Raw genomic sequence first — 57025 nt, 5'->3', positions numbered from 1 at the left:
GCTTCGGCGGGTTTTTTTATGGGTCTTTTGTAGACCGGATAAGCGCAGCGCCATCCGGCAGGTTTAGCCGATCGCGATTGTACCTTCGTCTGTCTGCAGCCAGCGCGGTGCCTTCAGCGTATCAGCAAAGTAGCTGACCAGCTCGCACAGCAAATCTTCCATCACGATTTCAGATTGTCGCGACAGTGAGCCGTTCATCAGCATCTGCGTAAGCTCCTGACAGTAGCGCCCCAGCTGATCGCATTCGGGTTCGAAAGCCGGAACGCGTGACGGGAGTTCCTTCACGGTCAGGCTGGCTTTTAAAGCGTCCGGAACAGGTTCCAGAAGCGTGGGTTGCAGAAGATTCAGACAGGCATAAAGTCTGCCGTAAAGCGCCATTTTTGGGGCGGGTTCTTCGCAATCTACCAGTGCGTCGGTAAAACGTTCGCAGTTATCCGCCAGTTCGGTGAAGTCGGTGGCGTGGTTGAAGGGCAGGGTGAATAAAGAATGAGCTTGGGTTGGGGTAGTAGCCATATTGGCAGCCTCCGATAAGTGATAAAGCTTCCACCACCGGAAATGCTAACTTCGCTGGTGGTGGACTGAACAGAGTTAGCATTACCGGCCTTATCGGATACCGGCGCATCTTTCGATGCCCCTGCTCAGCCCACCATTGAGATGTAGCAAAGCATGCTGCACATAATGTGCCGCCGATAAGATAAGCCAGGATGCTAAACCCGGCACCTGATTTTGCAGGTGCAAAGAGAACTTACTGCTCATCAAAACAGGCGGCAATAGATTTGAGCTATGCCACAGAGGATATTACCATTTCTGGAAAGAGACTCGCAAAATTACCGCAATGAAAAGCATACTGCGGGCAGAGGTCTTACAGCGACGCTATGGTCCGGCTGTAAATCGCTGAGGCGTTTCCTGCAGGCCGGGGCGAGGCGCATGGATGCGCCGAGAGGGCGGGCTTTACAGGGATGTTACCTCCGCCCGTCCCCGATAAGCCGGAAGGAATAAGCCGAAGGTACCGCGTAGCGGCGATTTACCGCCGGGAGCCCGGGTAGCCAGGGTGGTGGCGACTGAGCCACCCTGGCACGTTCACGGGTATTGTCGTTACAGAGTAGCAAGGAACATAAAGTGAACGGAATGACCACCAGAGTCGTATGCTTCCCCTCACCCCAGCCCTCTCCCTCAAGGGAGAGGGGGCCGTCTGTGCAGGCAATATTTGGCGGGGATCCCTCAGCCCAAAGGGAGAGGGAGTACAAATCGTCCAAAATTTAACCTTGAAATAGTCAACCCATTACCGCTATCCTTATCTCCGTTAAATTTCTCGCTCTGGAGCGCCCCCCAAAAATGAACAAACACGACTGATGAATTTCGATCCTTGCTAAACGCCACCGCGTGGGCAGGGGATGTTTTGATTTCATTCAGGAGTGCTTATGGCTCATTTTGCGCAGTCCCCTTCTTTTATTCTGCATCAGGTCACCTGTCAGTTTGCGACGGGCGATACCCTTTTTGGTCCGCTGAGTTTTTCTCTGGAGCCGTCTCTGTGCGCTCTGGTTGGCCGTAACGGCAGCGGGAAAACGCGTCTGCTGCGTCTGCTGGCGGGGCTTGATGAGCCTGCAAGCGGGCATATTGAACGTACCGGAACCCATGTCTATGTGGCTCAGCAGCAGGACATTTTGCCGCACACGACGCTGGCTGAGCTGCTCGGGTACGAGGCCATCTTCGCGGCTCGAGCGCGTATCGACAGCGGCGATTACCAGCCTGACGATCTGGAACTGCTTGATGGATTCTGGGATTTAGCTGAACGTCTTGGCGAGGCGTTTGCCCGGGCGAAACTTCCGCCGTTTGATCCAGATAAGCCAGCCGGTGAGCTCAGCGGCGGCGAGCGTATTCGCGCGCTGCTGTGCGGGGCATTTACGGCTGAAGCGGATTTCCTGCTGCTGGACGAACCGACTAACCATCTGGATCGACAAGGACGGGCGTGGTTCTACGACCAGCTTGCCCGTTATCAGGGCGGCGTACTCGTCGCCTCCCATGACCGTGAGCTGCTGGCGCAGGTGCCGCGTATTCTTGAGCTAAGCAGCGGCGGCCTGCGCAGCTACGGCGGGAATTATGCGGATTATCAAACCCAGCGCGATGCCGAACAGCAGGCGGCCCGCGCGGCGCTGGAACATGCGGCCACGGAGCGCAAACGCACCCGCGCTCGTATGCAAAAAGAGCATGACGACAGCCAGCGGCGCTCGGCAAAAACATTACGCACCGTCGATACCCTGAATATCGCGTCGTTTGAACGCGTCAAATACAAAGGCGCGGCAAAGGAACGTATCGGCGCCTGGAAAAAACAGCACAGCGAGCAAAATGAAGCCCTGAATGCCGCGGTAAACAAGGCGCGTGAGCGGGTTGAAGAAGATAACCCGGTGATGTTTACCCTGCCGGGGAGTCAGATCCCGGAAGGTAAACAGGTGCTGGTGCTGGAAGATCTGGTGTTACCGCATGTGCCTGTTCCTCCGCTTAGCTGGCGGATGGATGGGCCAATGCGCGTGGCGCTAAAAGGTCCGAACGGCTGCGGGAAATCGACGCTGTTGAAAGCCATCCTCGGCGACATTAGTCCACGCTCAGGAACCTGCAAGGTATCGGTCAGCTGTGCTTATCTCGATCAGCATCTTTCCCGGCTCGATCTGTCGCAGTCGGTCATGACGCACCTCAACCTGGGCAATACGCCCCTGGAAGAAGGTATTTTACGTACCCGTTTAGCCCAGCTTCAGCTGGGGGCCGACAAAGTTTCGCTCCCGCTGGCGGAACTGAGCGGTGGTGAGCGTTTGAAGGCTGCGCTGGCCTGCGTGCTTTGGCGCGGGGAGGCCACGCAGCTGCTGTTGCTGGATGAACCGACCAACCATCTGGATCTGGCTTCAGTGCAGGCTATTGAAGCGGCGCTGGCTGGTTTCCCCGGCGGGCTGCTGGTGGTGTCACACGATGATGCGTTTTTAAAAGGGTTAACGTTGACGCACGAGATGGTGTGGGAAGAGACGGGCTGGCGTTTCGAGAGCCTTTAAACACAAGCCCCCGCAGAGGCGGGGGCGTTCAAACTTTACTACGCTATCTGTTTGCTGAGTGCAGGGTTGGCCTGAATCAGGCGCATCAGCTTTAACTCGGTTGGGGTGGGTTTCTCTCGTTTTGACTCCCACTCCAGCACCATAGCCACGCTGACACCCATCGCTCTGGCGAATTCTTCAGTTTTCAGTCCTGTCCCTTTGCGCAATTGCTCATATTCTGTAAAGGGATTGGATTTTTGTTGCAGGGTAATGGCCTGCGGTACATCTTTAAAAACGATCTGTTCCAGACTGCTCAGCAGCTCAAACTCAGGATCTTTATATTCCATTGAGAACTCCTCTTAAATCTCACATCGTGATCAAGAACATCAGAGAGCCAATTAAGAATAGTCCCTAATACAAACCAAGGATCGTCACGGCTGTGATTAATCGTGCGGTAACGATCGCTTTACGCGATTCAGCTATCTGGATAGTTATGCTAATTCCCTGATTAACCATATGTCGGCTTCGCCAGGTATTTTTTTGTAAATAGTAAGAAATAAATCGGCAATAGTCGTTTTACATGAAAAGAGTATCTTGCAAGGCTGACCTGGACTATCCTTGTCAGCGTCGGGCACGCGTGTGCCGGTGTGCGCTTTTTTGGGTGAAAGGAGTAATAAAATGGCGACAGGAAAGTCCTGCTCTCGCTGGTTTGCGCCTATTGCGGCGTTGTTGATGGTTGTTAGCCTGAGTGGGTGTTTTGATAAAGAAGGCGATCAGCGCAAAGCGTTTATCGATTTTCTGCAGAATACAGTGATGCGCAGCGGCGAGCGGTTGCCGACGCTGACTGCGGATCAGAAAAAACAGTTTGGCCCCTTTGTGTCTGATTACGCCATTCTTTATGGGTATTCACAGCAGGTGAGCCAGGCGATGGACTCCGGTATCCGCCCGGTAGTGGATAGCGTGAACGCCATCCGTGTTCCCCAGGATTATATGACTCAGCGCGAGCCGCTGCGCCAGTCCAACGGTGCGCTCGGCGTGCTGAGCCAGCAGCTGCAAAATGCGAAAATGCAGGCTGACGCGTCACGTTCTGCGCTGAAGCAGGGCGAGGATCTAAAACCGGTCTTCGATAAAGTGTATGAGAAAGTAGTGACGAAACCGTCTGAAGCGATACAACCGCTGATTCCGGCCGCGCAGGTCTTCACTCAGCAGCTGGTTCAGGTCGGGGATTTCATCTCGCAGCAGGGGACACAGGTGAGCTTTGTTGCCAACGGCATTCAGTTCCCTACCTCGCAGCAGGCAAGTCAGTACAATACGCTGATTGGGCCGCTGGCCGCCCAGCACCAGGCCTTTAGCCAGGCGTGGGGCGCAGCAGTCGCTGCTACAGAATAAACCGAAAAACCCCGCCTCAGGCGGGGTTTTTTTTCGGCATTCAGAAAATAACGCTTGTCATTCCTCTACCACATCGGTATAACTGTTCGCGTCGGTTTGTTACACAGACCTAAAGCAGTTTAGTAAAGCAGTCCAGATTGTTATCCATAGATACCCTTCGTAGTGACCCTTCCTTCATCGCTTAAAAATCTGTAACGCAATCCATCAAGCCGGAAGGCACAATATATTTGTTAATAAGGTAATTTCTATGTCTGCTAAAATGACTGGTCTGGTTAAATGGTTCAACGCTGATAAAGGTTTCGGCTTCATCACTCCTGACGATGGCTCTAAAGACGTGTTCGTACACTTCTCTGCTATCCAGAACGATGGCTACAAATCTCTGGACGAAGGTCAGAAAGTTTCCTTCACCATCGAAAGCGGCGCTAAAGGCCCAGCAGCTGGTAACGTTGTAAGCCTGTAAGCTTCCAACCCAGTAGCACAAAATTCAAAAACCCGCCTTCTGGCGGGTTTTTTCGTTTCTACTGTTGGATCTGCGGGTTAACGCAGTTCCTGTCTACTTTTCCAGCAAGCGCGGCTATCAGGTTTTCTACTGCCGTCGCCGCCATATTGTAGCGCGTCTCGTGGGTAGCAGAGCCGATGTGTGGCAGGGCGACGACGTTTGGCATGCTCAGCAGTGGGGAGTCCACCGGAAGCGGCTCCTGCTCAAACACGTCCAGACCCGCGGCGTGGATCTCGCCGCTCTGCAGCGCTTCAATCAGCGCCTGCTCATCCACCACCGGGCCGCGACCCGCGTTGATGAAGATGGCGGACTTCTTCATTTTTTCAAACGCGGATTTGCCAATCAGATGGCGCGTTTCATCCGTCAGCGGCAGGATCAGGCAAACAAAATCGGCTTCCTGCAGCAGCGTATCCAGCTCGCAGTAACGCGCGTTGAAGCGTTCTTCTGCTTCACTGTGATGACGGCGCGCGTTATACAGAATCGGCATGTTGAAGCCGAAATGCGCGCGCTGCGCCAGCGCCAGCCCGATACGCCCCATACCCACGATGCCCAGCGTTTTGCCATGCACATCCACGCCGAACCAGTCCGGCCCAATGCTTTTCGTCCATTCGCCGGCTTTCACACGCTCGGCCACTTCCACCACGCGACGGGCCGTGCTAAGCACCAGCGCCATCAGCGTATCTGCCACGGTTTCCGTCAGGGCATGCGGCGTGTGCATCAGCAGGATTTTACGGGCGTTCAGGGCATCCACGTCGAAATTGTCATAACCCACGGAAACGGTTGAGGTAGCACGAAGCTTCGGCATTTTCTCCAGCAGGGCGACATCCACTTTTTCGCTTGAACCCAGCAGGCCTTCGGCGTTGGCGAACGCATCGGCATGCTGCGCCACGGTCTCCGGGCTCAGGTTCTTCACCTGCGTAACGGTGAAGTGTTCTTCCAGGCGTTTCTGCAGATCTTCCGGCAGAGCTTTATACAAAATGACGGACGGCTTCATGCTAATCTCCGTTGATTTTTAAGGATTCAGGCGTGGCGTGCGCCGACGAGGTGCTGTTGATTATTAGCAGGCTTAACAATCAAAGTAAGCCACACGGAGGCGAAAAGCGCTACCCCCATAAAGATGTACGACGCGGATGGGCTGCCGGTCACACCGTTCAGATAGCCGACGAACCAGGATCCGCAGAACGACCCCAGCGCGCCCATACTGTTAATCAATGCCATTGCACCGCCCGCGACGTTACGCGGCAGCATTTCCGGGATGATGGCAAAAAACGGACCGTACGGGGCGTACATGGCGGCACCGGCAATCACCAGCAGGGTATAAGAGGCCCAGAAGTGATTCGCGCCCACCGCCCACGAGCCGATGAAGGCGAAAGCGGCAATCAGCAGCAGCGGCCAGACAAACAGCTTGCGGTTTTGCAGCTTGTCCGACGCCCAGGAGACAACGATCATCGCGATGGTCGCTGCGAGATACGGTACGGAAGAGAGCCAGCCCACTTCCACCATGCCGAGGTTCTCGCCGCCGCTGCGGATAATCGACGGCAGCCACAGCACAAACCCGTACACGCCGATACTCCAGGTAAAGTACTGCGCGCAGAGCAGGATAACGTTGCGGGAGCGGAACGCTTCGCCGTAGTTGCGTACCGCCTTCAGCCCCTGCTGCTCTTTATCCAGTTGCGCCTGCAGCGCCGCTTTTTCATCTTCGGAAAGCCACTTCGCCTGGGCAGGCTTATCTTTTACCAGCACCCACCAGCAGAATGCCCAGATAATTGCGGGTACCCCTTCGATGATAAACATCTCGCGCCAGCCGAAGGACTGGATCAGGTAGCCGGAGACTACCGACATCCACAGTACGGTGACCGGGTTACCGAGGATCAGGAAGGTATTCGCGCGTGAACGTTCAGATTTGGTAAACCAGTTGCTGATGTAAATCAGCATCGCCGGCATGACTGCTGCCTCAACGACGCCGAGAATAAAGCGAATGGCGGCCAGGGCAGGAATATTGTTCACCACGCCGGTCAGTGACGCGCAGGCGCCCCACAGGATCAGACAGATGAAGATCAGCTTACGCACGCTGCGGCGTTCCGCGTAAATCGCGCCGGGGATCTGGAAGAAGAAGTAGCCCAGGAAGAAAAGGGCACCCAGCAGGGATGAAATACCTTTGGTGATGCCGAGGTCTTCGGTGATCCCCGCTGCGGATGCGAAGCTGAAGTTGGCACGATCGAGGTACGCCAGGCTATACGTGATAAACACGATTGGCATGATGTACCACCAGCGTTTTACTGCATTGGTCGAACTGTTCATAGGCTTGCCTCTGTTGTTGAGGTTGTTACCGCCGTTGTCTGTAGGGTACACGGTGGCTTAATTATTTGGTGTGGCATGCTGCCCTCACCCTGGCCCTCTCCCACAGGGAGAGGGAATTTAAACGCCGAGCTCTGCTCGCGTTGGCAATCCTTCGCTGTCGCCCTGCACCTGAATCGCCAGCGAGCCAATCTTATTGCCCCGCGCGACGGCCTGCTGCAGCGGTTTGCCTTCCAGCAGGGCGCTAATGACGCCTACGGCAAAGCCATCGCCCGCGCCGACGGTGTCGACAACGTTCTCAACCTTCACCGCCGCGACCGCGCCCTGTTCGCCGTCTGCCGTTTTGAACCATGCACCATCGGCACCGGTCTTCAGCACCACCGCTTTTACCCCTTGATTCAGATAGAAATCAGCAATGCCTTCCGGCGTATTTTCACCCGTCAGAATCATCCCCTCTTTCAGGCCCGGCAGAACCCAGTCAGCCTGGAACGCCAGGCGGTTCAGCTTCTCGACCATTTCCGCTTCGCTTTTCCACAGCACCGGGCGCAAATTCGGATCGAAAGAGATCGTTTTGCCCAGCGACTTCATGGTCGTTGCCGCATGGTCCAGCAGTTCATAGGAACTGTCAGAGAGCGCCGCCGCCACGCCGCTCAGGTGCAGATGGCGCGCGGAGGCAAAATAGCCGGCGTGGTAATCTTCCGTTGAGAGATGGCTTGCCGCCGAACCTTTGCGGAAATACTCCACGATGGGATCGGTTCCATTTTCGACTTTAGATTTAAGCTGAAAGCCGGTAGGAAAGCGTCCGTCCAGGGTGACGCCTGCGGCATCAATATTCTCTTTTTTCAGTGAGTCGAGAACGAAATGGCCAAAGCTGTCATCCCCCACGCGGCTGACCCAGCCGACGTTCAGACCGAGACGCGCCAGGCCGGTCGCGACGTTTAGCTCTGCGCCCGCTACGCGTTTGATAAAGTGCTCTACCGTGCTCAGTTCGCCCGTTTCGGTCGCGACAAACATCGCCATAGCCTCGCCGATCGTGATGGCATCCAGCGTTTTGTGCATGATTTACTCCTCGCGCAGCAGGTTGACGTAATGACGGGTAACGGCGGTTAAATCCGCCCCTTCCAGCGGGAACTCAATACCGCGCGGAGCATCTGCAGGCAGCTGGCCGAGCAGATCCAGCCAGCGGGCGTCTGCGCGGTCCGGCGCTACGGCGCGGAAGTTATCTTTATGCGGAACGGCGGCTTTAACGTGGATATAGCTCACCGCAGGGGCCAGGTGACGTGCGGCCTCTTCGGGGGAGTCGCCGACCCACAGCCAGTTGCCCATGTCGAAGGTCAGCGTGACGGGCAACGCCATTTCCCGACAGGAGGCCTGGAAGCGCCGCATGGGCGCGAGCTGCCCGCAGTCGGTCTGATCGTTCTCCACGACAAGCGCCATACCGCTGGCATTCAGCAGGGCGCGCAGGGCGTCGAGAGGCTGTGTGTCGCTGAAATGGCCGAGGGAAACCTTCAGCCACAGGGCGTTAAGGGTGTTGGCCTCAGAGAGATAGCGGGGCAGGTCCGGGTTAAGGGTGCCGTCGGCCATAAACAGGGCGGCGGGCGCGGAGTAGCACGCCAGCAGACCCATTAGCTCGATGGATTCGCTCAGTGCAGGCAGCGCCAGCAGCTCTTCGCTGTTAAACAGTTCGCGGCGGATCTCCACGCCGTCTGCCCCTGCGCCTGCAATAACGGGGAGCATCGCCCGCTGACCGCCTGCCTGTCGCACCTGTTCCGCGCCATACGCGGCGGTGACCACCATGATTTTCCTGCCCATCTTCGGACTCCATCGCAACATATCAATACTATTACGCTAGATGGAACCGGTTCCAAAGAAAAGATCAGGATGTCGAATTTATGATCGCTATCACAAGGGGGAATTAACGGGCGGTGGAGCCGCGAACGATCAGCTCGCCGGAGAAGACCTGCTCGCGTACGGCATCGCGGGTACCTTCAATACGACGAATCACTTGTTCTACAGCGGCATAGCCAATCTGCCAGGTGGGTTGTTTAAGGGTCGTAATACCCACGCCAGCGAGCTCCGCCCACTCCAGCTCATCAAAGCCCAGCAGACCGATATCGCTGCCCCAGTGCAGGCCAATGCGCTTGAGCGAGCGGGCGACCTGAAGCGTCAGCGCCCCGTTGGCGGAGATAACGGCTTTGCGCATCCCGCGATGGCGGGTATGGAACTGGCGCAGGGTGTTGTCGATCTGGTCGGCTTCGTGAAGCGGCGTTTCGGCATTTTCGGCGATCGCACCGGGATAACGCGCAAGCGTGGCGCGAAATGCCGCCAGGCGGTCGCGTCGGGTATTTACCATGCCCAGCGGTTCGCTCAGGAAAAGAATCGCTTCGAAGCCCTGTTCGATCAGGTGCTCGGTCGCGGTTGTGGCTGCCTGGGTGTTATCCAGCCCGACGACATCGCAGGCGAATTCCGGGATTTTACGGTCGATGAGGACCATGGGCAGGGAGGACTGCTGCAGGCGGTTCAGGCCCTCTTCACGCATGCCTACTGCGTTAACCACAATCCCTTCCACCTGGTAGCTGCGCAGCAGATCGAGGTAGTGCAGCTCCTGGTCGACTTCGTTGTTGGTATTACAGACCAGCGGCGTGAAGCCCTTCTCGCGGCAGGCGGCCTCGATACCGCTGAGGACGTTGACAGAGTAGGGGTTGGTGATATCGGCGATAATAAGGCCGATCAAACGGGTGCGACCGCGTTTGAGCCCGCGCGCCATCAGGCTGGGACGATAGTCGAGATCGGCAATGGCCTGTTCAATACGCGCCAGCAATGCGTCGGACAGCAGATGTTTCTCGCCGTTAAGGTAGCGCGAAATGCTGGTTTTACCGGTTTTGGCGGCTTTCGCCACGTCGCTGATGGTGGCCCGGGCTGGTTTGCTCATCGCTGATTTCCCTGAATTTAGTGAGAATACCTTAGCGGGAAAATCAACGATGGCAAGTGGTTCATGCCGGGGTGTGCGGTCTGTTGCCCTCACCCCGGCCCTCTCCCTCGGGGATTACTGAATCGGGCTCAACGTAATCTCTACGCGACGGTTTTGCGCTTTACCTTCCGCCGTGCTGTTGCTGGCGATAGGATTGGCAGGGCCCATGCCGCTGGTGCGGATGCGGTTTGCTTCAACGCCCTGGGTTATCAGGGAGCTGGCCACGGAATCGGCACGCTGCTGAGACAGACGCATGTTCAGATCCTGGCTGCCGGTGCTGTCGGTGTAGCCAATCACGTTCACGGCGGTCTTGTTGTACTCTTTCAGCACCATCGCCACGCCGGTCAGGGTGTTCGCGCCCGCAGGTTTCAGCGTGGCGCTGCTGCTGTCAAAGGTCACATTGTTCGGCATGTTCAGGATGATGTTATCGCCGCTGCGGGTGACGCTCACGCCGGTTCCCTTCATTTTGTCGCGCAGTTTCGCTTCCTGCACGTCCATGTAATAACCGACGCCGCCGCCCAGCGCCGCACCTGCCGCTGCGCCAATCAGCGCACCTTTGCCGCGGTCTTTCTTGGAGGAGGAGAGTGCCCCAACGCCTGCGCCGACCAGCGAGCCGATACCTGCGCCGATGCCGGATTTACCCGCTTCGCGCTCACCGGTGTAAGGGTTGGTTGTGCAGCCAGAAACAGCCAGTGCACCGCTCACCAGAGCGGCAATAACGAGTACGCGTTTTTTCATCTTCTTTCCTTAATCCTTTTTATTCTTTGCCACGGCGAGCGTGGCAGTTGATTATGACGTCCAGATACGGAGAAAATTCCGGGTATAACTCTGAAATTTGTGACAAACCATAAACGACCTCAACGAGAAGGCCGTAAACCTGCACGCAACCAGGAGCGCACGCTTGAGCACCTCAACAAAAACCATTCTGACCGCCGCCCACTGGGGGCCGATGCTGGTCGAAACCGATGGCGAAAATGTTCTGTCGTCCCGTGGGGCACTGCCAACACAACATCCCAATTCGTTACAGACCGTCGTACGCGATCAGGTGCACAGCAAAACGCGCGTGCGATGGCCGATGGTGCGCAAAGGTTTTCTGGCCTCGCCGGATAAACCGCAGGGGATCCGTGGTCAGGATGAGTTTGTTCGCGTGAGTTGGGACGATGCGCTGGCGCTGATCCATACGCAGCATAAGCGCATTCGCGACAGCTATGGCCCATCGTCCATTTTTGCCGGCTCCTATGGCTGGCGCTCGAACGGCGTGCTGCACAAGGCCTCGACCCTGCTGCAGCGCTACATGAGCCTGGCCGGGGGCTATACCGGTCATCTCGGGGATTACTCCACCGGTGCGGCGCAGGCGATCATGCCGTACGTCGTGGGCGGGAACGAAGTGTACCAGCAGCAGACCAGCTGGCCGCTGGTGCTGCAGCACACCGACGTGGTGGTGCTGTGGAGCGCCAACCCGCTGAACACGCTGAAAATTGCCTGGAATGCCAGCGACGAGCAGGGGATTGGGTATTTCGACGCGCTGCGCAAAAGCGGCAAACGCATCATCTGCATTGATCCGATGCGTTCTGAAACTATGGATTTCTTCGGCGACAGCGCCGAGTGGATTGCTCCGCATATGGGCACCGACGTGGCGATGATGCTGGGTATCGCCCATACGCTGGTGGAGAACGGCTGGCACGACCGCGATTTCCTCGCCCGGTGCACCTCCGGCTTCGACAAATTCGCCGACTACCTGACGGGCGAATCTGATGGGGTAGTGAAAACGGCAGAGTGGGCCGCGGAAATTTGTGGCGTTCCAGCCGCTAAAATCCGCGAACTGGCGGTACTGTTCCATAAAAATACCACGATGTTAATGTCCGGCTGGGGGATGCAGCGCCAGCAGTTCGGCGAGCAGAAACACTGGATGCTGGTGACGCTTGCCGCGATGCTAGGACAGATTGGTACGCCGGGCGGCGGTTTTGGTCTTTCCTATCACTTTGCGAACGGCGGTAACCCAACGCGTAAAGCTGCAGTGCTGGCGTCCCTGCAAGGCTCGGTGCAGGGCGGCGTGGATGCCGTGGATAAAATCCCGGTGGCGCGAATCGTTGAAGCCCTGGAAAACCCGGGCGGTTTTTATCAGCATAACGGTCTGGACCGCCACTTCCCGGACATTAAGTTTGTCTGGTGGGCGGGCGGGGCAAACTTCACGCACCATCAGGATACCAATCGCCTGATCCGCGCCTGGCAAAAGCCGGAGCTGGTGGTGATTTCCGAGTGCTTCTGGACCGCCTCGGCCAAACATGCCGATATCGTGCTGCCGGCGACCACGTCGTTTGAGCGTAACGATCTCACCATGACCGGCGATTACAGCAACCAGCATATGGTGCCGATGAAGCGCGTGGTGGCCCCGCGTGATGAAGCGCGTGATGATTTTGACGTGTTTGCTGAACTGAGCGAGCTCTGGGAAGCGGGCGGTCGCGAACGCTTTACCGAAGGGAAAAATGACCTGCAGTGGCTGGAGAGTTTCTACCAGATCGCCGGACAGCGCGGTGCGGCGCAGGGCGTGACGCTTCCGCCATTTGCTGAATTCTGGGAGGCGAACCAGATTCTCGAAATGCCGGAAAGCGAACAGAACGCCCGATTTGTCCGTTTCGCCGATTTCCGTCGCGACCCGGAAAACCATCCGCTTAAAACCGAGAGCGGCAAGATTGTGATCTACAGCGAGCGCATCGCCAGCTTTGGATATGCCGATTGTCCGCCACACCCTTCGTGGCTGGAGCCGGACGAGTGGCACGGCAACGCTCAGCCGGAGCAGCTGCAGGTGCTGTCTGCCCATCCGGCGCATCGTCTGCACAGTCAGCTTAACTACACCTCTCTGCGCGAGCAGTATGCGGTCGCCGGGCGGGAGCCAATTACGCTGAATACTTTAGACGCCAAAGCGCGTGGGATTGCGGACGGTGACGTGGTGCGCGTGTGGAACCAGCGTGGACAGGTGCTGGCAGGGGCGGTGGTCAGCGACGGGATTAAGCCAGGCGTGATCTGTATTCATCAGGGAGCCTGGCCCGACCTTGAGCCCACCGAAGGTGGGATCTGTAAAAACGGGGCGGTTAACGTGCTGACCAAAGATCTCCCCAGCTCGAAGCTGGGGAATGGTTGCGCAGGGAACACGGCGCTGGCCTGGGTCGAGAAATATGAGGGGCCCGAGCTTACCTTAACGGCGTTTGATCCGCCTGCCAGCTCATGATCCACGTCGGGTGTTGGGTGTCATCCTGCCAGGCGCTGTCTTCAATGCGAAAGCCCTGAGCATGGTAGAAATTCACTGCCCGGACGTTTTTCTGATACACCTCCAGGGTTAAGTGCGGGAAGCGCTGTTGAACATGGTTCAGCAGCGCGCGCCCGATGCCTTTTCCGATATACGCTGGCGTAACGAACAGCGCCCCTACAAACTGCGACTGTATGACGCTGATAAAACCGCGCGGCGTGCCGTTCTCCTCCCAGACCCAGGTTTCGGCGGCGGGAAGGTATTCATCCCGCACCAGCGCTTCGTTCGCTTTCCAGTAGTCGGCGTCGATAAACGGATGCGCCTCGGTGGTGCTCTCAAGCCACAGTCTCAGGAGCTGAGCGGTATTCTCACTGTGCCATTTGCGGATCATGGTTGCCCTCCGGGTGGCAGATGCAGCCCGTAATATGGTCATTGACCAGCCCGCAGGCTTGCATAAAGGAGTAACAGATGGTGGTGCCCACAAACTTGAAGCCGCGTTTTTTCAGCGCTTTCGACAGGGCATCCGAGGCAGGGGTCGAGGTTGGGATCTCTGCAAGCGTGGCGGCCCGCGTCACCTTCGGCTCGTTATCCACAAACGACCAGACAAATGCTGAGAAGGGTTCGCCGTTTTGCTCCATCGCCAGATAAGCCCGCGCGTTACCGATAATGGCCTGAATTTTACCGCGATGGCGGATGATACCGGGATTCAGAACCAGCCTTTCCACGTCGTCGTCGGTCATGGCGGCTACCGCAGCCGGATTGAACCGGTGGAAGGCATTGCGGTAGTTCTCACGCTTTTTCAGAACGGTGATCCACGACAGACCGGCCTGCTGGCCTTCAAGGCAAATCATTTCAAACAGTTTTTCACCGTCGGTTTCCGGTACGCCCCATTCCTTGTCGTGATAATCGATATAAAGCTGATCCTGGCTTACCCAACCGCAACGTTGCATAGGTCATCTCCCTTCCTGATACGATAAACGCAAAAATTTCAATCTGCCCGGCTTGACGTGTCTGCTAAAGAGACAATAGTTAATACAGGGCTATATGCCCCAATACCTCTTCGAACAATGACATATATCGCCGAACTCGGCTCTTTCTGGAGTCGCTTTGATGATGATAAAAAAAATCAGTGGTCGCCATGCTGCTTCTGGCCTGGTGGGCGTTTCAGCCTGCCTGCTTATATGTAACACCGCTTTTGCGTGGCAACAGGAATATATCGTTTCAGATGCACAAAGTAATACGACAGAACGCTATACATGGGACGCCGATCACCAACCTCGTTATGAAGATATTCTCGCGGAGCGTATTAACCATTCGCAGAATGCTGCGGGCTTTGCGCTGAACGACCCATCCGGGTCGGATGCGGAAACCGTTCTGAGCGTTGGCTGGAATTTTCCCGTGGCGGGGCATATCACAACCGGGCCGGTCATGGCGTGGCGCACAGAGGGCACTCCACCCTCAACGGTAAATACGTTTAGTGATACAACCACCGCGCAGTCGCTTACCGAACCCCTCTGGCATGCCAGCGTGAACTCGCTGGGGTGGCGCGTTGATACCCAGTACGGCGATTTACACCCCTGGGCGAAGATCAGCTACAACCAGCAGTCGGAAGAAGAATATTTGTATACCCTGGGCTTAAGCGCCAAATTTTAGGGTTGTTACTTTTTTAAACGCTGCGGTAACATATTTAATACAATAACGGCGAGGGGTGTGGTGATAGTGGTCACTCACCTTTAAACGTTTTCTTCTCCGACAAGGTCGTTCATTCCCGCTTCCAGGCATTTCATTCCGTTTCTCCTGCATTTCATGCCGTTTTACCCCTGGCATTTTGGGGTTTTGTTTATCGTGTCCTCAGCGAACTTCCTTAATTTCTCTTGCAGGATACTGCCATGAACACCTCAACCTATAACCGCACGCGCTGGCTGACGCTATTCGGCACCATCATTACCCAGTTCGCACTGGGTTCGGTTTATACCTGGAGTCTGTTTAACAGCGCCTTGTCTGATAAGCTCGGCGCGCCGATAAGCCAGGTGGCATTCTCCTTCGGCTTACTGAGTCTTGGATTAGCGATTTCCTCTTCCGTGGCGGGCAAACTTCAGGAACGCTTCGGCGTGAAGCGCGTGACCATGGCCTCCGGCATTCTGCTGGGCCTGGGCTTTTTCCTGACGGCGCATTCCAGCAACCTGATGATGCTGTGGCTGAGCGCCGGCGTGCTGGTGGGGCTGGCGGACGGCGCAGGTTACCTGCTGACGCTGTCGAACTGCGTGAAGTGGTTCCCGGAGCGTAAAGGCTTGATCTCCGCGTTTGCTATCGGCTCCTATGGCCTGGGCAGCCTTGGCTTTAAATTTATCGACTCTCAACTGCTGGCGTCCGTTGGCCTCGAAAAAACGTTCATGATCTGGGGGGCTATTGTCCTGGTGATGATTCTGTTTGGTGCCACGCTGATGAAAGATGCCCCGCAGCAGGAAGTGAAAACCGTAAACGGCGTGGTGGAGAATGATTTCACCCTCGCACAGTCCATGCGTAAGCCGCAGTACTGGATGCTGGCGGTGATGTTCCTGACGGCCTGCATGAGCGGTCTGTATGTTATTGGCGTGGCGAAAGATATCGCGCAGGGGATGGTAAAACTGGATGCCGCGACGGCGGCGAATGCGGTGACGGTCATCTCCATTGCTAACCTCTCGGGTCGTCTGGTGCTCGGTATCCTGTCTGACAAAATCGCCCGCATCCGCGTGATTACGCTGGGGCAGGTCATCTCTCTGGTAGGCATGGCGGCGCTGCTGTTTGCACCGCTGAACGAGGCGACCTTCTTTGCGGCGATTGCCTGCGTCGCCTTTAACTTCGGCGGCACCATTACCGTTTTCCCGTCGCTGGTGAGCGAGTTCTTTGGCCTCAACAATCTGGCGAAAAACTACGGCGTCATTTATCTCGGCTTCGGTATCGGCAGTATCTGCGGGTCGCTGATTGCCTCGCTGTTCGGTGGCTTCTACGTAACCTTCTGCGTGATATTTGCCTTGCTGATTATCTCGCTGGCGCTGTCCACAACGATTCGTCAGCCGCAGCGCGAGGTGTATAAAGAAGCGCATGCATGATTCGATGAAAAGGGGCCTCAGGGCCTCTTTTTTTTATCTCAACATCACTTCCGGACTTGTTATTTTGTAAAAAATTTCCTCGATCACACTCTCTGCTGCCACTTTTCTTTCCCGCTGTGGTCTACTTATCGCGCTTGTAGACGTTTCTGATAACGGTTTCGCTCGCATCTACTTACTCTGTCAGCTTTCTCACTGAGATTCGGCGGGTCTTTATACCCCTTCCCCCAGGGTTGTTTGCATGAAATATATTAGGTCTCTTACCCAGCAAAGATTGTGTCTGATGCTGGCTGTCTATATCGGTTTGTTTCTGAATGGCGCGGTACTGTTCAGACGTGTGGAAGGTTATTTCGAACACCTCAGCGTAAGAAATGGAATTTTTGCCGTCATTGAAGTGTTTGGCTCTATCCTGGCAACCTTCTTCCTGTTACGCCTGCTCTCGCTTTTTGGCCGACGTACATGGCAAATTCTGGCCTCGCTGGTGGTGATTATCTCTGCCGCCGCAAGCTATTACATGACATTCATGAACGTGGTCATTGGCTACGGTATTGTCGCCTCGGTGATGACCACGGACATCGACCTCTCGAAAGAGGTGGTGGGTCAAGGGTTCATCATATGGACGATTTTGACCTGCCTGATCCCGCTCTTCTTTATCTGGAGTAATACCTGCCGTTATACCCTGTTACGCCAGCTGCGTACCCGGGGACAGCGCATCCGCAACGTCGCCGTCGTTCTGCTGGCGGGCCTGCTGGTGTGGGCGCCGATTCGCCTGATGGAAAAACAGCAAAAACGGATCGAAAAAGCGACGGGCGTGGATATGCCGAGCTATGGCGGCGTGGTGGCTAACTCGTATCTGCCGTCCAACTGGCTGTCCGCGTTAGGTCTTTACGCCTGGGCGCAGGCGGACGAATCCAGCGATGTAAAATCGCTGATTAACCCGACCAAAAAGTTCACCTACCAGGCGCCGGCTGACGGGCTGGATGATACTTACGTAGTCTTTGTCATCGGTGAAACGACGCGCTGGGATCATATGGGTATCCTCGGTTATGACCGCGATACCACACCGAAACTGGCGCAGGAGAAGAATCTGGTGGCTTACCGCGGCTATTCCTGCGATACCGCCACGAAGCTCTCGTTGCGCTGTATGTTTGTGCGTGAAGGCGGGGCGAGCGATAACCCGCAACGTACGCTGAAAGAACAAAACGTCTTTGCCGTGCTGAAGCAGCTTGGATTTAGCTCCGATCTGTTCGCCATGCAAAGTGAGATGTGGTTCTACACCAACACGCTGGCAGATAACATCGCGTATCGTGAGCAGATTGGTGCCGAGCCTCGCAACCGCGGGAAAAACGTGGACGACATGCTGCTGCTTGAGGAGATGTCCCAGTCTCTGAAGAATCACCCGCAGGGCAAACATCTCGTCATTCTGCATACCAAAGGGTCGCATTACAGTTATTACCAGCGTTACACGCGCGATTTCGCGAAATGGCAGCCTGAGTGCGTAGGCATTAATAAAGACTGCAGCAAGCAGGAGCTGATCAACGCCTACGATAACTCGGTACTGTATGTGGATACCTTCCTGAGCCGGGTGATCGACCAGCTGCGTGATAAAAAAGCGATTGTTATCTACGCCGCAGACCACGGTGAGTCCATTAATGAGAAAGAGCACCTGCACGGTACGCCGCGCAAGCTGGCACCGCCGGAGCAGTTCCGCGTGCCGATGATCATGTGGATGTCGGATAAGTATCTTGAAAATCCGGAGAAAGCGAAGATGTTTGCTCAGCTTAAGAAAGAGGCGGAAATGAAGGTGCCGCGCCGTCACGTTGAGCTGTATGACACCATTATGGGTTGCCTCGGCTATACCTCACCGAACGGTGGGATTAACGAAAACAACAACTGGTGTAAACTCCCTGATAACACCGCAAAAGCCGCGCAGTAGCTGCTCTGGCGAGAATATCGCCAGTTGAATGGCTTTTTGAAAATAAGGGATTGACGGGGGCGCACCTCAGCAGTAAGATGCGCTCCGCATTCGGCGAGTAGCGCAGCTTGGTAGCGCAACTGGTTTGGGACCAGTGGGTCGGAGGTTCGAATCCTCTCTCGCCGACCACATTCTGAAAAGGGCTAACCGCAAGGTTAGCCCTTTTTGCATTAACGGCTTACTCATCCTGATTCAGTAAAATGCCCCTTATCCCCGCTTCTTCCTGCCTGTTAACGATTTTGTGACATAATCCATTGTATTTTTTTATATATAGATTGATCTTTTTTCGCGTTGCTTATGGATAACCTCAGCATTTTTCGCTGTGCGTTTTAACGTTCGCGGTATTTAGTGCTCAGATAATCACCATTCTGCAAGAAAATTTACCCATTCTGAATAAAAGTTAATCACTGATTGTTGCGAAATATGAAGATATTTGTGCTGCAAGTTGGCGAGTAGCATAAATTTCCCTGCTGAAAACTGGCGTTCAGGGTTTTTTTAATCTTTGTTTGCGGTTTCTCACACTCGGCGCAAATCCCCGTCACCTGTATTGACGTTTTCACATTCTGTTGACAGATTGTAGGGCATGAGGGGCATTTCAGGGACGATCTGCGCTGCAACTCAAACGCTCTTCTGAAAGGATTCTCCATCCCTTTAACGCCTTCGGGCACCTCCGACCAGACCGGGTAAAAAATAAATAAAGGTCTGGCGGCGTAACACAACAAAGCAAAACATCACATTGGAGCAGAATAATGAGTATTTCCTTGAAGAAGTCAGGGATGCTGAAGCTTGGTCTGAGCCTGGTGGCTATGACCGTGGCAGCAAGCGTACAGGCAAAAACCCTGGTTTACTGTTCTGAAGGCTCGCCGGAAGGCTTTAACCCACAGCTCTTTACCTCTGGTACGACTTACGACGCAAGCTCTGTACCGATCTATAACCGTCTGGTTGAATTCAAAACCGGCACCACGGAAGTGATTCCGGGTCTGGCCGAGAAGTGGGACATCAGCGAAGACGGCAAAACCTATACCTTCCACCTGCGCCAGGGCGTGAAGTGGCAGGACAGCAAAGAATTCAAACCAACGCGCGACTTTAACGCCGACGACGTTGTGTTCTCCTTCGACCGTCAGAAAAACGCCCAGAACCCGTACCACAAAGTGTCTGGCGGCAGCTACGAATACTTCGAAGGGATGGGGCTGCCGGACCTGATCGCCGAAGTGAAAAAAGTAGATGATAAAACCGTTCAGTTCGTGCTGACCCGTCCGGAAGCGCCATTCCTGGCTGACCTGGCCATGGACTTCGCCTCTATTCTCTCTAAAGAGTATGCGGACAACATGCTGAAAGCCGGCACGCCGGAAAAAGTGGACCTGAACCCAATCGGTACCGGCCCGTTCCAGCTGCTGCAGTACCAGAAAGACTCCCGTATTCTGTATAAAGCCTTCCCGGGCTACTGGGGCACCAAGCCGCAGATCGACCGTCTGGTCTTCTCCATCACGCCTGATGCATCCGTGCGTTACGCTAAACTGCAGAAAAATGAATGCCAGGTGATGCCGTACCCGAACCCGGCAGATATCGCGCGCATGAAGCAGGACAAAAACATCAACCTGATGGAGCAGGCGGGCCTGAACGTGGGCTATCTCTCCTTCAATACCGAGAAGAAACCGTTTGATGACGTGAAAGTACGTCAGGCGCTGACCTACGCGGTGAACAAAGAAGCGATCATCAAGGCCGTTTACCAGGGCGCGGGCGTTGCTGCCAAGAACCTGATCCCACCAACCATGTGGGGCTATAACGACGACGTTAAGGACTACAGTTACGATCCTGAGAAAGCGAAAGCGCTGCTGAAAGAAGCGGGCCAGGATAAAGGCTTTACCGTCGAGCTGTGGGCGATGCCGGTACAGCGTCCGTACAACCCGAACGCACGCCGTATGGCAGAAATGGTTCAGGCTGACTGGGCTAAGATTGGCGTTCAGGCCAAGATCGTGACCTACGAGTGGGGCGAATATCTGAAGCGCGCCAAAGCGGGTGAGCACCAGGCGGTAATGATGGGCTGGACCGGTGACAACGGGGATCCGGACAACTTCTTCGCCACCCTGTTCAGCTGTGCGGCAGCGAAAGACGGCTCTAACTACTCTCGCTGGTGCTACAAGCCGTTTGAAGACCTGATCCAGCCGGCGCGTGCGACCGACGATCACAACAAACGTATTGAACTCTACAAGCAGGCTCAGGTTGTTATGCACGATCAGGCTCCGGCGCTGATTGTTGCTCACTCCACCGTGTATGAGCCAGTGCGTAAAGAAGTGAAGGGCTACGTGGTTGATCCACTGGGCAAACACCACTTCGAAAACGTATCGGTTGAATAATTAAAAGCAACGCCAGGCGGCGCTGCGCTTGCACTGGCCTACGGTATGTAGGCCGGGTAAGCGTAGCGCCACCCGGCAGCAGTGCTTTATTGCCTCTCCGAAAGGGGAGGGAATAAGATTTGTGAGCAATACAGACGTCACGCCACTGGCCGTGCGTCATCAGAGAGAATCCGGGTTATGTTGCAGTTCATCCTCCGACGTCTGGGACTTGTTATCCCGACGTTTATCGGTATCACCCTTCTCACTTTTGCCTTCGTCCATATGATCCCCGGCGACCCGGTAATGATTATGGCGGGCGAGCGTGGTATCTCCCCTGAACGTCATGCGCAGCTGCTGGCTGAACTCGGCCTCGATAAGCCGATGTGGCAGCAGTACCTCCACTATATCTGGGGCGTGATGCACGGTGACTTAGGGATTTCGTTAAAAAGCCGTCTTCCGGTGTGGGACGAGTTCGTGCCGCGTTTTAAAGCGACGCTGGAGCTTGGCATCTGCGCCATGATTTTCGCCACTGCGGTGGGTATTCCTGTTGGGGTACTGGCTGCCGTTAAGCGTGGCTCTATTTTCGACCATACCGCCGTGGGTCTGGCGCTGACCGGTTACTCCATGCCTATCTTCTGGTGGGGCATGATGCTGATCATGCTGGTCTCGGTGCAATTGAACCTGACGCCGGTCTCCGGACGCGTCAGCGATATGGTCTTCCTTGATGATACCAATCCGTTAACCGGCTTTATGCTGATCGACACGGCCATCTGGGGCGAGGAGGGCAACTTCATTGATGCCGTTGCGCACATGATCCTGCCTGCCATGGTGCTGGGCACCATTCCTCTGGCGGTGATCGTGCGTATGACCCGTTCCTCCATGCTGGAAGTGCTGGGTGAAGATTACATCCGTACCGCGCGCGCCAAAGGTTTAACCCGCATGCGCGTCATCATCGTCCACGCGCTGCGTAACGCCATGCTGCCGGTGGTGACCGTTATCGGCCTCCAGGTGGGTACGCTGCTGGCGGGGGCGATCCTGACGGAAACCATCTTCTCCTGGCCGGGCCTCGGACGCTGGCTGATTGATGCGCTGCAACGCCGTGACTATCCGGTGGTGCAGGGTGGGGTGCTGCTGGTCGCGACGATGATTATCCTCGTCAACCTGCTGGTCGATTTGCTGTACGGCGTGGTGAACCCGCGTATTCGTCATAAGAAGTAAGGGGCCATCATGTCACAGGTTTCTGAAAACAAAGCTGTTGCTGCACCGGTTCCAATGACGCCGCTGCAGGAGTTCTGGCACTACTTCAAGCGCAATAAAGGCGCGGTAGTCGGGCTGGTGTATGTCGCTATCATGATCCTGATTGCGGTGTTTGCGAACTTTCTGGCGCCATATAACCCGGCGGATCAGTTCCGCGATGCGCTGCTGGCACCTCCTGCCTGGCAGGACGGCGGTAGTCTGGCGCACCTGCTGGGTACCGATGATGTGGGCCGCGATGTGCTGTCGCGTCTGATGTACGGCGCGCGTTTGTCGCTGCTGGTTGGCTGTCTGGTGGTGGTGCTCTCCCTGATTATGGGGATCATCCTCGGCCTGGTTGCCGGTTACTTCGGCGGCATCGTTGATAACATCATTATGCGTATCGTCGACATCATGCTGGCACTGCCAAGCCTGCTGCTGGCTCTGGTGCTGGTGGCGATCTTCGGCCCGTCGATCGGTAACGCCGCCCTGGCGCTGACCTTCGTGGCGCTTCCTCACTACGTGCGATTAACACGCGCGGCGGTGCTGGTGGAAGTGAACCGCGACTACGTCACCGCCTCTCGCGTGGCGGGTGCCGGTGCGATGCGCCAGATGTTCGTTAATATCTTCCCTAACTGCCTTGCGCCGCTGATCGTTCAGGCGTCGCTCGGTTTCTCTAACGCCATTCTTGATATGGCCGCTCTTGGCTTCCTGGGCATGGGTGCGCAGCCGCCAACACCGGAGTGGGGCACCATGCTCTCCGACGTGTTGCAGTTCGCACAAAGCGCCTGGTGGGTTGTCACCTTCCCGGGTCTGGCAATCCTGCTGACGGTGCTGGCATTTAACCTGATGGGTGATGGCCTGCGTGATGCGCTTGATCCCAAACTGAAGCAGTAAGAGGCACGAGATGGCGTTATTAAATGTAGATAAATTATCGGTGCACTTCGGCGACGAAGGCACCCCGTTTCGCGCCGTGGACCGCATCAGCTACAGCGTCAATCAGGGCGAAGTGGTTGGTATCGTCGGGGAGTCCGGTTCCGGTAAGTCGGTGAGTTCACTGGCAATCATGGGGCTGATTGATTACCCGGGCCGCGTAATGGCGGAAAACCTGCAGTTCAACGGTCAGGACCTGAAGCGCATTTCTGAGAAACAGCGCCGCCAGCTGGTGGGCGCCGAAGTGGCGATGATCTTCCAGGACCCGATGACCAGCCTGAACCCGTGCTACACGGTCGGCTTCCAGATTATGGAAGCGATTAAGGTGCACCAGGGTGGTAACAAGAAAACCCGTCGCCAGCGCGCGATCGACCTGCTGAACCAGGTGGGTATTCCTGACCCGGCATCGCGGCTGGACGTATACCCGCACCAGCTTTCCGGTGGGATGAGCCAGCGCGTGATGATCGCCATGGCGATTGCCTGTCGACCAAAGCTGCTGATTGCGGATGAACCGACAACGGCGCTGGATGTGACCATCCAGGCGCAAATCATCGAGCTGCTGCTGGAGTTGCAGCAGAAAGAGAACATGGCGCTGGTGCTGATTACGCACGATCTGGCGCTGGTGGCCGAAGCGGCACACAAGATCATCGTGATGTACGCGGGCCAGGTGGTCGAGACCGGGAATTCGCACGATATCTTCCGCGCGCCGCGTCATCCGTATACGCAGGCACTGCTGCGCGCGCTGCCGGAGTTTGCTCAGGACAAAGCGCGTCTGGCGTCGCTGCCGGGCGTGGTTCCGGGCAAATACGACCGTCCGCAGGGCTGTCTGCTTAATCCGCGCTGCCCGTATGCGACGGACAAATGCCGCGTTGAGGAGCCAGAGCTGAATCTGCTGGCCGACGGTCGACAGTCAAAATGCCACTACCCACTCGATGATGCCGGGAGGCCAACACTATGAGTACGCAACAGGCCACCACGCAACAACCGCTGTTGCAGGCCATCGACCTGAAAAAACACTACCCGGTGAAAAAGGGGATTTTTGCCCCTGAGCGCCTGGTGAAAGCGCTGGACGGCGTCTCCTTTAACCTCGAACGCGGTAAAACGCTGGCGGTGGTGGGGGAGTCAGGCTGCGGGAAATCGACGCTGGGCCGTCTGCTGACGATGATTGAAGTCCCGACCGGCGGTGAGCTTTATTATCAGGGCCAGGATCTGCTCAAGCATGACCCGCAGGCGCAGAAGCTGCGCCGCCAGAAAATCCAGATTGTGTTCCAGAACCCGTACGGTTCTTTGAACCCGCGTAAAAAAGTGGGACAGATCCTGGAAGAGCCCCTGCTGATTAACAGTAATCTGAGCAAAGAGCAGCGCCGTGAAAAAGCGCTGGCGATGATGGCGAAGGTCGGCCTCAAAACCGAGCATTACGACCGCTACCCGCATATGTTCTCCGGCGGCCAGCGTCAGCGTATCGCCATCGCCCGCGGGCTGATGCTCGATCCGGATGTGGTGATTGCCGATGAGCCGGTGTCGGCGCTCGACGTGTCCGTGCGCGCGCAGGTGCTGAACCTGATGATGGATCTCCAGCAGGATCTGGGGCTGTCTTATGTGTTCATCTCTCACGACCTGTCGGTGGTGGAGCATATTGCCGATGAAGTGATGGTGATGTATCTGGGGCGCTGCGTGGAGAAGGGGACCAAAGAGCAGATCTTTAGTAATCCTCGTCATCCGTACACCCAGGCGCTGCTGTCTGCGACGCCGCGTCTGAACCCGGACGATCGTCGCGAGCGCATTAAGCTGACGGGTGAACTGCCAAGTCCGCTGAATCCGCCGCCGGGGTGTGCCTTCAACGCGCGCTGCAGCCGCCGCTTTGGCCCGTGCACCCAGCTTCAGCCGCAGCTGAAGGATTATGGCGGTCAGCTGGTCGCCTGCTTTGCGGTCGATCAGGATGAAAATGGCGAGAAGCCGCACGCATAACGAAAAAAACCGGCGCTAAGCCGGTTTTTTTATGTCTGCCTGACTATTTTCGCAGGCGAATCTGGTCGACGGCGTGCTTCTCGCTCTTGGTGAGGATCAGGCTCGCACGCTCGCGCGTCGGGAGGATGTTCTCTTTGAGGTTCACGTAGTTGATCTCATTCCACAGCCCCCTGGCCACATTAATGGCCTCTTCTTCAGAAAGCTGGGCGTAGTGGTGGAAATAGGAGTCCGGGTCGGTGAATGCCCCTTCGCGGAACTTCAGGAAGCGGTTGATATACCAGTTCTGCAGCAGATCTTCCGGCGCATCAACATAAATAGAGAAATCGACGAAATCCGAAACGAACACATGATGCGGGTCATGAGGATAGTCCATGCCGCTTTGCAGCACGTTCAAACCTTCAAGGATCAGGATATCCGGCTGGACTACCGTTTTATCCCCATCCGGGATGCGGTCGTAAATCAGGTGTGAATAGACCGGCGCCGTGACGTGCGGCACGCCAGATTTCAGGTCAGAGACAAATTTTACCAGACGGTGCATATCATAAGAGAGCGGGAAGCCCTTCTTCTTCATCAACCCGCGTTCTTTTAATACTTCATTTGGATGCAGGAAGCCGTCGGTGGTGATCAACTCAACGCTGCGGTGTTCCGGCCAGCGGCTCAGCAGCGCCTGCAGCACGCGTGCGGTAGTGCTTTTACCCACGGCCACGCTGCCCGCAATACTAATGATATAAGGAATGCGCTGACCATTGGTTCCGAGGAACTGCTCCAGCACCGCCTGACGGCGCAGGTTGGAGCTGATATAGAAGTTAAGCAAGCGAGAGAGGGGGAGATAAATTTCTGCCACCTCTTCCAGGGACAGATCTTCGTTTATCCCTTTTAACCGTGCGATTTCACCTTCCGTCAGCGTCATAGGGACGGAATCACGCAGGGCAGCCCACTGGCTGCGGTTAAAGTGAAGATAAGGCGTCATTAACGTTTGCTCTTTTTTGCTCATAAGCATGCTTCAGTGAGCCAGCGCTATGCTGCCGGGACGTGGCTCATCACACAGTTAATTTTGGACAATGGGCAGGAGGTTAACACCAGATGGCGGGAATAATAAGAAAAAAGATGGAAAGCGCTGCGTTACGCGGAAGCCGTCACGCTACGGTGTATGCGATGTAAATCATGCCTGTATGTTGATTATTTGACCCGGAATGGCTACTTTTACATCGCTTAGCGCTGCGTTCGCATAAAATGTGAGCGAAAGAACGTTTTATGCAAATTTTTAGTTGCATGACCGCGCAGGTATCCATAGAATGCGCGCTACTTGATGCCGACTTAGCTCAGTAGGTAGAGCAACTGACTTGTAATCAGTAGGTCACCAGTTCGATTCCGGTAGTCGGCACCATCAAGTCCGGTGGGGTTCCCGAGCGGCCAAAGGGAGCAGACTGTAAATCTGCCGTCACAGACTTCGAAGGTTCGAATCCTTCCCCCACCACCACTTTCTGGCAGCGTAAATGCCGCCGGAGCTGGTTGGAAAAATTAGCCAGCTCAAACTGAAAAAGAGAGAAATCTCTTTTTTTGTTACAGAAAGAACTGGGTAGCCGAGTTTCAGGATGCGGGCATCGTATAATGGCTATTACCTCAGCCTTCCAAGCTGATGATGCGGGTTCGATTCCCGCTGCCCGCTCCAATACGTGCTGATATGGCTCAGTTGGTAGAGCGCACCCTTGGTAAGGGTGAGGTCCCCAGTTCGACTCTGGGTATCAGCACCACTTCACTTCTCCTTCCCGTTTCTCTCTGTTTCAATTTTACTGTATTCAACAATTCAGGCATTTCGCCTGGTTGATGTGGTGATATCACCGATTTATCCGTGTCTTAGAGGGACAATCGATGTCTAAAGAAAAGTTTGAACGTACAAAACCGCACGTTAACGTCGGTACTATCGGCCACGTTGACCATGGTAAAACAACGCTGACCGCTGCAATCACTACCGTTCTGGCTAAAACCTACGGTGGTTCTGCTCGTGCATTCGACCAGATCGATAACGCACCAGAAGAAAAAGCTCGTGGTATCACCATCAACACCTCTCACGTTGAGTACGACACCCCGACTCGCCACTACGCACACGTAGACTGCCCAGGCCACGCCGACTATGTTAAAAACATGATCACCGGTGCTGCGCAGATGGACGGCGCGATCCTGGTTGTTGCTGCGACTGACGGCCCAATGCCTCAGACTCGTGAGCACATCCTGCTGGGTCGTCAGGTAGGCGTTCCTTTCATCATCGTGTTCCTGAACAAATGCGACATGGTTGATGACGAAGAGCTGCTGGAACTGGTAGAGATGGAAGTTCGTGAACTGCTGTCTCAGTACGATTTCCCGGGCGACGACACTCCAATCGTTCGTGGTTCCGCGCTGAAAGCGCTGGAAGGCGACGCTGAGTGGGAAGCGAAAATCATCGAACTGGCTGGCTTCCTGGATTCTTACATCCCAGAACCAGAGCGTGCGATTGACAAGCCATTCCTGCTGCCAATTGAAGACGTATTCTCCATCTCCGGTCGTGGTACCGTTGTTACCGGTCGTGTAGAGCGCGGTATCATCAAAGTTGGTGAAGAAGTTGAAATCGTTGGTATCAAAGAGACTGCGAAGTCTACCTGTACTGGCGTTGAAATGTTCCGCAAACTGCTGGACGAAGGCCGTGCTGGTGAGAACGTTGGTGTTCTGCTGCGTGGTATCAAACGTGAAGAAATCGAACGTGGTCAGGTTCTGGCGAAGCCAGGCTCAATCAAGCCACACACCAAGTTCGAATCTGAAGTGTACATCCTGTCCAAAGACGAAGGCGGCCGTCATACTCCGTTCTTCAAAGGCTACCGTCCACAGTTCTACTTCCGTACAACTGACGTGACCGGTACCATCGAACTGCCAGAAGGCGTAGAGATGGTAATGCCAGGCGACAACATCAAGATGGTTGTGACTCTGATCCACCCAATCGCGATGGACGACGGTCTGCGTTTCGCAATCCGTGAAGGCGGCCGTACCGTTGGCGCGGGCGTTGTTGCTAAAGTTCTCGGCTAATCGCTGATAACATTTGACGCAATGCGCAATAAAAGGGCATCATTTGATGCCCTTTTTGCACGCTTTCACATCAGAACCTGGCTCATCAGTGATTAATTTTGTCATAATCATTGCTGAGACAGGCTCTGCGGAGAGCGTATAATACGAAAAGCGAATAGCATTTCGATTGGTTTGCCTCGCACTCGCGGGGTGAAAATGTTTGTAGAATACTTCTGACAGGTTGGTTTATGAGTGCGAATACCGAAGCTCAAGGGAGCGGGCGCGGCCTGGAAGCGATGAAATGGGTAGTTGTAGCCGTGCTGCTGATTGTGGCGATTGTCGGCAACTATCTTTATCGTGACATGATGCTGCCGCTACGCGCGCTTGCAGTGGTAATTCTGATTGCTGCGGCGGGTGGTGTCGCGCTGTTGACGACAAAAGGCAAAGCGACCGTTGCGTTTGCCCGCGAAGCGCGTACCGAAGTCCGCAAGGTCATTTGGCCGACTCGCCAGGAAACATTGCACACCACGCTGATCGTAGCGGCGGTAACCGCTGTAATGTCACTGATCCTGTGGGGACTGGATGGTATTCTGGTTCGCCTGGTATCCTTTATCACTGGCCTGAGGTTCTGAGATGTCTGAAGCCCCTAAAAAGCGCTGGTACGTCGTTCAGGCGTTTTCCGGTTTTGAAGGCCGCGTAGCAACGTCGCTGCGTGAGCATATCAAATTACACAACATGGAAGAGTTGTTTGGCGAAGTTATGGTTCCGACCGAAGAAGTGGTTGAGATCCGTGGCGGCCAGCGTCGCAAAAGCGAGCGCAAATTCTTCCCGGGTTACGTGCTAGTTCAGATGGTTATGAACGACGCGAGCTGGCACCTGGTGCGCAGCGTGCCGCGTGTGATGGGCTTTATCGGCGGCACGTCTGACCGTCCGGCGCCAATCAGCGACAAAGAAGTTGATGCGATTATGAACCGCCTGCAGCAGGTGGGTGATAAGCCGCGTCCGAAAACGCTGTTTGAACCGGGTGAAATGGTTCGTGTTAATGACGGTCCGTTTGCTGACTTTAATGGCGTGGTTGAAGAAGTGGACTATGAGAAGTCCCGCCTGAAAGTTTCTGTTTCTATCTTCGGTCGTGCGACCCCGGTAGAGCTGGACTTTGCCCAGGTAGAAAAAGCCTAAGCAGCGATCAAAAAAGCGACGATTTAATCGTTGCACAAGGCGCGGGATTGGAATACAATTTCGCGCCTTTTGTTTTTATGGGTCCCGGCCCGTAAAACGAATTTTATTCACGGGGAGCCTCCCTGAGGCGCTATTACCCAATCAGAGGATTTTAGAATGGCTAAGAAAGTACAAGCCTACGTCAAGCTGCAGGTTGCAGCTGGTATGGCGAACCCAAGTCCACCAGTTGGTCCAGCTCTGGGTCAGCAGGGTGTGAACATCATGGAATTCTGTAAAGCGTTCAACGCAAAAACTGAATCCCTGGAAAAAGGTCTGCCAATCCCAGTCGTAATCACTGTTTACGCTGACCGTTCTTTCACTTTCGTTACCAAAACCCCTCCAGCAGCAGTTCTGCTGAAGAAAGCGGCTGGTATCAAGTCTGGTTCCGGTAAACCGAACAAAGACAAAGTGGGTAAAATTTCCCGCGCTCAGCTGCAGGAAATCGCGCAGACCAAAGCTGCCGACATGACTGGTGCCGACATTGAAGCGATGACTCGCTCCATCGAAGGTACTGCACGTTCCATGGGCCTGGTAGTGGAGGACTAAGAAATGGCTAAACTGACCAAGCGCATGTCCGTGATCCGTGACAAAGTTGATGCGACCAAACAGTACGACATCAACGAAGCTATTGCTCTGCTGAAAGAACTGGCGACTGCTAAGTTCGTTGAAAGCGTTGACGTTGCCGTTAACCTGGGCATCGATGCTCGTAAATCCGATCAGAACGTTCGTGGCGCAACTGTACTGCCACACGGTACTGGCCGTTCCGTTCGCGTAGCTGTATTTGCTCAGGGTGCAAACGCTGAAGCTGCTAAAGCTGCCGGCGCTGAACTGGTAGGTATGGAAGATCTGGCTGATCAGATCAAGAAAGGCGAAATGAACTTTGACGTTGTTATTGCTTCTCCAGATGCAATGCGCGTTGTTGGCCAGCTGGGCCAGGTTCTGGGTCCACGCGGCCTGATGCCAAACCCGAAAGTGGGTACTGTAACCCCTAACGTTGCTGAAGCGGTTAAGAACGCTAAAGCAGGTCAGGTTCGTTACCGTAACGACAAAAACGGCATCATCCACACCACCATCGGTAAAGTGGACTTTGACGCTGACAAACTGAAAGAAAACCTGGAAGCTCTGCTGGTTGCGCTGAAAAAAGCTAAACCAACTCAGGCGAAAGGCGTGTACATCAAGAAAGTTAGCATCTCCACCACCATGGGTGCAGGTGTTGCAGTTGACCAGGCTGGCCTGAGCGCTGCTGCAAACTAATGCCTTTACGTGGGCGGTGATTTTGTCTACAATCTTACCCCCACGTTTGCTAACGAAAGTTAGCGGCTAAAAGATTTGTTCGTTGGAGCCTGGCCTATCCAGGCCTCCGTCGAAGACCGCAGGTGTTTCGCAAGAAACTTAATCCCCTGCGTAGACGGTGACAGAACGCTAAGATTATTTTTAATACTCTGGCTTGTTTCTGCTCACCGTATTAAGACGCTCTTCCCGTTGGGTTGAGTGAAGTGAGTTCCGGAACATGAGTTCCGGCAAACATCCAGGAGCAAAGCTAATGGCTTTAAATCTTCAAGACAAACAAGCGATTGTTGCTGAAGTCAGCGAAGTAGCCAAAGGCGCGCTGTCTGCAGTAGTTGCGGATTCCCGTGGCGTTACTGTAGACAAAATGACTGAACTGCGTAAAGCAGGTCGTGAAGCTGGCGTATACATGCGTGTTGTTCGTAACACCCTGCTGCGTCGCGTAGTTGAAGGTACTCAGTTCGAGTGCCTGAAAGACACGTTTGTTGGTCCGACCCTGATTGCATACTCTATGGAACACCCGGGCGCTGCTGCTCGTCTGTTCAAAGAGTTCGCGAAAGCGAATGCAAAATTTGAGGTCAAAGCTGCAGCCTTTGAAGGTGAGTTGATCCCGGCATCGCAAATCGATCGCCTGGCAACCCTGCCGACCTACGAAGAAGCAATTGCACGCCTGATGGCAACCATGAAAGAAGCTGCGGCTGGCAAACTGGTTCGCACTCTGGCTGCTGTACGCGATGCGAAAGAAGCTGCTTAATCGCAGTTATCTTTATAAAGCATTTGCTTACGTATAAACTTATTCTGATTTTCAGGAACAATTTAAATGTCTATCACTAAAGATCAAATCATTGAAGCAGTTGCAGCTATGTCCGTAATGGACGTTGTAGAGCTGGTATCTGCAATGGAAGAAAAATTCGGTGTTTCTGCTGCTGCTGCTGTAGCTGTAGCTGCTGGCCCGGCTGAAGCTGCTGAAGAAAAAACTGAATTCGACGTAATTCTGAAAGCTGCTGGCGCGAACAAAGTTGCTGTTATCAAAGCAGTACGTGGCGCAACTGGCCTGGGTCTGAAAGAAGCTAAAGACCTGGTAGAATCTGCTCCAGCTGCGCTGAAAGAAGGCGTGAGCAAAGACGACGCAGAAGCACTGAAAAAATCTCTGGAAGAAGCTGGCGCTGAAGTTGAAGTTAAATAAGCCAACTTTTCTGGTTGCAGCCTAAGCAATTAGGCTGATGGCTGGTGACTTTTTAGTCACCAGCCTTTTTGCGCTGTAAGGCATCAGTAGCATTTCACACTGTTTGACTGCTGATTGTCCTGACAATGCTTGTTTCTATCGACGACTTAATATACTGCGACAGGGTGCTCGCTCTGTGTAAATCGCAATGAAATGGTTTAAGCGTGATAGCAACAGGTATTGCGGAAAGTATTCAATTTTCCGGTCCACAAAATGGTGTTGCACAAACTGTCCCTTCGTCGGACAGATGGGTCGACTTGTCAGCGAGCTGAGGAACCCTATGGTTTACTCCTATACCGAGAAAAAACGTATTCGTAAGGATTTTGGTAAACGTCCACAAGTTCTGGACATTCCATATCTCCTTTCTATCCAGCTTGACTCGTTCCAGAAGTTTATCGAGCAAGATCCTGAAGGGCAGTACGGTCTGGAAGCAGCCTTCCGTTCCGTGTTCCCGATTCAGAGCTACAGCGGTAACTCCGAGCTGCAGTACGTCAGCTACCGCCTTGGCGAACCGGTGTTTGACGTTCAGGAATGTCAGATCCGTGGCGTGACCTATTCCGCACCGCTGCGCGTAAAACTGCGTCTGGTGATCTACGAGCGCGAAGCGCCGGAAGGCACCGTAAAAGACATTAAAGAACAAGAAGTCTACATGGGTGAGATTCCACTCATGACAGACAACGGTACTTTCGTTATCAACGGTACTGAGCGTGTTATCGTTTCCCAGCTGCATCGTAGCCCGGGCGTCTTCTTCGACAGCGATAAAGGTAAAACACACTCTTCCGGTAAAGTACTGTATAACGCACGCATCATTCCTTACCGTGGTTCATGGCTGGACTTCGAGTTCGATCCAAAAGACAACCTGTTTGTCCGTATCGACCGTCGTCGTAAACTGCCTGCAACCATCATTCTGCGTGCACTGAACTATACCACTGAGCAGATCCTGGACCTGTTCTTTGAGAAAGTGATCTTTGAAATCCGCGACAACAAGCTGCAGATGGAGCTGGTGCCGGAACGTCTGCGTGGTGAGACCGCGTCGTTCGACATCGAAGCCGACGGCAAAGTGTATGTGGAAAAAGGTCGCCGTATCACCGCGCGCCACATCCGCCAGCTGGAAAAAGATGATATCAAACACATCGAAGTTCCGGTTGAATACATTGCAGGAAAAGTAGCCGCGAAAGATTACGTTGATGAATCAACTGGCGAGCTGATCTGCCCGGCGAACATGGAGCTGAGCCTGGATCTGCTGGCTAAGCTGAGCCAGTCTGGCCACAAACGTATCGAAACGCTGTTCACCAACGATCTGGACCACGGTCCGTACATCTCTGAGACTGTACGCGTCGACCCAACCAACGATCGTCTGAGCGCGCTGGTAGAAATCTACCGCATGATGCGCCCTGGTGAGCCACCAACTCGCGAAGCGGCTGAAAGCCTGTTCGAGAACCTGTTCTTCTCCGAAGACCGCTACGATCTGTCCGCGGTAGGTCGTATGAAGTTCAACCGTTCTCTGCTGCGCGACGAGATCGAAGGTTCCGGTATCCTGAGCAAAGACGACATCATCGAAGTGATGAAGAAGCTCATCGATATCCGTAACGGTAAAGGCGAAGTGGACGATATCGACCACCTCGGCAACCGTCGTATCCGTTCCGTAGGCGAAATGGCGGAAAACCAGTTCCGCGTTGGCCTGGTACGTGTAGAGCGTGCGGTGAAAGAGCGTCTGTCTCTGGGCGATCTGGATACCCTGATGCCTCAGGATATGATCAACGCCAAGCCGATTTCTGCAGCAGTGAAAGAGTTCTTTGGTTCCAGCCAGCTGTCCCAGTTCATGGACCAGAACAACCCGCTGTCTGAGATCACGCACAAACGTCGTATCTCTGCACTCGGCCCAGGCGGTCTGACCCGTGAACGTGCAGGCTTTGAAGTTCGAGACGTACACCCGACTCACTACGGTCGCGTATGTCCAATCGAAACGCCTGAAGGTCCAAACATCGGTCTGATCAACTCCCTGTCCGTGTACGCACAGACGAACGAATACGGTTTCCTTGAGACCCCGTATCGTAAAGTGACCGACGGTGTGGTTACCGACGAAATTCATTACCTGTCTGCTATCGAAGAAGGCAACTACGTTATCGCTCAGGCGAACTCCAACCTGGATGACGAAGGCCACTTTGTAGAAGATCTGGTTACCTGCCGTAGCAAAGGCGAATCCAGCTTGTTCAGCCGCGACCAGGTTGACTACATGGACGTATCCACCCAGCAGGTGGTATCCGTCGGTGCGTCCCTGATCCCGTTCCTGGAACACGATGACGCCAACCGTGCATTGATGGGTGCGAACATGCAACGTCAGGCCGTTCCAACTCTGCGTGCTGATAAGCCGCTGGTTGGTACCGGTATGGAACGTGCTGTGGCCGTTGACTCCGGTGTTACTGCAGTTGCTAAGCGTGGCGGTACCGTTCAGTACGTTGACGCATCCCGTATCGTTATCAAAGTTAACGAAGACGAGATGTATCCGGGCGAAGCGGGTATCGACATCTACAACCTGACCAAATACACCCGTTCTAACCAGAACACCTGTATCAACCAGATGCCTTGCGTATCTCTGGGTGAGCCAGTTGAGCGCGGCGACGTGCTGGCAGACGGTCCGTCCACCGACCTCGGTGAACTGGCGCTCGGTCAGAACATGCGCGTAGCGTTCATGCCGTGGAACGGTTACAACTTCGAAGACTCCATCCTCGTCTCCGAGCGTGTGGTTCAGGAAGATCGTTTCACCACCATCCACATTCAGGAACTGGCCTGTGTGTCCCGTGACACCAAGCTGGGGCCAGAAGAGATCACTGCCGACATCCCTAACGTGGGTGAAGCTGCGCTCTCCAAGCTGGATGAATCCGGTATTGTTTACATCGGTGCGGAAGTGACCGGCGGCGACATTCTGGTAGGTAAGGTGACGCCGAAAGGTGAAACCCAGCTGACCCCAGAAGAGAAACTGCTGCGTGCTATCTTCGGTGAGAAAGCGTCTGACGTTAAAGACTCTTCTCTGCGCGTACCAAACGGTGTTTCCGGTACGGTTATCGACGTTCAGGTCTTCACTCGTGATGGCGTTGAGAAAGATAAGCGTGCGCTGGAAATCGAAGAGATGCAGCTCAAACAGGCTAAGAAAGACCTGTCTGAAGAACTGCAGATCCTCGAAGCAGGTCTGTTCAGCCGTATCTATGCGGTGCTGGTTGCCGGTGGCGTTGAAGCTGAGAAGCTCGACAAACTGCCACGCGATCGCTGGCTGGAACTCGGCCTGACCGACGAAGAGAAACAAAATCAGCTGGAACAGCTGGCTGAGCAGTATGACGAACTGAAACACGAGTTCGAGAAAAAACTCGAAGCGAAACGCCGCAAAATCACTCAGGGCGACGATCTGGCACCAGGCGTGCTGAAGATTGTTAAGGTGTATCTGGCCGTTAAACGTCAGATCCAGCCTGGTGATAAGATGGCAGGTCGTCACGGTAACAAGGGTGTTATCTCTAAGATCAACCCGATCGAAGATATGCCGCACGATGCTAACGGTACGCCGGTAGATATCGTACTGAACCCACTGGGCGTACCGTCTCGTATGAACATTGGTCAGATCCTGGAAACTCACCTGGGGATGGCTGCGAAAGGTATTGGCGACAAGATCAACGCCATGCTGAAACAGCAGCAGGAAGTCGCGAAACTGCGCGAATTCATCCAGCGTGCCTACGATCTGGGTACCGACGTGCGTCAGAAAGTCGACCTGAACACCTTCAGCGATGAAGAAGTGCTGCGTCTGGCAGAGAACCTGCGCAAAGGTATGCCAATTGCAACGCCGGTATTCGACGGTGCAAAAGAAGCTGAAATTAAAGAGCTGCTGCAACTGGGTGGTCTGCCAACGTCTGGTCAGATTACGCTGTTTGACGGCCGTACCGGTGAACAGTTTGAGCGTCCAGTAACCGTAGGTTACATGTACATGCTGAAACTGAACCACCTGGTCGACGACAAGATGCACGCTCGTTCTACCGGTTCTTACAGCCTGGTTACTCAGCAGCCGCTGGGTGGTAAGGCACAGTTCGGTGGTCAGCGCTTCGGGGAGATGGAAGTGTGGGCGCTGGAAGCATACGGCGCGGCATACACCCTGCAGGAAATGCTCACCGTTAAGTCTGATGACGTGAACGGTCGTACCAAGATGTATAAAAACATCGTGGACGGCAACCATCAGATGGAACCAGGCATGCCAGAATCCTTCAACGTACTGTTGAAAGAGATTCGTTCGCTGGGTATCAACATCGAACTGGAAGACGAGTAATTCTCGCTCAAACAGGTCACTGGTGCCGGGTTAACCCCCGGCACCGGATTGTGCTAACTCCGACGGGAGCAAATCCGTGAAAGATTTATTAAAGTTTCTGAAAGCGCAGACTAAAACCGAAGAGTTTGATGCGATCAAAATTGCTCTGGCTTCGCCAGACATGATCCGTTCATGGTCTTTCGGTGAAGTTAAAAAGCCGGAAACCATCAACTACCGTACGTTCAAACCTGAGCGTGACGGCCTTTTCTGTGCGCGTATTTTCGGGCCAGTAAAAGATTACGAGTGCCTGTGCGGTAAGTACAAGCGCCTGAAACACCGCGGTGTGATCTGTGAGAAGTGCGGCGTTGAAGTGACCCAGACTAAAGTACGCCGTGAGCGTATGGGCCACATCGAGCTGGCGTCTCCAACTGCTCACATCTGGTTCCTGAAATCTCTGCCGTCCCGTATCGGTCTGCTGCTGGATATGCCGCTGCGCGATATCGAACGTGTACTGTACTTCGAATCTTATGTAGTTATCGAAGGCGGGATGACGAACCTGGAACGTCACCAGATCCTGACTGAAGAGCAGTATCTGGACGCGCTGGAAGAGTTCGGTGACGAATTCGACGCGAAGATGGGTGCGGAAGCTATTCAGGCCCTGCTGAAGAGCATGGATCTGGAGCAGGAGTGCGAGCAGCTGCGTGAAGAGCTGAACGAAACCAACTCCGAAACCAAGCGTAAAAAGCTGACCAAGCGTATCAAACTGCTGGAAGCGTTCGTTCAGTCTGGTAACAAACCAGAGTGGATGATCCTGACCGTTCTGCCGGTTCTGCCGCCAGATCTGCGTCCGCTGGTTCCGCTGGATGGTGGTCGTTTCGCAACGTCCGATCTGAACGATCTGTATCGTCGCGTTATCAACCGTAACAACCGTCTGAAACGTCTGCTGGATCTGGCTGCGCCGGACATCATCGTACGCAACGAAAAACGTATGCTGCAGGAAGCGGTAGATGCCCTGCTGGATAACGGTCGTCGCGGTCGTGCGATCACCGGTTCTAACAAGCGTCCTCTGAAATCTTTGGCCGACATGATCAAAGGTAAGCAGGGTCGTTTCCGTCAGAACCTGCTCGGTAAGCGTGTTGACTACTCCGGTCGTTCTGTAATCACCGTAGGTCCATACCTGCGTCTGCATCAGTGCGGTCTGCCGAAGAAAATGGCACTGGAGCTGTTCAAACCGTTCATCTACGGCAAGCTGGAGCTGCGTGGCCTGGCCACCACCATTAAAGCCGCTAAGAAAATGGTTGAGCGTGAAGAAGCTGTCGTTTGGGATATCCTGGACGAAGTTATCCGCGAACACCCGGTACTGCTGAACCGTGCACCAACCCTGCACCGTCTGGGTATCCAGGCATTTGAGCCAGTCCTGATCGAAGGTAAAGCTATCCAGCTGCACCCGCTGGTTTGTGCGGCCTATAACGCCGACTTCGATGGTGACCAGATGGCTGTTCACGTACCGCTGACGCTGGAAGCCCAGCTTGAAGCGCGTGCGCTGATGATGTCTACCAACAACATCCTGTCTCCAGCGAACGGTGAACCAATTATCGTTCCTTCTCAGGACGTTGTATTGGGTCTGTACTACATGACCCGTGACTGTGTTAACGCCAAAGGCGAAGGCATGGTGCTGACTGGCCCGAAAGAAGCTGAGCGTATTTATCGCGCTGGCCTGGCCTCTCTGCATGCGCGCGTTAAAGTGCGTATCACCGAATACGAAAAAGATGCAAACGGCGAATTCGTTGCGAAGACCAGCCTGAAAGACACGACCATTGGCCGTGCCATTCTGTGGATGATCGTACCGAAAGGTCTGCCTTTCTCCATCGTCAACCAGGCGCTGGGCAAGAAAGCGATCTCCAAAATGCTGAACACCTGTTACCGCATTCTGGGTCTGAAGCCGACCGTTATCTTCGCTGACCAGACAATGTATACCGGCTTTGCTTATGCAGCGCGTTCAGGTGCATCTGTTGGTATCGATGACATGGTCATCCCAGAGAAGAAACACGAGATCATCTCTGAAGCGGAAGCTGAAGTTGCTGAGATCCAGGAGCAGTTCCAGTCTGGTCTGGTAACCGCGGGCGAACGTTACAACAAAGTTATCGATATCTGGGCAGCGGCGAATGATCGTGTATCCAAAGCGATGATGGATAACCTGCAAACCGAAACCGTGATTAACCGTGACGGCGTCGAAGAGCAGCAGGTTTCCTTCAACAGCATCTACATGATGGCCGACTCCGGTGCACGTGGTTCTGCAGCACAGATTCGTCAGCTGGCAGGTATGCGTGGTCTGATGGCGAAGCCAGATGGCTCCATCATCGAAACGCCAATCACCGCGAACTTCCGTGAAGGTCTGAACGTACTCCAGTACTTCATCTCCACGCACGGTGCGCGTAAAGGTCTGGCGGATACCGCACTGAAGACAGCGAACTCCGGTTATCTGACGCGTCGTCTGGTTGACGTTGCGCAGGATCTGGTTGTGACCGAAGACGATTGTGGCACCCTCGAAGGTATCACCATGACCCCGGTTATCGAGGGTGGTGATGTTAAAGAGCCGCTGCGCGATCGCGTACTGGGTCGTGTGACCGCGGAAGACATTCTGAAGCCGGGCACCGCAGACATTCTGGTTCCACGCAATACGCTGCTGCACGAACAGTGGTGTGACCTGCTGGAAGCGAACTCTGTTGACTCTGTGAAAGTGCGTTCCGTTGTATCCTGTGACACCGACTTTGGTGTGTGTGCGCACTGCTACGGTCGTGACCTGGCGCGTGGCCACATCATCAACAAAGGTGAAGCCATCGGCGTTATCGCGGCACAGTCCATCGGTGAGCCGGGTACACAGCTGACGATGCGTACGTTCCACATCGGTGGTGCGGCATCTCGTGCGGCTGCTGAATCCAGCATTCAGGTGAAAAACAAAGGTAGCATCAAGCTCAGCAACGCGAAGTCTGTTGTTAACTCCGCAGGCAAGCTGGTTGTGACTTCTCGTAACACCGAGCTGAAGCTGATCGACGAATTTGGTCGTACAAAAGAGAGCTATAAAGTGCCTTACGGTGCGGTTATGGCGAAAGGTGATGGCGAGCAGGTTGCCGGCGGTGAAACCGTTGCAAACTGGGATCCACACACCATGCCGGTTATCACCGAAGTAAGTGGTTTCATCCGCTTTACTGACATGATCGACGGCCAGACCATTACTCGTCAGACCGACGAGCTGACCGGTCTGTCTTCTCTGGTGGTTCTGGATTCTGCTGAACGTACTACCGGCGGTAAAGATCTGCGTCCTGCACTGAAAATCGTTGATGCTCAGGGTAACGACGTTCTGATCCCGGGTACCGATATGCCTGCGCAGTACTTCCTGCCGGGTAAAGCGATTGTACAGCTGGAAGATGGCGTACAGATCAGCTCTGGTGACACCCTGGCGCGTATTCCTCAGGAATCCGGCGGTACCAAGGACATCACCGGTGGTCTGCCACGCGTTGCGGACCTGTTCGAAGCACGTCGTCCGAAAGAGCCTGCAATCCTGGCTGAAATCAGCGGGATCATCTCCTTCGGTAAAGAGACTAAAGGTAAGCGCCGTCTGGTTATCACACCAGTAGATGGCAGCGAGCCGTACGAAGAGATGATTCCTAAGTGGCGTCAGCTCAACGTGTTCGAAGGCGAACGTGTAGAACGTGGTGACGTGGTTTCCGACGGTCCAGAAGCGCCGCACGACATCCTGCGTCTGCGTGGTGTGCATGCTGTTACTCGTTACATTGTTAACGAAGTACAGGACGTATACCGCCTGCAGGGCGTTAAGATTAACGATAAGCACATCGAAGTTATCGTTCGTCAGATGCTGCGTAAAGCAACCATCGAAAACGCGGGCAGCTCCGACTTCCTGGAAGGCGAGCAGGTTGAATACTCACGCGTTAAGATCGCTAACCGCGATCTGGAAGCGAACGGCAAAATCGGTGCGACCTTCGCACGCGATCTGCTGGGTATCACCAAAGCGTCTCTGGCAACCGAGTCCTTCATCTCCGCAGCATCGTTCCAGGAAACGACTCGTGTCCTGACCGAAGCCGCTGTTGCAGGTAAACGTGATGAACTGCGCGGTCTGAAAGAGAACGTCATCGTGGGTCGTCTGATCCCTGCCGGTACCGGTTATGCGTACCATCAGGATCGTATGCGTCGTCGCGCTGCGGGCGAACTGCCAGCAGCACCGCAGGTTACTGCTGAAGATGCATCCGCGAGCCTGGCAGAACTGCTGAACGCAGGTCTGGGCGGTTCCGACAACGAGTAATCGTTGATGCCGTAAATAAAAAACCCGCCTCGGCGGGTTTTTTTATATCTGCATTTCTTCAATTCACTAGCGGGATGCGTCGATAAAGCTCAATCATATCGCCCGCCAGATCCTGAATAACCATCGCGTTCATCAGGTGGTCCTGAGAATGAACGGTGATCAAGTTAACAGGCAGTTTCCCGGTCCCTTCGTCAAGTCCAATAAGCTGCGTCTGGATCGTATGCGCGTGCTTCACATATTCGCGGGATTCTTCCATCGCTTTTTCAGCTTCGTCAAACTCACCTTTACGCGCCATCTGCAGAGCCGTCAGGGCCGCACTGCGGGCCGCACCGGCGTTGACCAGCAGTTCCATGATTGTGGTTTCTAAGTCTTCCATTATGACTCCAGCAGTTTAAGCGCTTTTTCCAGTACGGCATCGCCTTTCATCATGCCGTAATCCATCATGTCGATCACCGCGACCTTTTTACCCAGCGGGTCGGCCTGTGCCTGCAGTTTAGCCTGCTCGTATTTGACCTGTGGCCCCAGCAATACGATGTCGGCCGTCGCGATATTGTCTTTAAACTCCGCAACCGGAACGGCTTTAATGGTGACTTCAACCCCTTTTTTCTGCGCGGCATCTTTCATACGTTGAACCAGCATGCTGGTTGACATTCCCGCTGCACAGCATAAAACGATGTTCTTCATAATCAGCCTCGATCTACATGTGTTTATTGATAATTATCCTGCGCAGAGAGCTTCAACAACCGCTTTACCGCGATTGTGTGTCAGGCATCACAAAGAAAGCGGCATTTTTCTGAAACCGGTTACAATTCTTCGAGTAAGAGAGAAAGTCAGCCGACGGCAGTGCGAACAATACGGTTTTTTCCCTGCTTTTTAGCACTGTAGAGCGCGTTATCAACGCTACCTACAAATTGTTCCAGCGGTTCGAAGTGCCATTCACCCAGACCCGCGCTGAACGTGACGTGAAGATTGTCTTCCCGCCATACGCGTCTTGCAACGGCGGTGCGCCATGCGTCAAGCAATGAAAATGCAGCAGCGATCTGCTCGGCCTGGAAAATTACCGCGAACTCTTCACCACCGTAGCGATAGACCGAGACGTGGTGGGGCTGCATTATCTGGATCCCCTCGCGCGCCACGTTACGCAGGACAATGTCGCCGCTCAGGTGTCCCCACGTGTCGTTAATTGACTTGAAGTTATCAATATCAACCAACGCCATCGCGAAAGGCTGGTGGGCATTTAATAATTCCTCCACATCGTTATCGAACGCACGGCGGTTTTTGCAGCCGGTCAGCGCATCGTGAGTGGCCTGACGAACATACGCCATCTCACGCTCTTTATTGGACTGAATGGTGCGGCTCAGCATCGCTTCCAGACGCGGCGCCTGGCTCACATCGCCCGTTTTGATCGCATTGATAATGGTCATCAACACGGTACGCGAGGCATGACGCAGATAGAGGCCAAAGAGAATGATAATGATGGCCGCCAGCGCGAAACCCCAGCCTACGATTGTTGTTTCGTGTCGGGTGATATCGGTAAGCGTTGCGCCAGAGACCCTGTAGATGACAAACCAGTCCGGATTGGTAAATGAGTAGTAGTAATACCAGGCGTCGGTTTTCTTATCGTAAAGGTGGCTTTCGCCGCTGGTCATTTTATCCATCAGCGCTTCGCTGACGTACTGTTTGAAAAGCACGCCCGTATCAGGGTGCAGCACGACGGCGCCATCGCGTTCGACGACGAAGAATTCCCCCTGAACAGGGGCGACCATCTGACGCAGGGTGTAGCCCATTGACGTTAAGTCGAGATGAAACGCAATCGTACCTTTAAGTCGACCTTCTGGTGAAATTAACGGTTTATAGAGTGTGACCGTCGGATGACCGTTGAAGTAGTCCATATAGGGACGGGTGTAGTGGCTGAATATACTGGCTTCAGCATGGGCGACAAACCACGGACGCGTCCGGGGATCGAAGGTTTTACTCTTTTCCGTCTGGAGCACTTCCGGCGCGCGCAGATAATGTCCCTGCGTGTCTGCCAGCGAGATGGATGACACGGTCGGCATCAGGTTTTGCAAATGCATCATCATCTGCAGCCCTTGCGTCGGGTTGACGTTGAGGGTCTCGTTTAGCCTGTCATCGCGTGCAAAATACATCGCCGAGCGGCCCAGGATATAGTCGTTTTCACGCAGGATTGACTCGGTGTAGTTCACCGCAAGGTTATGGGTGAAATTGCCATTAATCTTATGATAGTCCTCAAGAAAATCCTTTCGTTGTGAAAGAGTTACCACGACCGCGATCAGCGCAAAACTGCACAGAATCCCCGCGAAGCTGAGCATAATGGGTCGGGTGAAAGAGAGCTTTTTGCTGTGAAGTGCCATGAGTTGTACATCGATCCTGATGGTGAATATTTTTCGTCTGCCGATATCCTCTCAGCATAGTCGCTGTCCTGCGGTTAGCGGTGAATTATACGGAACACGATTTCAGGCGAGATGATTTATCTTAAGAATCACTAAGAAATTCCTTATCCATACTTTTGCGCCCCTCTTATGCACGGAATCGGAGGCAGGGCGAATCGAGGAAGAAGCTTTTCGCCCTGGTCAGCATCCGTTGCTGACCCGATGACAATAAAAAACCGGACGATCGCTGACAATCATCCGGTTTTACCTTTCCGTAACGCCTCGATAATTTTCTACCGTGTTGCAGTGCGTTACATCGTCATTGCGAGGCTCTTCCCAGCCAGCTGTCCCAGTCTTTCCAGACAGGCTGTAAACCCTGTGCCGTCAGGGCGGCGGCAACGGCTTCCGGACGCCGTCCGTCATGCGGTGCAAACTGCTCAAGCTCCGGATGATCGTCTGCATACCCGCCCGGCTGCGTTTTGGAAAACGCGCTGACGTTGTTAATCGCCAGCGGGATGACGCGATCGCGAAACGCCGGAGATTCACGCGTTGAGAGCGATAACTCCACTTCCGGGGCGAGCAGGCGAAACGCGCAGATGGTCTGCACCAGCTGGCGTTCATCCATCAGCGAAGCCGGTTCAATGCCGCCTGCGCAGGGGCGCAGGCGTGGGAAGGAGATGGAGTATCGGGTCTGCCAGTAGTGCTGTTGCAGCCACAGCAGATGTTCTGCCACCATGTAGCAATCTACCCGCCAGCTATCGGAAAGCCCAATTAGCGCACCCAACCCGATTTTGTCGATCCCGGCGCGGCCCAGCCTGTCCGGGGTTTCCAGCCGGAAAAAGAAATCCTGCTTCTTCCCTTTCAGGTGATGCCGCGCGTACGTCGCCTCGTGGTAGGTTTCCTGATAGACCATAACGCCGTCCAGCCCGAGCGTTTTTAACTCCGCATACTCGTCCTGCGACAGGGGCTGAACCTCCATCTGCAACGACGCAAACTCCCGACGTATCGCAGGCAGATGCTGGCGGAAATAGTCCATTCCCACTTTCCCCTGATGCTCGCCCGTGACCAGCAGAAGATGTTCGAACCCCATTTCACGAATAGCAGCACACTCGCGTGCGATCTCCTCTTCATCGAGCGTTTTCCGCTTGATGCGGTTGCTCATGGAAAAACCACAGTAGGTACAGTCGTTGGCGCACAGGTTCGAAAGATAGAGCGGGACGTAGAAGCTCACCGTGTTGCCAAACCGCTGCCGGGTGAGGCGCTGAGCGCGCTGCGCCATCGGTTCAAGGTAGGCGCTGGCCGCCGGGGAGAGCAGGGCCATTAAATCCTCCCGGTTCAGATGACGGGCATTCAGCGCGCGCTCCACGTCAGCCGCCGTTTTGCTGTTGATGCGCAGGGCAATATCGTCCCAGTTAAGCTCGCGCCAGCGCTCGGTAAACGTGCTCATGAGATCGCCTCCAGAAAACCGGTCAGCGGGCTGGTGGCCTGTGCCTGAAAACTGCGCGAGCCGGGGCCGGACTCTCTGGCCAGCACGCCAGCCTCCACGGCGAGACGAAACGCACGCGCCATTATGACCGGGTCGTCGGCCACCGCAATGGCGGTATTCACCAGCACCGCATCGGAACCCATTTCCAGCGCCTGCGCGGCGTGGCTGGGTACGCCGATGCCCGCATCCACCACCACGGGCACGGTAGCCTGCTCAATAATGATCTCCAGCATCGCGCGGGTTTCGAGCCCCTGATTAGAGCCAATGGGCGCCCCCAACGGCATGACGGCGGCGCAGCCGACCTCTTCCAGACGCTTGCACAGCACGGGATCCGCGCCGCAGTAAGGCAGGACGGTAAATCCCTGCTGCACCAGCTTTTCTGCGGCTTTCAGGGTCTCGATCGGGTCCGGCAGCAGCCAGCGCGCATCCGGGTGAATTTCCAGCTTCAGCCAGCGGGTGCCGAGCGCTTCCCGGGCCAGCTGTGCGGCGAACATCGCCTCCTCGGCCGTTTTTGCACCGGAGGTATTAGGTAAGAGCGTCACGCCGGCTTCCAGCAACGGTGCAAGAATGGCATCGTTGTGCTGGCGAAGGTCCACGCGCTTCATCGCCAGCGTCACCAGCTGGCTGCCGCTTTCGCGAATGGCATCCACCATCAGCTGCGGGGAGGCGAACTTTCCGGTTCCGGTAAACAGATGTGAATCAAAGACTTTATCGGCAATACGTAACATCTCAGCCCCCAGCGATAACCTGAAACAGCAGGATCTGGTCGCCTTCATTGACCTGCTGAAATTCCCACTGCTCGCGCGGCAGGATCTGTTGATTGAGCGCCAGCGCCGTTCCCGGCTTGAGCTGGCGCAGCGTGTCGAGAAGGGCGGCAACGGTGAGACCGTCGTCGCACGTCATCGGCTCATCGTTAAACAGAATGCGCATTGCGGCCTCCGCATACCGGGCAGTGGCTGGCGCGGCTTAACGCCAGATGGCGCCAGCCGCCGGAACGGGCGTCGAACAGCCGGAGCGTGTTGCGCGCTGTCTCCATGCCGCTGAGCAGCTTGATAGCCTCCAGTGCCTGAAGGGTACCCATCACGCCCACCACCGGGCCAAGAATGCCTGCCGTGCGGCAGTTACGCTCCGGTTCAGCCTCGTCCGGCCACAGGCAGCGGTAACAGCCCTGCGCCCACGGCGGCGTAAGCACCATTATCTGCCCGCCGAACCCCACCGCGCTGGCGGTGATAAGCGGCGTATTCGTTGCCACGCAGGCGGCGTTAATTGCCTGGCGCGTCGCCATGTTGTCCGTGCAGTCCAGCACCGCGTCGGCAAGGGCAACTTCACGTTGCAGCTCGTCTCCGCTAAGCCGCGTCTGGAGCGCAATCAGTTCGATATCCGGATTAAGCTGGTTAAGCCGTTGCCGGGTGATCTGCGCTTTAGGCTGGTTAACATCTTCAGTCGTGAAGAGGATTTGCCGTTGCAGGTTGCTGAGGTGCACCTCGTCGTCATCGGTCAGCACCAGCGTGCCCACGCCCGCACCGGCCAGATACAGCGCGGCGGGCGCGCCTAATCCGCCCAGGCCGACAATCAGTACCCGGCTGGCGAGCAGCTTTTGCTGCCCGTCAATGGCAATATCCTCCAGCAGGATCTGGCGGCTATAGCGCATAAAATCGCGGTCATTCATCGCCTGCTCCTGCCAGCTGTAAAAGCTGCGCGGTGGCGGACCGCCAGTCTGCCGCCTGGGTGATAGCGCTGACGACGGCGATACTGCCGACGCCGGTCTCCAGCACCGCCGGGGCGCGTTCAAGGCTGATTCCACCGATGGCGACGGTCGGGTAATCGGCAAGGCGCTTAACGTGGCTCGCCAGCTGCGTCAGACCCTGCGGGGCAGAAGGCATCTGCTTGGTTTGCGTCGGAAAAACGTGACCGAGGGCGATGTAGGAGGGGCGTGCCGCCAGCGCCACGTCGATTTCCATATCATCGTGTGTTGAAACGCCAAGGCGCAAGCCAGCCTGGCGAATGGCGTTCAGATCGGTGGTTTCCAGATCCTCCTGGCCCAAATGCACGCCGTACGCCCGGTGCTTAACGGCCAGCCGCCAGTAGTCGTTGATAAACAGGCGAGCAGTGTAGCGATGCCCCAGCGCGATGGCGGCGACGACGTCGGCCTCCACCTCTTCATCACGCTTATCTTTGATGCGCAGCTGGAGGGTGCGAACGCCGGCCTCCAGCAGGCGGGCGATCCACTCCACGCTGTCCACCACCGGGTAAAGCCCTAAGCGGAAGGGCACGGAGGGGAAATCGGGCTTGTACATTACGCCTCCTCTTTTTTGAGGTAAATTTCGCCGCCTCTGGCGCGGAAGGTTTCCGACATGTCCGCCATACCGACTTCAATGGTCTGCGCGGCGGCGTAATCCCGCACCTCCTGGCTGATTTTCATCGAGCAGAATTTTGGCCCGCACATGGAACAGAAGTGCGCGACTTTGCCCGACTCCTGGGGCAGGGTTTCGTCGTGGTAGGCGCGGGCGGTAAACGGATCCAGCGCCAGGTTGAACTGGTCTTCCCAGCGGAATTCAAAGCGCGCTTTGGACATGGCGTTGTCGCGGATTTGCGCGCCCGGATGGCCTTTCGCCAGATCCGCCGCGTGGGCGGCAATCTTGTAGGTAATCAGTCCCTGCTTAACGTCCTCTTTGTTGGGCAGGCCGAGGTGCTCTTTCGGCGTCACGTAGCAGAGCATGGCGCAGCCGAACCAGCCGATCATCGCCGCGCCAATCCCGGAGGTGAAGTGGTCGTAGCCCGGTGCGATATCCGTGGTCAATGGCCCCAGGGTGTAGAACGGCGCTTCGTGGCAGTGCTCCAGCTCCTCGGTCATGTTGCGGCGGATCATCTGCATCGGCACGTGGCCCGGGCCTTCAATCATCACCTGCACGTCATACTCCCAGGCGATTTTAGTCAGCTCGCCCAGGGTGTGCAGCTCGGCAAACTGCGCTTCGTCGTTGGCATCGCGGATGGAGCCCGGACGCAGGCCGTCGCCCAGCGACAGGGAGACGTCGTACGCGGCGCAGATTTCGCAGATCTCGCGGAAGTGCTCGTAGAGGAAGTTTTCCTGATGATGGGACAGGCACCATTTCGCCATGATGGAGCCACCCCGCGAGACGATGCCGGTCAGACGTTTCGCCGTCATCGGCACGTAGCGCAGCAGCACGCCCGCGTGAATGGTGAAGTAGTCCACGCCCTGTTCCGCCTGCTCCAGCAGCGTGTCGCGGAAAGCTTCCCAGGTGAGGTTTTCGGCGATGCCGTTGACCTTCTCCAGCGCCTGATAAATCGGGACGGTGCCAATCGGCACCGGGCTGTTACGCAGGATCCACTCGCGGGTTTCGTGGATGTAACGGCCAGTGGAGAGGTCCATCACCGTGTCCGCGCCCCAGCGCGTGGACCAGACCAGCTTTTCCACCTCTTCTTCGATGGACGAGGTGACGGCAGAGTTGCCGATGTTGGCGTTGACCTTCACCAGGAAGTTGCGGCCGATAATCATCGGCTCCGATTCCGGGTGGTTGATGTTGGCGGGGATAATCGCGCGCCCGGCGGCCACTTCGTCACGCACAAACTCCGGCGTGATGTTCTCCGGCAGGCGAGCGCCAAAGCCTTCACCCGGATGCTGGTGGCGCAATATTTCGCTGCGGATGCGCTCGCGGCCCATGTTTTCGCGGATGGCGATGAACTCCATCTCCGGCGTGACGATACCCTGGCGCGCGTAGTGCAGCTGAGTGACGCATTTGCCCGCTCTGGCGCGTTTTGGCGTCAGCAGGCCGGTAAAGCGCAGCGCGTCCAGGCCGTCGTCGGCCAGGCGTTCTTTGGTGTACGCAGAACTGCGTACGCTCAGTTCTTCGCAGTCGTTACGCGCCTCAATCCACGGCTGGCGCAGCTTTGCCAGACCTTGCTGCACGTTGATAGCAACATCAGGATCGCCGTATGGGCCGGAGGTGTCATACACCGGCACGGCTTCGTTGTCTTCATACTGGGGGTTCTCTTTGCTGCCGCCGATAAGCGTCGGGCTGAGCTGGATTTCGCGCATCGGCACGCGGATATCGGCCTGTGAACCGGTGATGTAGATGCGTTTCGAGTTCGGGAAAGCGGTGCCTTCCAGAGTGTCGATGAAGTGTTGGGCCTGTGCACGCTGTTCGCGGCGGGTCAGTTTTGTTGTAGACATAGCTCATTCCAGAAGTGAAGGACATGGCTTGTCAGACGACGGATGAAGCAAGAGGAGATCGCCCCAGGGGCGATACAACAGCAGCGTGACTCTTGTTCCCTTCGCAGGTATTAACCTGATCAGGTTCCGCGGATCCCGAATTAACGGTCTCAGCCCGTGCTTACACACTGGGCACTCCGACAAGAAAAATCCCCCTCCGCAGAGGGGCGACTGGTTGTAAATTACTCGTTAACGGTTAAGAACTCAAGCAGGGCGCGCAACGTTATCGCTGCTGCTGATATTCAGGTTGTTATCCAGTACGAGGGCGATGAGCTTATCTTCCAGCGTGAATCGCTCTTCCAGCGCTTCGCCCAGGTCGGACAGCGCCTGCTGGAACTCAAGGTAGTTATCGTGATCGATGGCGTTCTCGAGCGTGGAATCGTAATAGTCCATGATCTGCTGGGTATTGGCTTCCAGCTGCGGACAGAGTTTGCTGGCCGCTAAATACGGCGTTGTCCCTTCCATTTCGCGGATAATGCGTTCATAAATGTTGAAATGGCCGTCGGAGAGGTAGTCGACAAGGCTCTGACAAAAATCATCCAGCGCTTTTTCGTTCAGCCGCATAAAGGATTCTTTGCCAGGCTTAAGACCGACCAGATTGTAATACGCCACAAGGAGATGCTTGCGCACATGTAGCCAGCGATCCACCAGGGTATTACTTCCTCCAACGCGCTCAGTCAGGCTTTCCAGCTGGTTTAACATGGTCGACTCCATAAGGTTTAGAATGGGATCTGCTTATCCAAAATGTAACCACAATGCTAACAACATGTCAGTGAAGCGAAGGTAGTGCAATAGATATGGATCGTATTATTGAAAAATCAGATCTGGGTTGGTGGATCGTCAGCCACGAACAAAAATTATGGCTGCCCTCAGGAGAGTTGCCCTACGGTGCCGCGGAAACGTTCGATCTGGTGGGCCAGTCCGCGCTGAAGATCGGCGAGTGGCAGGGCGATCCCGTGTGGTTGATCCAACAGGCGCGCCGTCAGGATATGGGATCCGTACGTCAGGTGTTAGATCTTGACGTCGGCCTGTTCCAGCTGGCGGGGCGGGGCGTGCAGCTGGCGGAGTTTTACCGTTCGCACAAATATTGCGGTTACTGCGGCCACACCATGCACCCAAGCAAAACCGAATGGGCGCTGCTCTGCGGCCACTGCCGTGAACGCTACTACCCGCAAATCGCGCCGTGCATCATCGTTGCCATCCGCCGTGATGATTCCATCCTGCTGGCGCAACATACCCGTCATCGCAACGGCATTCATACCGTCCTCGCCGGGTTCGTGGAAGTAGGCGAAACGCTGGAGCAGGCGGTGGCGCGCGAGGTGATGGAGGAGAGCAGCATCAAGGTGAAGAACCTGCGCTACGTGACCTCCCAGCCGTGGCCGTTCCCGATGTCTCTGATGACCGCGTTTATGGCGGAATATGACAGCGGCGAGATTGTTATCGACCAGAAAGAGCTGCTGGAGGCGAACTGGTACCGCTACGACAATTTACCGCTGTTACCCCCTCCGGGAACGGTGGCGCGTCGCCTGATAGAAGATACCGTGGCAATGTGTCGGGCCGAGTATGAGTAGTGTTACACTGACGGACTGACGCAATAAGGAACTGCAAAATGACCGAACTGAAGAACGATCGTTATCTGCGTGCGCTGCTGCGCCAGCCCGTTGATGTCACCCCGGTGTGGATGATGCGCCAGGCGGGACGCTATCTGCCAGAGTACAAAGCCACGCGCGCGCAGGCGGGCGATTTTATGTCGCTGTGCAAAAACGCCGAGCTGGCCTGTGAGGTGACGCTCCAGCCGCTGCGCCGCTTCCCGCTGGATGCCGCCATTCTCTTTTCGGACATTCTTACCATTCCGGACGCGATGGGCCTGGGGCTCTATTTCGAAACCGGCGAGGGCCCGCGCTTTACCTCGCCGATCAAAAGCAAAGCCGACGTCGATAAGCTGCCGATCCCCGATCCGGAAGGCGAACTGGGCTACGTGATGAACGCCGTGCGCACCATTCGCCGCGAGCTGAAGGGCGAAGTGCCGCTGATTGGCTTCTCTGGCAGCCCGTGGACGCTGGCCACCTACATGGTTGAAGGCGGCAGCAGCAAAGCCTTCACCATGATTAAAAAGATGATGTACGCCGAACCGCTGGCGCTGCATGCGCTGCTCGACAAGCTGGCGAAGAGCGTTACGCTCTACCTCAACGCGCAGATTAAAGCGGGTGCGCAGTCGGTGATGATTTTCGACACCTGGGGCGGCGTGCTGACCGGACGTGATTATCAGCAGTTCTCCCTGTACTACATGCACAAAATCGTTGACGGCCTGCTGCGTGAAAACGAAGGTCGCCGCGTGCCGGTGACGCTGTTCACCAAAGGTGGCGGCCAGTGGCTGGAAGCGATGGCGGCAACCGGCTGCGACGCGCTGGGCCTCGACTGGACCACCGATATTGCCGATGCCCGCCGCCGCGTGGGTGACAAAGTGGCGCTGCAGGGCAACATGGACCCGTCCATGCTCTATGCTCAGCCTGCCCGCATCGAAGAGGAAGTGTCGACTATACTGTCTGGTTTCGGCCAGGGTGAAGGCCACGTCTTTAACCTCGGCCACGGCATTCATCAGGATGTGCCGCCTGAACACGCAGGCGTATTTGTGGAGGCGGTGCATCGGCTTTCTGCCCAGTATCACAAGTAAGGAGTGGTTATGGATCTCGCGTCGCTACGCGCTCAGCAAATCGAACTGGCTTCATCGGTGATCCGCGAGGATCGTCTGGATAAGGATCCCCCGCAGTACATTGGCGGGGCGGACGTCGGGTTCGAGCAGGGCGGTGAAGTGACGCGGGCGGCGATGGTGGTGCTGAAATACCCGTCGCTGGAGCTGGTGGAGTACAAGGTGGCGCGTATCGCCACCACCATGCCCTATATTCCCGGCTTTCTCTCCTTCCGCGAATACCCCGCGCTGCTGGCCGCGTGGGAGCAACTCTCGCAAAAACCTGACCTCCTGTTTGTTGACGGGCACGGTATCTCCCATCCGCGTCGCTTAGGCGTCGCCAGCCACTTTGGTCTGCTGGTGGACGTGCCGACCATCGGCGTGGCGAAAAAACGCCTGTGCGGCGCGTTTGAGCCGCTCTCTGCCGAACCGGGCGCGCTGGCGCCGCTTATCCATAAAGGCGAGCAGCTGGCGTGGGTCTGGCGCAGTAAAGCGCGCTGTAATCCGCTGTTTATCGCCACCGGGCATCGGGTGAGCATGGACAGCGCGCTGGCGTGGGTGCAGCGCTGCATGAAGGGCTACCGGTTACCGGAGCCAACCCGCTGGGCTGACGCCGTTGCCTCTTCACGTCCGGCATTCATTCGTTGGCAGGAAATTCAGCCGTGATTCAGGTAAACTGCGGCTAATTTTCGATTCGAGACATCATCATGTTACAAAACCCGATTCATCTGCGCCTTGAGAAGCTGGAAAGCTGGCAGCACGTGACGTTTATGGCTTGCCTGTGCGAGCGCATGTATCCCAACTATGCCGCGTTCTGTAAGCAAACGGAGTTTGGCGAAGGCCAGATTTATCGACGTATCCTGGATTTGATCTGGGAGACGCTGACGGTGAAAGACGCAAAGGTGAACTTCGATTCACAGCTCGAAAAGCTGGAAGAGGCGATCCCGGCGGCGGACGATTACGACCTGTACGGCGTTTATCCGGCTATCGACGCCTGCGTGGCGTTGAGCGAGCTGATCCACTCCCGTCTGAGCGGTGAAACGCTGGAGCACGCCATTGAAGTCAGTAAGGCATCCATCACGACCGTCGCGATGCTGGAAATGACGCAGGAAGGCCGTGAAATGACCGACGAAGAGCTGCGTGCTAACCCGGCGGTTGAACAGGAATGGGACATTCAGTGGGAGATTTTCCGCCTGCTGGCAGAGTGTGAAGAGCGTGATATTGAGCTGATCAAAGGGCTGCGCGCGGACCTGCGTGAGGCCGGTGAGAGCAATATTGGTATAATTTTTAACCAATGAGACAACAAAACGTGATTTAACGCCTGTTTTGTCGCACCTCGACTCTTCCCTTCTGCCCCCCGTCTGGTCTACATTTGGGGGGCGAAAAAAAGTGGCTATCGGTGCGTGTATGCAGGAGAGTGCTTTTTTGGCATTTTCGTCGCACTCGATGCTTAGCAAGCGATAAACACATTGAAAGGATAACTTATGAACAAGACTCAACTGATTGATGTAATTGCGGACAAGGCTGATCTGTCTAAAGTGCAGGCTAAAGCTGCTCTGGAATCTACCCTGGCTGCTATTACTGAGTCTCTGAAAGAAGGCGATGCTGTACAACTGGTTGGTTTCGGTACCTTCAAAGTGAACCACCGCGCTGAGCGTACTGGCCGCAACCCGCAGACCGGTAAAGAAATCAAAATCGCCGCAGCTAACGTGCCGGCATTTGTTTCTGGTAAAGCACTGAAAGACGCAGTTAAGTAAGACGCGTGGCAGTGAACAGTTTTAACGAAGGGGCGGCAACGCCCCTTTTGTCATTCTGGCGTGGCACGCTCGCGCTGGCAGGCGTACTGTTGCTGTCTGCCTGTAGCCATGACTCCTCACTCCCCCCGTTTACCGCCAGTGGCTATGCTGACAACCAGGGCGCGGTCAGGATCTGGCGTAAAGATTCCAGCGATGAAGTCCATATGCTTACCGCGTTCAGCCCGTGGCATAACGGCAACACCTCGACCGCAGAGTACCGCTGGCAGGGCGATGCGCTGTCGCTGATTGAACTGAACATCTACAGCAAGACCCCCGAACACGTGAAGGTGCGTTTCGACGACCACGGCGAGCTGAGCTTTATGCAGCATGAAGTCAGCGGGTTGAAACAGCAGCTTTCCAGCGATCAGGTCGCCCTTTACCGCTACCGCGCCGAACAGCTCCGTCAGACCAGCGACGCGCTGCGTCAGGGCCGCGTGGTGCTGCGCCAGGGGCGCTGGCATGCCGATGGCACGGTGACCACCTGCGAAGGGCAGACCGTAAAGCCTGAGCTTGAATCCTGGGCAACCGAACACATTCAGCGCCGTCAGCGGCATTCGTCTATGGAAGTGAGCGTGGCGTGGCTTGAGGCGCCGGAAGGCTCTCAGCTGCTGCTGGTGGCGAACGAAGACTTCTGCACCTGGCAGCCGACAGAGAAAAGTTTTTGATTTAAGTTCCCTCTCCCTTGAGGGAGAGGGTCAGGGTGAGGGGGAAATTACTCCCCCTGCTCCCGCGCAATAGCACGATAACCGATATCCTGACGGCTGAAGCTGCCGTTCCAGTGAATATCCGCCATCAGCGCATAGGCGCGTTTCTGCGCTTCTGCCACGGTCTGGCCCAGTGCGGTCGCACACAGCACGCGGCCGCCGTTGGTGAGCACGCGGTCATCGTCAGCCAGCTTCGTACCGGCGTGGAACACCTTCGCGCCGTCAATCTCTTCCAGCGGCAGGCCGTGGATCTCATCTCCGGTGCTGTAGTTCCCCGGATAGCCACCCGCAGCAATCACCACGCCCAGAGACGCACGCTCGTCCCACTCTGAGGTTTTCTCGTCCAGCTTGCCTTCGCAGGCCGCCAGGCACAGATCCACCAGGTCGGATTTCATGCGCAGCATGATGGGCTGGGTTTCCGGATCGCCAAAGCGGCAGTTGAATTCGATCACCTTCGGGTTGCCCTGCTTGTCGATCATCAGGCCTGCGTAGAGGAAGCCGGTATAGGTGTTACCTTCCGCCGCCATGCCCTTCACGGTAGGCCAGATGATGCGATCCATGGTGCGCTGATGCACCTCATCGGTAACCACGGGAGCAGGGGAGTAAGCGCCCATCCCGCCGGTGTTGGGGCCGGTATCGCCATTGCCCACGCGCTTGTGATCCTGGCTGGTGGCCATCGGCAGAACGTGCTCGCCGTCGACCATCACGATAAAGCTCGCCTCTTCGCCGTCGAGGAACTCTTCGATCACGATGCGGTGGCCCGCATCGCCAAAGGCGTTGCCTGCCAGCATATCCTGAACGGCCGCTTCGGCTTCTTCGAGCGTCATCGCCACGATAACGCCTTTCCCGGCGGCCAGACCGTCGGCTTTGATGACAATCGGCGCGCCTTTTTCACGCAGGTAAGCCAGCGCGGGCTCGACGTCGGTGAAGTTCTGATACTCCGCCGTCGGAATGTTATGACGCGCAAGGAAATCTTTGGTGAAGGCTTTGGAGCCTTCCAGCTGTGCGGCACCTTCCGTTGGGCCGAAGATTTTCAGGCCCGCAGCGCGGAAGGCGTCAACCACGCCAATTACCAGCGGCGCTTCCGGGCCGACGATGGTCAGGTCGATGTTCTCGGTCTGGGCAAAGCTCAGCAGCGCCGGGATATCGGTCACGCCGATAGCCACGTTCTGCAGCGCGGGTTCCAGTGCGGTACCGGCGTTACCCGGTGCCACGAAGACGGTTTTAACCTGCGGAGACTGCGCCGCTTTCCACGCCAGAGCGTGCTCGCGCCCGCCGTTACCAATAACTAATACTTTCATTTTCTGCTCCGGGAATTAATGGCGGAAGTGGCGCATGTCGGTGAAGATCATTGCGATGCCGTGTTCGTCGGCAGCGGCAATCACCTCGTCGTCGCGGATAGAGCCGCCAGGCTGGATCACACAGGTGATGCCCACCGCAGCCGCAGCATCGATACCGTCACGGAACGGGAAGAAGGCGTCAGAGGCCATGGCGGAGCCTTTCACTTCCAGGCCTTCGTCACCTGCTTTGATACCCGCGATTTTCGCAGAGTAAACGCGGCTCATCTGGCCTGCGCCTATCCCGATGGTCATGTTCTCTTTGGCATAGACGATGGCGTTGGATTTCACGAACTTCGCCACTTTCCAGCAGAACAGCGCGTCGCGCAGCTCCTGTTCGGTCGGCTGACGTTTGGTCACCACGCGCAGGTCGGCTTCTGTCACCATACCCAAATCGCGATCCTGAACCAGCAGACCGCCGTTCACGCGCTTGAAGTCCAGGCCCGGCACGCGCTCCGCCCATTGACCGCAAACCAGTACGCGCACGTTCTGTTTCGCCGAGGTGATTTTCAGCGCTTCTTCGGAAGCGGATGGCGCGATGATCACTTCGACAAACTGGCGGGAGATAATGGCCTGCGCGGTCTCAGCATCCAGCTCGCGGTTGAAGGCAATAATGCCGCCGAATGCGGAGGTCGGGTCGGTTTTGTAGGCGCGATCGTAGGCATCCAGAATAGAGGAGCTTACCGCAACGCCGCACGGGTTGGCGTGCTTGACGATAACGCAGGCTGGCTCGCTGAACTCTTTCACGCATTCCAGCGCGGCGTCGGTGTCGGCAATGTTGTTATAGGAAAGGGCTTTGCCCTGAACCTGCTGAGCGGTCGCAACGGAGGCTTCTTTTACCTCTTCTTCTATATAGAAGGCAGCCTGCTGGTGGCTGTTCTCACCGTAACGCATATCCTGCTTCTTAATGAAGTTCAGGTTCAGGGTGCGCGGGAAGCGGCCAGAAGGCTCTTTGCTTTCACCGTGGTAGGTTGGAACCAGGCTACCGAAGTAGTTGGCAATCATGCTGTCGTACGCGGCGGTGTGTTCGAACGCCTTAATCGCAAGGTCGAAGCGGGTTTCGAGAGTGAGGGAGCCGTCGTTAGCATCCATCTCATTAATAATGGCGCTGTAGTCGCTGCTCTTCACCACGATGGCCACATCTTTATGGTTCTTCGCCGCGGAGCGCACCATAGTTGGGCCGCCGATATCAATATTCTCAACCGCATCTTCCAGAGAGCAGCCTTCGCGGGCGACGGTCTGGGCAAACGGGTAGAGGTTAACAACGACCATATCGATAGGCGCGATATCATGCTGTTCCATAATGCCGTCGTCCTGACCGCGACGGCCCAGAATGCCGCCGTGCACTTTCGGATGCAGGGTTTTGACGCGTCCATCCATCATTTCCGGGAAACCGGTGTAGTCGGACACTTCGGTTACCGGCAGACCTTTATCTGCTAACAGGCGAGCGGTACCGCCTGTAGAAAGCAGCTCCACACCGCGTGCGGAAAGTGCCTGAGCGAATTCGACGATACCGGCTTTATCAGAAACACTGAGCAGAGCGCGGCGGACTGGACGACGTTGTTGCATGGTAAATCCCCTGGATTTCACGATTACAGAGAGCGTTAGATGAATTTTCCAGCGAAAAACTCATCTAACACACCTGACGAGGCCTCCTTGTTAAGCGCGAGCATTTTAACGAAAACGTTTGCGCAACGCTCGCATATTTTCACTTTTTCGAAGCGCTGTGGATAACTCTGTGTGTAAAAGGGTATAAGACGGGGTTTTGCTGGGGAATACAGCAGTCAGTCATTTTTCTGTCATTTAGCGGTTGCGGCCCGCGGAGAACTCCCTATAATGCGCCTCCATCGACACGGCGGATGTGAATCACTTCACAGTTAACCCGGTCGGTTGAAGAGAAAAAATCCTGAAATAACGGGTTGACTCTGAAAGAGGAAAGCGTAATATACGCCACCTCGCAACGGTGAGCGAAAGCCGCGTTGCAACTGCTCTTTAACAATTTATCAGACAATCTGTGTGGGCACTCAAAGTGACATGGATTCTTAATGTCTTCGGACAA

At 55.5% G+C, this 57025-nt stretch carries 50 protein-coding genes, 5 tRNA genes, 1 pseudogene and 1 riboswitch; of the genes and pseudogenes, 32 read left to right on the top strand and 24 right to left on the bottom strand.

The window, feature by feature from the left end; translation table 11 throughout:
* Positions 1 to 63 precede the first annotated feature (63 nt).
* Positions 64 to 441 carry a hypothetical protein gene (locus IM294_RS13845; protein ID WP_284733502.1) on the bottom strand — a complete coding sequence of 126 codons (378 nt, stop codon included), beginning with the start codon at positions 439 to 441 and terminating at the stop codon, positions 64 to 66.
* A pseudogene (locus IM294_RS22195) lies at positions 402 to 584 on the bottom strand (hypothetical protein); the annotation flags it as partial. The gene IM294_RS13845 and the pseudogene IM294_RS22195, both read right to left, overlap by 40 nt.
* Before the next feature lie 837 nt (positions 585 to 1421).
* On the opposite strand from IM294_RS22195, the gene IM294_RS13835 reads away from it, so the two are divergent.
* Positions 1422 to 3041 carry an ABC-F family ATP-binding cassette domain-containing protein gene (locus tag IM294_RS13835; protein ID WP_126818417.1) on the top strand — a complete coding sequence of 540 codons (1620 nt, stop codon included), beginning with the start codon at positions 1422 to 1424 and terminating at the stop codon, positions 3039 to 3041.
* Positions 3042 to 3079: 38 nt separating this feature from the next.
* Here the strand turns inward: IM294_RS13835 and IM294_RS13830 are convergent, their stop codons facing one another.
* Positions 3080 to 3367 (bottom strand): HTH-type transcriptional regulator, encoded by a 288-nt coding sequence (locus IM294_RS13830; RefSeq protein ID WP_028015078.1) that lies wholly within the window; start codon positions 3365 to 3367, stop codon positions 3080 to 3082.
* A gap of 331 nt (positions 3368 to 3698) precedes the next feature.
* Between IM294_RS13830 and IM294_RS13825 the strand changes: the two genes are divergently transcribed.
* Both IM294_RS13825 and cspA read left to right on the top strand, forming a co-directional pair.
* Positions 3699 to 4409: a DUF3053 domain-containing protein gene (locus tag IM294_RS13825; protein WP_045260020.1), complete on the top strand. Its 711-nt coding sequence runs from the start codon at positions 3699 to 3701 to the stop codon at positions 4407 to 4409.
* Positions 4410 to 4656: 247 nt separating this feature from the next.
* The gene (gene cspA / locus IM294_RS13820; protein ID WP_003860775.1) at positions 4657 to 4869 is read left to right on the top strand and encodes an RNA chaperone/antiterminator CspA; all 213 of its coding nucleotides are present in this window, start codon (positions 4657 to 4659) and stop codon (positions 4867 to 4869) included.
* Between the two features lie 58 nt (positions 4870 to 4927).
* Here the strand turns inward: cspA and ghrB are convergent, their stop codons facing one another.
* From ghrB to IM294_RS13790, 6 genes are all read right to left on the bottom strand, one after another.
* Complete coding sequence (gene ghrB / locus IM294_RS13815) at positions 4928 to 5902, bottom strand: glyoxylate/hydroxypyruvate reductase GhrB (RefSeq protein ID WP_126818418.1); 975 nt, start codon at positions 5900 to 5902, stop codon at positions 4928 to 4930.
* Positions 5903 to 5928: 26 nt separating this feature from the next.
* A complete protein-coding gene (locus IM294_RS13810; protein WP_028015081.1) occupies positions 5929 to 7209 on the bottom strand; it encodes an MFS transporter in 1281 nt (426 codons plus the stop codon).
* Positions 7210 to 7326: 117 nt separating this feature from the next.
* Complete coding sequence (locus IM294_RS13805) at positions 7327 to 8265, bottom strand: sugar kinase (RefSeq protein ID WP_049137203.1); 939 nt, start codon at positions 8263 to 8265, stop codon at positions 7327 to 7329.
* Positions 8266 to 8268: 3 nt separating this feature from the next.
* Positions 8269 to 9018: a sugar phosphate isomerase/epimerase gene (locus tag IM294_RS13800; RefSeq protein WP_048958448.1), complete on the bottom strand. Its 750-nt coding sequence runs from the start codon at positions 9016 to 9018 to the stop codon at positions 8269 to 8271.
* A gap of 103 nt (positions 9019 to 9121) precedes the next feature.
* Positions 9122 to 10138, bottom strand: coding sequence for a LacI family DNA-binding transcriptional regulator (locus tag IM294_RS13795; protein ID WP_028015084.1), 1017 nt, complete (start codon positions 10136 to 10138; stop codon positions 9122 to 9124).
* Positions 10139 to 10252: 114 nt separating this feature from the next.
* Positions 10253 to 10915: an OmpA family lipoprotein gene (locus IM294_RS13790; RefSeq protein ID WP_008502762.1), complete on the bottom strand. Its 663-nt coding sequence runs from the start codon at positions 10913 to 10915 to the stop codon at positions 10253 to 10255.
* Between the two features lie 211 nt (positions 10916 to 11126).
* Here IM294_RS13790 and IM294_RS13785 point away from each other — a divergent pair, with 211 nt between their 5' ends.
* Positions 11127 to 13406, top strand: coding sequence for a molybdopterin guanine dinucleotide-containing S/N-oxide reductase (locus IM294_RS13785; RefSeq protein ID WP_248211523.1), 2280 nt, complete (start codon positions 11127 to 11129; stop codon positions 13404 to 13406).
* Here IM294_RS13785 and IM294_RS13780 read toward each other — a convergent pair.
* Complete coding sequence (locus IM294_RS13780; RefSeq protein ID WP_028015086.1) at positions 13369 to 13815, bottom strand: N-acetyltransferase; 447 nt, start codon at positions 13813 to 13815, stop codon at positions 13369 to 13371. The genes IM294_RS13785 and IM294_RS13780 overlap by 38 nt on opposite strands.
* Positions 13793 to 14374 carry a DNA-3-methyladenine glycosylase I gene (gene tag, locus IM294_RS13775; protein WP_028015087.1) on the bottom strand — a complete coding sequence of 194 codons (582 nt, stop codon included), beginning with the start codon at positions 14372 to 14374 and terminating at the stop codon, positions 13793 to 13795. The genes IM294_RS13780 and tag overlap by 23 nt, the downstream gene beginning before the upstream one ends.
* A gap of 160 nt (positions 14375 to 14534) precedes the next feature.
* Here tag and IM294_RS13770 point away from each other — a divergent pair, with 160 nt between their 5' ends.
* From IM294_RS13770 to dppF, 9 genes are all read left to right on the top strand, one after another.
* Positions 14535 to 15077 (top strand): lipase, encoded by a 543-nt coding sequence (locus IM294_RS13770; protein WP_045260015.1) that lies wholly within the window; start codon positions 14535 to 14537, stop codon positions 15075 to 15077.
* A gap of 236 nt (positions 15078 to 15313) precedes the next feature.
* Entirely contained in the window at positions 15314 to 16516 is a 1203-nt protein-coding gene (locus IM294_RS13765) for an MFS transporter (RefSeq protein ID WP_041911599.1), read from the top strand.
* A gap of 238 nt (positions 16517 to 16754) precedes the next feature.
* Positions 16755 to 18449 carry a kdo(2)-lipid A phosphoethanolamine 7''-transferase gene (eptB, locus tag IM294_RS13760; RefSeq protein ID WP_028015090.1) on the top strand — a complete coding sequence of 565 codons (1695 nt, stop codon included), beginning with the start codon at positions 16755 to 16757 and terminating at the stop codon, positions 18447 to 18449.
* A gap of 91 nt (positions 18450 to 18540) precedes the next feature.
* A tRNA-Pro gene (locus IM294_RS13755) sits at positions 18541 to 18617 on the top strand.
* 620 nt (positions 18618 to 19237) lie between these two features.
* Positions 19238 to 20845, top strand: coding sequence for a dipeptide ABC transporter periplasmic-binding protein DppA (gene dppA / locus IM294_RS13750; RefSeq protein ID WP_028015091.1), 1608 nt, complete (start codon positions 19238 to 19240; stop codon positions 20843 to 20845).
* Positions 20846 to 21022: 177 nt separating this feature from the next.
* Entirely contained in the window at positions 21023 to 22042 is a 1020-nt protein-coding gene (gene dppB, locus IM294_RS13745; RefSeq protein ID WP_028015092.1) for a dipeptide ABC transporter permease DppB, read from the top strand.
* Between the two features lie 9 nt (positions 22043 to 22051).
* A complete protein-coding gene (dppC, locus tag IM294_RS13740) occupies positions 22052 to 22954 on the top strand; it encodes a dipeptide ABC transporter permease DppC (RefSeq protein ID WP_028015093.1) in 903 nt (300 codons plus the stop codon).
* A gap of 10 nt (positions 22955 to 22964) precedes the next feature.
* Positions 22965 to 23948, top strand: a complete 984-nt coding sequence (gene dppD / locus IM294_RS13735; protein WP_041911597.1) for a dipeptide ABC transporter ATP-binding protein — start codon at positions 22965 to 22967, stop codon at positions 23946 to 23948.
* Positions 23945 to 24958 (top strand): dipeptide ABC transporter ATP-binding subunit DppF, encoded by a 1014-nt coding sequence (gene dppF / locus IM294_RS13730; RefSeq protein WP_045260007.1) that lies wholly within the window; start codon positions 23945 to 23947, stop codon positions 24956 to 24958. The genes dppD and dppF overlap by 4 nt, the downstream gene beginning before the upstream one ends.
* A gap of 43 nt (positions 24959 to 25001) precedes the next feature.
* Here dppF and coaA read toward each other — a convergent pair whose 3' ends face one another.
* Positions 25002 to 25952, bottom strand: a complete 951-nt coding sequence (gene coaA / locus IM294_RS13725) for a type I pantothenate kinase (protein WP_032644951.1) — start codon at positions 25950 to 25952, stop codon at positions 25002 to 25004.
* Positions 25953 to 26269: 317 nt separating this feature from the next.
* On the opposite strand from coaA, the gene IM294_RS13720 reads away from it, so the two are divergent.
* The 13 genes from IM294_RS13720 (at position 26270) to rpoC (ending at position 40333) form a co-directional block, all read left to right on the top strand.
* Positions 26270 to 26345: transfer RNA gene (locus tag IM294_RS13720), tRNA-Thr, on the top strand.
* An 8-nt stretch (positions 26346 to 26353) separates the two neighbouring features.
* A tRNA-Tyr gene (locus IM294_RS13715) sits at positions 26354 to 26438 on the top strand.
* A 117-nt stretch (positions 26439 to 26555) separates the two neighbouring features.
* Positions 26556 to 26630: transfer RNA gene (locus IM294_RS13710), tRNA-Gly, on the top strand.
* Positions 26631 to 26636: 6 nt separating this feature from the next.
* Positions 26637 to 26712 (top strand) — tRNA-Thr (locus tag IM294_RS13705).
* A 118-nt stretch (positions 26713 to 26830) separates the two neighbouring features.
* The gene (gene tuf / locus IM294_RS13700) at positions 26831 to 28015 is read left to right on the top strand and encodes an elongation factor Tu (RefSeq protein ID WP_023309456.1); all 1185 of its coding nucleotides are present in this window, start codon (positions 26831 to 26833) and stop codon (positions 28013 to 28015) included.
* Positions 28016 to 28242: 227 nt separating this feature from the next.
* Positions 28243 to 28626 (top strand): preprotein translocase subunit SecE, encoded by a 384-nt coding sequence (gene secE / locus IM294_RS13695; RefSeq protein WP_003862342.1) that lies wholly within the window; start codon positions 28243 to 28245, stop codon positions 28624 to 28626.
* 1 nt (position 28627) lies between these two features.
* The gene (gene nusG / locus IM294_RS13690; protein ID WP_003862341.1) at positions 28628 to 29173 is read left to right on the top strand and encodes a transcription termination/antitermination protein NusG; all 546 of its coding nucleotides are present in this window, start codon (positions 28628 to 28630) and stop codon (positions 29171 to 29173) included.
* Between the two features lie 156 nt (positions 29174 to 29329).
* Complete coding sequence (rplK, locus tag IM294_RS13685; RefSeq protein ID WP_008503452.1) at positions 29330 to 29758, top strand: 50S ribosomal protein L11; 429 nt, start codon at positions 29330 to 29332, stop codon at positions 29756 to 29758.
* 3 nt (positions 29759 to 29761) lie between these two features.
* The gene (gene rplA, locus IM294_RS13680; RefSeq protein ID WP_006810530.1) at positions 29762 to 30466 is read left to right on the top strand and encodes a 50S ribosomal protein L1; all 705 of its coding nucleotides are present in this window, start codon (positions 29762 to 29764) and stop codon (positions 30464 to 30466) included.
* A gap of 289 nt (positions 30467 to 30755) precedes the next feature.
* Positions 30756 to 31253, top strand: coding sequence for a 50S ribosomal protein L10 (gene rplJ / locus IM294_RS13675; RefSeq protein WP_003862338.1), 498 nt, complete (start codon positions 30756 to 30758; stop codon positions 31251 to 31253).
* A 66-nt stretch (positions 31254 to 31319) separates the two neighbouring features.
* Positions 31320 to 31685 (top strand): 50S ribosomal protein L7/L12, encoded by a 366-nt coding sequence (rplL, locus tag IM294_RS13670; RefSeq protein WP_002445276.1) that lies wholly within the window; start codon positions 31320 to 31322, stop codon positions 31683 to 31685.
* Positions 31686 to 32004: 319 nt separating this feature from the next.
* Positions 32005 to 36033, top strand: a complete 4029-nt coding sequence (rpoB, locus tag IM294_RS13665) for a DNA-directed RNA polymerase subunit beta (RefSeq protein WP_015569976.1) — start codon at positions 32005 to 32007, stop codon at positions 36031 to 36033.
* Between the two features lie 76 nt (positions 36034 to 36109).
* Positions 36110 to 40333, top strand: a complete 4224-nt coding sequence (gene rpoC, locus IM294_RS13660) for a DNA-directed RNA polymerase subunit beta' (RefSeq protein WP_028015097.1) — start codon at positions 36110 to 36112, stop codon at positions 40331 to 40333.
* A 58-nt stretch (positions 40334 to 40391) separates the two neighbouring features.
* Here rpoC and IM294_RS13655 read toward each other — a convergent pair whose 3' ends face one another.
* From IM294_RS13655 to IM294_RS13610, 10 genes are all read right to left on the bottom strand, one after another.
* Positions 40392 to 40709 (bottom strand): PTS lactose/cellobiose transporter subunit IIA, encoded by a 318-nt coding sequence (locus IM294_RS13655; protein ID WP_008503455.1) that lies wholly within the window; start codon positions 40707 to 40709, stop codon positions 40392 to 40394.
* Positions 40709 to 41017, bottom strand: coding sequence for a PTS sugar transporter subunit IIB (locus tag IM294_RS13650; RefSeq protein WP_010425948.1), 309 nt, complete (start codon positions 41015 to 41017; stop codon positions 40709 to 40711). The genes IM294_RS13655 and IM294_RS13650 overlap by 1 nt, the downstream gene beginning before the upstream one ends.
* A gap of 146 nt (positions 41018 to 41163) precedes the next feature.
* Entirely contained in the window at positions 41164 to 42705 is a 1542-nt protein-coding gene (locus tag IM294_RS13645; protein WP_126818826.1) for a sensor domain-containing diguanylate cyclase, read from the bottom strand.
* A gap of 337 nt (positions 42706 to 43042) precedes the next feature.
* On the bottom strand, positions 43043 to 44170 hold the full coding sequence (gene thiH, locus IM294_RS13640; protein WP_063438504.1) for a 2-iminoacetate synthase ThiH: 1128 nt from the start codon (positions 44168 to 44170) through the stop codon (positions 43043 to 43045).
* Positions 44167 to 44937, bottom strand: a complete 771-nt coding sequence (gene thiG / locus IM294_RS13635) for a thiazole synthase (protein WP_126818825.1) — start codon at positions 44935 to 44937, stop codon at positions 44167 to 44169. Before thiG ends, thiH begins: the two co-directional genes overlap by 4 nt.
* 1 nt (position 44938) lies before the next feature.
* Entirely contained in the window at positions 44939 to 45139 is a 201-nt protein-coding gene (thiS, locus tag IM294_RS13630; protein WP_126818824.1) for a sulfur carrier protein ThiS, read from the bottom strand.
* Positions 45123 to 45878, bottom strand: a complete 756-nt coding sequence (locus IM294_RS13625; protein WP_126818823.1) for a HesA/MoeB/ThiF family protein — start codon at positions 45876 to 45878, stop codon at positions 45123 to 45125. Before IM294_RS13625 ends, thiS begins: the two co-directional genes overlap by 17 nt.
* On the bottom strand, positions 45871 to 46506 hold the full coding sequence (gene thiE, locus IM294_RS13620) for a thiamine phosphate synthase (RefSeq protein ID WP_150145492.1): 636 nt from the start codon (positions 46504 to 46506) through the stop codon (positions 45871 to 45873). Before thiE ends, IM294_RS13625 begins: the two co-directional genes overlap by 8 nt.
* Positions 46506 to 48401 (bottom strand): phosphomethylpyrimidine synthase ThiC, encoded by a 1896-nt coding sequence (gene thiC / locus IM294_RS13615; RefSeq protein WP_028015104.1) that lies wholly within the window; start codon positions 48399 to 48401, stop codon positions 46506 to 46508. Before thiC ends, thiE begins: the two co-directional genes overlap by 1 nt.
* 79 nt (positions 48402 to 48480) lie before the next feature.
* Positions 48481 to 48590, bottom strand: a riboswitch (TPP riboswitch).
* A 54-nt stretch (positions 48591 to 48644) separates the two neighbouring features.
* The gene (locus tag IM294_RS13610) at positions 48645 to 49142 is read right to left on the bottom strand and encodes an Rsd/AlgQ family anti-sigma factor (protein ID WP_028015105.1); all 498 of its coding nucleotides are present in this window, start codon (positions 49140 to 49142) and stop codon (positions 48645 to 48647) included.
* Between the two features lie 95 nt (positions 49143 to 49237).
* On the opposite strand from IM294_RS13610, the gene nudC reads away from it, so the two are divergent.
* The 6 genes from nudC (at position 49238) to IM294_RS13580 (ending at position 53590) form a co-directional block, all read left to right on the top strand.
* A complete protein-coding gene (gene nudC / locus IM294_RS13605) occupies positions 49238 to 50011 on the top strand; it encodes an NAD(+) diphosphatase (RefSeq protein WP_049138089.1) in 774 nt (257 codons plus the stop codon).
* 38 nt (positions 50012 to 50049) lie between these two features.
* Positions 50050 to 51114: a uroporphyrinogen decarboxylase gene (gene hemE, locus IM294_RS13600; RefSeq protein WP_010425930.1), complete on the top strand. Its 1065-nt coding sequence runs from the start codon at positions 50050 to 50052 to the stop codon at positions 51112 to 51114.
* A 9-nt stretch (positions 51115 to 51123) separates the two neighbouring features.
* On the top strand, positions 51124 to 51795 hold the full coding sequence (nfi, locus tag IM294_RS13595; protein WP_010425928.1) for a deoxyribonuclease V: 672 nt from the start codon (positions 51124 to 51126) through the stop codon (positions 51793 to 51795).
* Between the two features lie 41 nt (positions 51796 to 51836).
* The gene (locus tag IM294_RS13590) at positions 51837 to 52427 is read left to right on the top strand and encodes a YjaG family protein (protein WP_022646712.1); all 591 of its coding nucleotides are present in this window, start codon (positions 51837 to 51839) and stop codon (positions 52425 to 52427) included.
* A gap of 186 nt (positions 52428 to 52613) precedes the next feature.
* Positions 52614 to 52886 carry a nucleoid-associated protein HU-alpha gene (gene hupA, locus IM294_RS13585; protein ID WP_002445246.1) on the top strand — a complete coding sequence of 91 codons (273 nt, stop codon included), beginning with the start codon at positions 52614 to 52616 and terminating at the stop codon, positions 52884 to 52886.
* 11 nt (positions 52887 to 52897) lie between these two features.
* Positions 52898 to 53590 (top strand): DUF1481 domain-containing protein, encoded by a 693-nt coding sequence (locus IM294_RS13580; RefSeq protein ID WP_028015109.1) that lies wholly within the window; start codon positions 52898 to 52900, stop codon positions 53588 to 53590.
* Positions 53591 to 53637: 47 nt separating this feature from the next.
* Here the strand turns inward: IM294_RS13580 and purD are convergent, their stop codons facing one another.
* Positions 53638 to 54930, bottom strand: coding sequence for a phosphoribosylamine--glycine ligase (purD, locus tag IM294_RS13575; protein WP_045261355.1), 1293 nt, complete (start codon positions 54928 to 54930; stop codon positions 53638 to 53640).
* A 15-nt stretch (positions 54931 to 54945) separates the two neighbouring features.
* Positions 54946 to 56535 carry a bifunctional phosphoribosylaminoimidazolecarboxamide formyltransferase/IMP cyclohydrolase gene (purH, locus tag IM294_RS13570; protein ID WP_193360359.1) on the bottom strand — a complete coding sequence of 530 codons (1590 nt, stop codon included), beginning with the start codon at positions 56533 to 56535 and terminating at the stop codon, positions 54946 to 54948.
* Positions 56536 to 57025 lie beyond the last annotated feature (490 nt).

It is taken from the genome of Enterobacter cloacae complex sp. P43RS (genome assembly GCF_014930585.1).
Lineage (GTDB): Bacteria > Pseudomonadota > Gammaproteobacteria > Enterobacterales > Enterobacteriaceae > Enterobacter > Enterobacter bugandensis.
The sequence above is the reverse complement of the archived record's forward strand: the minus strand, read 5'-3'. Positions and strand labels throughout refer to the sequence as shown.

Excerpts from the sequence above, each read along its gene's own strand:
- IM294_RS13625 (WP_126818823.1), bottom strand. The coding sequence starts at position 45,878 with ATGAATGACCGCGATTTTATGCGCTATAGCCGCCAGATCCTGCTGGAG.
- dppA (WP_028015091.1), top strand. The coding sequence starts at position 19,238 with ATGAGTATTTCCTTGAAGAAGTCAGGGATGCTGAAGCTTGGTCTGAGC.
- IM294_RS13610 (WP_028015105.1), bottom strand. The coding sequence starts at position 49,142 with ATGTTAAACCAGCTGGAAAGCCTGACTGAGCGCGTTGGAGGAAGTAAT.
- dppB (WP_028015092.1), top strand. The coding sequence starts at position 21,023 with ATGTTGCAGTTCATCCTCCGACGTCTGGGACTTGTTATCCCGACGTTT.
- IM294_RS13765 (WP_041911599.1), top strand. The coding sequence starts at position 15,314 with ATGAACACCTCAACCTATAACCGCACGCGCTGGCTGACGCTATTCGGC.
- hupA (WP_002445246.1), top strand. The coding sequence starts at position 52,614 with ATGAACAAGACTCAACTGATTGATGTAATTGCGGACAAGGCTGATCTG.
- rplA (WP_006810530.1), top strand. The coding sequence starts at position 29,762 with ATGGCTAAACTGACCAAGCGCATGTCCGTGATCCGTGACAAAGTTGAT.
- IM294_RS13805 (WP_049137203.1), bottom strand. The coding sequence starts at position 8,265 with ATGCACAAAACGCTGGATGCCATCACGATCGGCGAGGCTATGGCGATG.
- purD (WP_045261355.1), bottom strand. The coding sequence starts at position 54,930 with ATGAAAGTATTAGTTATTGGTAACGGCGGGCGCGAGCACGCTCTGGCG.
- IM294_RS13645 (WP_126818826.1), bottom strand. The coding sequence starts at position 42,705 with ATGGCACTTCACAGCAAAAAGCTCTCTTTCACCCGACCCATTATGCTC.
- dppD (WP_041911597.1), top strand. The coding sequence starts at position 22,965 with ATGGCGTTATTAAATGTAGATAAATTATCGGTGCACTTCGGCGACGAA.
- thiS (WP_126818824.1), bottom strand. The coding sequence starts at position 45,139 with ATGCGCATTCTGTTTAACGATGAGCCGATGACGTGCGACGACGGTCTC.
- hemE (WP_010425930.1), top strand. The coding sequence starts at position 50,050 with ATGACCGAACTGAAGAACGATCGTTATCTGCGTGCGCTGCTGCGCCAG.
- IM294_RS13650 (WP_010425948.1), bottom strand. The coding sequence starts at position 41,017 with ATGAAGAACATCGTTTTATGCTGTGCAGCGGGAATGTCAACCAGCATG.
- purH (WP_193360359.1), bottom strand. The coding sequence starts at position 56,535 with ATGCAACAACGTCGTCCAGTCCGCCGCGCTCTGCTCAGTGTTTCTGAT.
- cspA (WP_003860775.1), top strand. The coding sequence starts at position 4,657 with ATGTCTGCTAAAATGACTGGTCTGGTTAAATGGTTCAACGCTGATAAA.
- nusG (WP_003862341.1), top strand. The coding sequence starts at position 28,628 with ATGTCTGAAGCCCCTAAAAAGCGCTGGTACGTCGTTCAGGCGTTTTCC.
- dppC (WP_028015093.1), top strand. The coding sequence starts at position 22,052 with ATGTCACAGGTTTCTGAAAACAAAGCTGTTGCTGCACCGGTTCCAATG.
- thiE (WP_150145492.1), bottom strand. The coding sequence starts at position 46,506 with ATGTACAAGCCCGATTTCCCCTCCGTGCCCTTCCGCTTAGGGCTTTAC.
- rplL (WP_002445276.1), top strand. The coding sequence starts at position 31,320 with ATGTCTATCACTAAAGATCAAATCATTGAAGCAGTTGCAGCTATGTCC.
- IM294_RS13770 (WP_045260015.1), top strand. The coding sequence starts at position 14,535 with ATGATGATAAAAAAAATCAGTGGTCGCCATGCTGCTTCTGGCCTGGTG.
- rpoB (WP_015569976.1), top strand. The coding sequence starts at position 32,005 with ATGGTTTACTCCTATACCGAGAAAAAACGTATTCGTAAGGATTTTGGT.
- rplK (WP_008503452.1), top strand. The coding sequence starts at position 29,330 with ATGGCTAAGAAAGTACAAGCCTACGTCAAGCTGCAGGTTGCAGCTGGT.
- dppF (WP_045260007.1), top strand. The coding sequence starts at position 23,945 with ATGAGTACGCAACAGGCCACCACGCAACAACCGCTGTTGCAGGCCATC.
- IM294_RS13790 (WP_008502762.1), bottom strand. The coding sequence starts at position 10,915 with ATGAAAAAACGCGTACTCGTTATTGCCGCTCTGGTGAGCGGTGCACTG.
- secE (WP_003862342.1), top strand. The coding sequence starts at position 28,243 with ATGAGTGCGAATACCGAAGCTCAAGGGAGCGGGCGCGGCCTGGAAGCG.
- IM294_RS13780 (WP_028015086.1), bottom strand. The coding sequence starts at position 13,815 with ATGATCCGCAAATGGCACAGTGAGAATACCGCTCAGCTCCTGAGACTG.
- IM294_RS13830 (WP_028015078.1), bottom strand. The coding sequence starts at position 3,367 with ATGGAATATAAAGATCCTGAGTTTGAGCTGCTGAGCAGTCTGGAACAG.
- IM294_RS13800 (WP_048958448.1), bottom strand. The coding sequence starts at position 9,018 with ATGGGCAGGAAAATCATGGTGGTCACCGCCGCGTATGGCGCGGAACAG.
- thiH (WP_063438504.1), bottom strand. The coding sequence starts at position 44,170 with ATGAGCACGTTTACCGAGCGCTGGCGCGAGCTTAACTGGGACGATATT.
- IM294_RS13810 (WP_028015081.1), bottom strand. The coding sequence starts at position 7,209 with ATGAACAGTTCGACCAATGCAGTAAAACGCTGGTGGTACATCATGCCA.
- eptB (WP_028015090.1), top strand. The coding sequence starts at position 16,755 with ATGAAATATATTAGGTCTCTTACCCAGCAAAGATTGTGTCTGATGCTG.
- IM294_RS13655 (WP_008503455.1), bottom strand. The coding sequence starts at position 40,709 with ATGGAAGACTTAGAAACCACAATCATGGAACTGCTGGTCAACGCCGGT.
- rplJ (WP_003862338.1), top strand. The coding sequence starts at position 30,756 with ATGGCTTTAAATCTTCAAGACAAACAAGCGATTGTTGCTGAAGTCAGC.
- tag (WP_028015087.1), bottom strand. The coding sequence starts at position 14,374 with ATGCAACGTTGCGGTTGGGTAAGCCAGGATCAGCTTTATATCGATTAT.
- thiC (WP_028015104.1), bottom strand. The coding sequence starts at position 48,401 with ATGTCTACAACAAAACTGACCCGCCGCGAACAGCGTGCACAGGCCCAA.
- nudC (WP_049138089.1), top strand. The coding sequence starts at position 49,238 with ATGGATCGTATTATTGAAAAATCAGATCTGGGTTGGTGGATCGTCAGC.
- coaA (WP_032644951.1), bottom strand. The coding sequence starts at position 25,952 with ATGAGCAAAAAAGAGCAAACGTTAATGACGCCTTATCTTCACTTTAAC.
- nfi (WP_010425928.1), top strand. The coding sequence starts at position 51,124 with ATGGATCTCGCGTCGCTACGCGCTCAGCAAATCGAACTGGCTTCATCG.
- IM294_RS13835 (WP_126818417.1), top strand. The coding sequence starts at position 1,422 with ATGGCTCATTTTGCGCAGTCCCCTTCTTTTATTCTGCATCAGGTCACC.
- thiG (WP_126818825.1), bottom strand. The coding sequence starts at position 44,937 with ATGTTACGTATTGCCGATAAAGTCTTTGATTCACATCTGTTTACCGGA.
- tuf (WP_023309456.1), top strand. The coding sequence starts at position 26,831 with ATGTCTAAAGAAAAGTTTGAACGTACAAAACCGCACGTTAACGTCGGT.
- IM294_RS13825 (WP_045260020.1), top strand. The coding sequence starts at position 3,699 with ATGGCGACAGGAAAGTCCTGCTCTCGCTGGTTTGCGCCTATTGCGGCG.
- IM294_RS13795 (WP_028015084.1), bottom strand. The coding sequence starts at position 10,138 with ATGAGCAAACCAGCCCGGGCCACCATCAGCGACGTGGCGAAAGCCGCC.
- IM294_RS13785 (WP_248211523.1), top strand. The coding sequence starts at position 11,127 with ATGCTGGTCGAAACCGATGGCGAAAATGTTCTGTCGTCCCGTGGGGCA.
- ghrB (WP_126818418.1), bottom strand. The coding sequence starts at position 5,902 with ATGAAGCCGTCCGTCATTTTGTATAAAGCTCTGCCGGAAGATCTGCAG.
- IM294_RS13590 (WP_022646712.1), top strand. The coding sequence starts at position 51,837 with ATGTTACAAAACCCGATTCATCTGCGCCTTGAGAAGCTGGAAAGCTGG.